The organism is Pseudodesulfovibrio profundus (assembly GCF_900217235.1).
Classification (GTDB): Bacteria; Desulfobacterota; Desulfovibrionia; order Desulfovibrionales; family Desulfovibrionaceae; genus Pseudodesulfovibrio; species Pseudodesulfovibrio profundus.
In genome coordinates this window covers 3,138,103-3,195,773 of the sequence record NZ_LT907975.1, presented here as the reverse complement: position 1 = coordinate 3,195,773, position 57,671 = coordinate 3,138,103, and the positions used below count along the sequence as shown (strand labels likewise).

Annotated in this window: 46 protein-coding genes, 4 tRNA genes and 2 pseudogenes (2 of these 52 only partly in view); 26 read left to right on the top strand and 26 right to left on the bottom strand. The window is 50.9% G+C overall.

The window, feature by feature from the left end:
• From DPRO_RS15015 to DPRO_RS15005, 3 genes are all read right to left on the bottom strand, one after another.
• A protein-coding gene (locus DPRO_RS15015; protein WP_097010824.1) for an IS3 family transposase occupies positions 1-894 on the bottom strand; the annotation gives its coding sequence in 2 pieces (ribosomal slippage) (positions 1-540 and positions 540-894; 1,233 coding nt in all) (it extends 338 nt beyond the left edge of the window).
• A 118-nt stretch (positions 895-1,012) separates the two neighbouring features.
• Positions 1,013-2,443: an adenosylhomocysteinase gene (gene ahcY / locus DPRO_RS15010; protein ID WP_097012788.1), complete on the bottom strand. Its 1,431-nt coding sequence runs from the start codon at positions 2,441-2,443 to the stop codon at positions 1,013-1,015.
• Positions 2,444-2,473: 30 nt separating this feature from the next.
• The gene (locus DPRO_RS15005) at positions 2,474-3,385 is read right to left on the bottom strand and encodes an ArsR/SmtB family transcription factor (protein WP_097012787.1); all 912 of its coding nucleotides are present in this window, start codon (positions 3,383-3,385) and stop codon (positions 2,474-2,476) included.
• A 187-nt stretch (positions 3,386-3,572) separates the two neighbouring features.
• Here DPRO_RS15005 and DPRO_RS20095 point away from each other — a divergent pair, with 187 nt between their 5' ends.
• The 10 genes from DPRO_RS20095 to DPRO_RS14960 all read left to right on the top strand — a co-directional run bounded on the left by DPRO_RS20095 (position 3,573) and on the right by DPRO_RS14960 (position 9,898).
• Positions 3,573-3,743: a hypothetical protein gene (locus DPRO_RS20095; protein WP_157917505.1), complete on the top strand. Its 171-nt coding sequence runs from the start codon at positions 3,573-3,575 to the stop codon at positions 3,741-3,743.
• A 127-nt stretch (positions 3,744-3,870) separates the two neighbouring features.
• Positions 3,871-4,761 (top strand): universal stress protein, encoded by an 891-nt coding sequence (locus DPRO_RS15000; RefSeq protein WP_097012786.1) that lies wholly within the window; start codon positions 3,871-3,873, stop codon positions 4,759-4,761.
• A gap of 64 nt (positions 4,762-4,825) precedes the next feature.
• A complete protein-coding gene (locus DPRO_RS14995; protein ID WP_097012785.1) occupies positions 4,826-5,242 on the top strand; it encodes a PEGA domain-containing protein in 417 nt (138 codons plus the stop codon).
• An 8-nt stretch (positions 5,243-5,250) separates the two neighbouring features.
• Positions 5,251-5,736, top strand: a complete 486-nt coding sequence (locus DPRO_RS14990; RefSeq protein ID WP_097012784.1) for a DUF721 domain-containing protein — start codon at positions 5,251-5,253, stop codon at positions 5,734-5,736.
• A 32-nt stretch (positions 5,737-5,768) separates the two neighbouring features.
• The gene (locus tag DPRO_RS14985; protein WP_097012783.1) at positions 5,769-6,116 is read left to right on the top strand and encodes a hypothetical protein; all 348 of its coding nucleotides are present in this window, start codon (positions 5,769-5,771) and stop codon (positions 6,114-6,116) included.
• Positions 6,117-6,176: 60 nt separating this feature from the next.
• Positions 6,177-6,251 (top strand) — tRNA-Gln (locus tag DPRO_RS14980).
• Between the two features lie 12 nt (positions 6,252-6,263).
• Positions 6,264-6,341, top strand: a tRNA-Glu gene (locus DPRO_RS14975).
• Positions 6,342-6,472: 131 nt separating this feature from the next.
• Positions 6,473-6,550, top strand: a tRNA-Glu gene (locus tag DPRO_RS14970).
• 225 nt (positions 6,551-6,775) lie between these two features.
• On the top strand, positions 6,776-7,597 hold the full coding sequence (locus DPRO_RS14965) for an alpha/beta fold hydrolase (protein ID WP_157917504.1): 822 nt from the start codon (positions 6,776-6,778) through the stop codon (positions 7,595-7,597).
• 231 nt (positions 7,598-7,828) lie between these two features.
• Positions 7,829-9,898, top strand: a complete 2,070-nt coding sequence (locus DPRO_RS14960; protein WP_097012781.1) for an autotransporter domain-containing protein — start codon at positions 7,829-7,831, stop codon at positions 9,896-9,898.
• Between the two features lie 139 nt (positions 9,899-10,037).
• Here the strand turns inward: DPRO_RS14960 and DPRO_RS14955 are convergent, their stop codons facing one another.
• Complete coding sequence (locus DPRO_RS14955; RefSeq protein WP_097012780.1) at positions 10,038-10,340, bottom strand: putative quinol monooxygenase; 303 nt, start codon at positions 10,338-10,340, stop codon at positions 10,038-10,040.
• Positions 10,341-10,428: 88 nt separating this feature from the next.
• Entirely contained in the window at positions 10,429-10,722 is a 294-nt protein-coding gene (locus DPRO_RS14950) for a hypothetical protein (RefSeq protein ID WP_097012779.1), read from the bottom strand.
• Between the two features lie 240 nt (positions 10,723-10,962).
• On the opposite strand from DPRO_RS14950, the gene DPRO_RS14945 reads away from it, so the two are divergent.
• Positions 10,963-11,056 (top strand) — tRNA-Sec (locus tag DPRO_RS14945).
• A 137-nt stretch (positions 11,057-11,193) separates the two neighbouring features.
• Here DPRO_RS14945 and DPRO_RS14940 read toward each other — a convergent pair.
• Positions 11,194-12,405, bottom strand: coding sequence for an IS256 family transposase (locus tag DPRO_RS14940; protein WP_097013740.1), 1,212 nt, complete (start codon positions 12,403-12,405; stop codon positions 11,194-11,196).
• A gap of 214 nt (positions 12,406-12,619) precedes the next feature.
• Here DPRO_RS14940 and DPRO_RS14935 point away from each other — a divergent pair, with 214 nt between their 5' ends.
• A complete protein-coding gene (locus tag DPRO_RS14935) occupies positions 12,620-13,270 on the top strand; it encodes an IS1595 family transposase (RefSeq protein ID WP_097012874.1) in 651 nt (216 codons plus the stop codon).
• A gap of 29 nt (positions 13,271-13,299) precedes the next feature.
• Here DPRO_RS14935 and DPRO_RS14930 read toward each other — a convergent pair whose 3' ends face one another.
• Positions 13,300-14,745 (bottom strand): hypothetical protein, encoded by a 1,446-nt coding sequence (locus DPRO_RS14930; protein ID WP_157917503.1) that lies wholly within the window; start codon positions 14,743-14,745, stop codon positions 13,300-13,302.
• Positions 14,746-14,874: 129 nt separating this feature from the next.
• On the opposite strand from DPRO_RS14930, the gene DPRO_RS14925 reads away from it, so the two are divergent.
• The gene (locus DPRO_RS14925) at positions 14,875-15,060 is read left to right on the top strand and encodes a helix-turn-helix transcriptional regulator (protein WP_097012777.1); all 186 of its coding nucleotides are present in this window, start codon (positions 14,875-14,877) and stop codon (positions 15,058-15,060) included.
• A gap of 425 nt (positions 15,061-15,485) precedes the next feature.
• Entirely contained in the window at positions 15,486-17,270 is a 1,785-nt protein-coding gene (locus DPRO_RS14920) for an AAA family ATPase (RefSeq protein WP_157917502.1), read from the top strand.
• Between the two features lie 121 nt (positions 17,271-17,391).
• Here the strand turns inward: DPRO_RS14920 and DPRO_RS20410 are convergent, their stop codons facing one another.
• The 10 genes and pseudogenes from DPRO_RS20410 to DPRO_RS14880 form a co-directional block, all read right to left on the bottom strand.
• Positions 17,392-17,811 (bottom strand): Fic family protein, encoded by a 420-nt coding sequence (locus tag DPRO_RS20410; RefSeq protein WP_232005616.1) that lies wholly within the window; start codon positions 17,809-17,811, stop codon positions 17,392-17,394.
• A gap of 54 nt (positions 17,812-17,865) precedes the next feature.
• Positions 17,866-17,961: pseudogene (locus tag DPRO_RS20755) on the bottom strand (Fic family protein); the annotation flags it as partial.
• 301 nt (positions 17,962-18,262) lie between these two features.
• Positions 18,263-18,523, bottom strand: coding sequence for a DUF4172 domain-containing protein (locus DPRO_RS20405; RefSeq protein ID WP_197706473.1), 261 nt, complete (start codon positions 18,521-18,523; stop codon positions 18,263-18,265).
• A 141-nt stretch (positions 18,524-18,664) separates the two neighbouring features.
• The gene (locus tag DPRO_RS14910; protein ID WP_097012775.1) at positions 18,665-19,309 is read right to left on the bottom strand and encodes a YagK/YfjJ domain-containing protein; all 645 of its coding nucleotides are present in this window, start codon (positions 19,307-19,309) and stop codon (positions 18,665-18,667) included.
• Positions 19,310-19,621: 312 nt separating this feature from the next.
• Positions 19,622-20,921 (bottom strand): annotated as a pseudogene (locus tag DPRO_RS14905) (IS5 family transposase).
• Positions 20,922-21,157: 236 nt separating this feature from the next.
• Positions 21,158-23,896 carry a DEAD/DEAH box helicase gene (locus tag DPRO_RS14900; protein ID WP_197706470.1) on the bottom strand — a complete coding sequence of 913 codons (2,739 nt, stop codon included), beginning with the start codon at positions 23,894-23,896 and terminating at the stop codon, positions 21,158-21,160.
• A gap of 2 nt (positions 23,897-23,898) precedes the next feature.
• Positions 23,899-24,399, bottom strand: coding sequence for a 5'-nucleotidase (locus tag DPRO_RS14895; RefSeq protein WP_097013774.1), 501 nt, complete (start codon positions 24,397-24,399; stop codon positions 23,899-23,901).
• Between the two features lie 3 nt (positions 24,400-24,402).
• The gene (locus tag DPRO_RS14890) at positions 24,403-27,639 is read right to left on the bottom strand and encodes a site-specific DNA-methyltransferase (protein ID WP_097012773.1); all 3,237 of its coding nucleotides are present in this window, start codon (positions 27,637-27,639) and stop codon (positions 24,403-24,405) included.
• Between the two features lie 5 nt (positions 27,640-27,644).
• The gene (locus DPRO_RS14885) at positions 27,645-28,628 is read right to left on the bottom strand and encodes an alkaline phosphatase (RefSeq protein WP_097012772.1); all 984 of its coding nucleotides are present in this window, start codon (positions 28,626-28,628) and stop codon (positions 27,645-27,647) included.
• Positions 28,628-31,318, bottom strand: a complete 2,691-nt coding sequence (locus DPRO_RS14880; RefSeq protein WP_097012771.1) for a DUF499 domain-containing protein — start codon at positions 31,316-31,318, stop codon at positions 28,628-28,630. Before DPRO_RS14880 ends, DPRO_RS14885 begins: the two co-directional genes overlap by 1 nt.
• A 713-nt stretch (positions 31,319-32,031) precedes the next feature.
• Between DPRO_RS14880 and DPRO_RS14875 the strand changes: the two genes are divergently transcribed.
• Both DPRO_RS14875 and DPRO_RS14870 read left to right on the top strand, forming a co-directional pair.
• Entirely contained in the window at positions 32,032-32,712 is a 681-nt protein-coding gene (locus tag DPRO_RS14875; RefSeq protein ID WP_097012770.1) for an ERF family protein, read from the top strand.
• A complete protein-coding gene (locus DPRO_RS14870) occupies positions 32,702-33,919 on the top strand; it encodes a hypothetical protein (RefSeq protein WP_097012769.1) in 1,218 nt (405 codons plus the stop codon). The genes DPRO_RS14875 and DPRO_RS14870 overlap by 11 nt, the downstream gene beginning before the upstream one ends.
• A 108-nt stretch (positions 33,920-34,027) precedes the next feature.
• Here DPRO_RS14870 and DPRO_RS14865 read toward each other — a convergent pair whose 3' ends face one another.
• Positions 34,028-39,145 (bottom strand): RecQ family ATP-dependent DNA helicase, encoded by a 5,118-nt coding sequence (locus DPRO_RS14865; RefSeq protein WP_097012768.1) that lies wholly within the window; start codon positions 39,143-39,145, stop codon positions 34,028-34,030.
• Between the two features lie 326 nt (positions 39,146-39,471).
• On the opposite strand from DPRO_RS14865, the gene DPRO_RS14860 reads away from it, so the two are divergent.
• The 5 genes from DPRO_RS14860 (at position 39,472) to DPRO_RS14840 (ending at position 44,331) form a co-directional block, all read left to right on the top strand.
• Positions 39,472-40,461, top strand: coding sequence for an AAA family ATPase (locus DPRO_RS14860; RefSeq protein WP_097012767.1), 990 nt, complete (start codon positions 39,472-39,474; stop codon positions 40,459-40,461).
• Positions 40,458-41,423 (top strand): DUF3150 domain-containing protein, encoded by a 966-nt coding sequence (locus DPRO_RS14855; protein ID WP_097012766.1) that lies wholly within the window; start codon positions 40,458-40,460, stop codon positions 41,421-41,423. Before DPRO_RS14860 ends, DPRO_RS14855 begins: the two co-directional genes overlap by 4 nt.
• Positions 41,424-41,428: 5 nt before the next feature.
• Positions 41,429-43,000: a cobaltochelatase CobT-related protein gene (locus tag DPRO_RS14850; RefSeq protein WP_097012765.1), complete on the top strand. Its 1,572-nt coding sequence runs from the start codon at positions 41,429-41,431 to the stop codon at positions 42,998-43,000.
• Between the two features lie 14 nt (positions 43,001-43,014).
• On the top strand, positions 43,015-43,350 hold the full coding sequence (locus tag DPRO_RS14845; RefSeq protein ID WP_097012764.1) for a hypothetical protein: 336 nt from the start codon (positions 43,015-43,017) through the stop codon (positions 43,348-43,350).
• 227 nt (positions 43,351-43,577) lie between these two features.
• Positions 43,578-44,331, top strand: a protein-coding gene (locus DPRO_RS14840) for an IS5 family transposase (protein WP_097010290.1) whose coding sequence is annotated in 2 segments (ribosomal slippage) — positions 43,578-43,915 and positions 43,914-44,331 — 756 coding nt in all. Because the reading frame shifts where the segments join, the coding sequence is not laid out codon by codon here.
• 89 nt (positions 44,332-44,420) lie between these two features.
• Here the strand turns inward: DPRO_RS14840 and DPRO_RS14835 are convergent.
• Together DPRO_RS14835 and DPRO_RS14830 are read right to left on the bottom strand one after the other, a co-directional pair.
• Positions 44,421-44,702: a hypothetical protein gene (locus DPRO_RS14835; RefSeq protein WP_097012763.1), complete on the bottom strand. Its 282-nt coding sequence runs from the start codon at positions 44,700-44,702 to the stop codon at positions 44,421-44,423.
• Between the two features lie 9 nt (positions 44,703-44,711).
• Positions 44,712-45,092, bottom strand: coding sequence for a hypothetical protein (locus tag DPRO_RS14830; protein ID WP_097012762.1), 381 nt, complete (start codon positions 45,090-45,092; stop codon positions 44,712-44,714).
• Positions 45,093-45,476: 384 nt separating this feature from the next.
• Between DPRO_RS14830 and DPRO_RS20345 the strand changes: the two genes are divergently transcribed.
• Together DPRO_RS20345 and DPRO_RS20635 are read left to right on the top strand one after the other, a co-directional pair.
• On the top strand, positions 45,477-45,629 hold the full coding sequence (locus DPRO_RS20345) for a hypothetical protein (protein ID WP_173806801.1): 153 nt from the start codon (positions 45,477-45,479) through the stop codon (positions 45,627-45,629).
• An 18-nt stretch (positions 45,630-45,647) separates the two neighbouring features.
• Positions 45,648-45,782: a hypothetical protein gene (locus tag DPRO_RS20635; RefSeq protein WP_269459699.1), complete on the top strand. Its 135-nt coding sequence runs from the start codon at positions 45,648-45,650 to the stop codon at positions 45,780-45,782.
• A 19-nt stretch (positions 45,783-45,801) separates the two neighbouring features.
• On the opposite strand, the gene DPRO_RS14825 is transcribed toward DPRO_RS20635, so the two are convergent.
• Positions 45,802-46,833 (bottom strand): hypothetical protein, encoded by a 1,032-nt coding sequence (locus DPRO_RS14825; protein ID WP_157917501.1) that lies wholly within the window; start codon positions 46,831-46,833, stop codon positions 45,802-45,804.
• A gap of 8 nt (positions 46,834-46,841) precedes the next feature.
• Positions 46,842-48,023 (bottom strand): tyrosine-type recombinase/integrase, encoded by a 1,182-nt coding sequence (locus DPRO_RS14820; RefSeq protein WP_097012760.1) that lies wholly within the window; start codon positions 48,021-48,023, stop codon positions 46,842-46,844.
• Positions 48,024-48,401: 378 nt separating this feature from the next.
• On the opposite strand from DPRO_RS14820, the gene DPRO_RS14815 reads away from it, so the two are divergent.
• Positions 48,402-49,064: a class I SAM-dependent methyltransferase gene (locus DPRO_RS14815; protein ID WP_097012759.1), complete on the top strand. Its 663-nt coding sequence runs from the start codon at positions 48,402-48,404 to the stop codon at positions 49,062-49,064.
• 319 nt (positions 49,065-49,383) lie between these two features.
• Here DPRO_RS14815 and DPRO_RS14810 read toward each other — a convergent pair whose 3' ends face one another.
• Together DPRO_RS14810 and DPRO_RS20535 are read right to left on the bottom strand one after the other, a co-directional pair.
• Positions 49,384-49,824, bottom strand: coding sequence for a substrate-binding periplasmic protein (locus DPRO_RS14810; RefSeq protein ID WP_232005615.1), 441 nt, complete (start codon positions 49,822-49,824; stop codon positions 49,384-49,386).
• Positions 49,808-50,044 (bottom strand): hypothetical protein, encoded by a 237-nt coding sequence (locus tag DPRO_RS20535; RefSeq protein ID WP_232005614.1) that lies wholly within the window; start codon positions 50,042-50,044, stop codon positions 49,808-49,810. Before DPRO_RS20535 ends, DPRO_RS14810 begins: the two co-directional genes overlap by 17 nt.
• A 316-nt stretch (positions 50,045-50,360) precedes the next feature.
• Between DPRO_RS20535 and DPRO_RS14805 the strand changes: the two genes are divergently transcribed.
• Together DPRO_RS14805 and DPRO_RS14800 are read left to right on the top strand one after the other, a co-directional pair.
• Positions 50,361-52,658, top strand: a complete 2,298-nt coding sequence (locus DPRO_RS14805; protein ID WP_097012758.1) for a PAS domain S-box protein — start codon at positions 50,361-50,363, stop codon at positions 52,656-52,658.
• Entirely contained in the window at positions 52,633-53,769 is a 1,137-nt protein-coding gene (locus DPRO_RS14800; RefSeq protein ID WP_097012757.1) for a sensor histidine kinase, read from the top strand. Before DPRO_RS14805 ends, DPRO_RS14800 begins: the two co-directional genes overlap by 26 nt.
• Before the next feature lie 123 nt (positions 53,770-53,892).
• On the opposite strand, the gene DPRO_RS14795 is transcribed toward DPRO_RS14800, so the two are convergent.
• The gene (locus tag DPRO_RS14795) at positions 53,893-55,803 is read right to left on the bottom strand and encodes a response regulator (protein ID WP_097012756.1); all 1,911 of its coding nucleotides are present in this window, start codon (positions 55,801-55,803) and stop codon (positions 53,893-53,895) included.
• Positions 55,804-55,965: 162 nt separating this feature from the next.
• Positions 55,966-57,671, bottom strand: the 3' portion of a protein-coding gene (locus DPRO_RS14790) for a methyl-accepting chemotaxis protein (RefSeq protein ID WP_097012755.1). The gene runs 706 nt beyond the window's last position; 1,706 of the gene's 2,412 nt are visible here — the last part of the coding sequence; its start codon lies off the right edge, out of view; the stop codon is at positions 55,966-55,968.

Sequence of the window (57,671 nt, the reverse complement as noted above, 5' to 3'; positions counted from 1 at the left end):
CCGCGTCCAGCGCTTTGGTTGTGCTTTCCGCACTGAGATCCCGGCTCACGTTGTATCCCATTATCTTCCGGCTGAATGCATCTGTCACCAGCGACAGATAGCATGTTTGCTCACGTGTATTCACGTAGGTAATGTCGCTTACGAACACCTGCTCAGGACATCTCGGTTGAACATCTTTCAACAAGTTGGGATGCTTTTTTAGCCAATGCTTCGAGTTGGTTGTCTTTGTATAGTTTTTCCGTCGCTTGATGAGCATATGCTCTCGCCGCAGCAGGGAAAACAACCCATCACGTCCGAGCCTGATTCCCTTTGCGGAAAATGCGTCCTTCAACAGGTGGTACAGCTTTCGAGTCCCAAGGCGGGGCATCCTGGTCCGCACGTTCAGGACCATGGCCTTTGCCTCCTGATACATGGCTTCCCGTGCATCATGGCGCTTTTCAGCCTGATACACGGACTGCCGACTGACCCCGAGCTGCCTGCAACAAGCAGACAAGCTTATTTGTCTTTCTCTCTGAAGACTTCGTGCAGCTCGGGGGTAAGCTTTTTTCTTATAGAAGTCCCAAACTCGCGGTCGGAAATCTCAATCATTTTATTGAGAAGCGCGGTCTTGATCTTTTCTTCCTCAAGCTCTTTCTCCAGCCGTTTGATCTTCTGGACCGGTGTTTCTCTGGCTTTTGGGTCTTTTCGGGAATGTACCATGGACTTGCTCCAATCAAGGGTGCCGTGCTTCCTGAGCCACTTCAGCACAGTGCTTCGCCCTTGAATACCATAAAGAGCCTGAGCCTGCTTGTACGTCATCTCGCCCTTTTCCACCTGTGCCACAACCGACAATTTAAAGGCCATCGTGTAATCGCGTTGGGTGCGTCTAACTCGCTGTTTGGATTTGTCTTCCATAAATAGGTCCTCTGGGTGTCAACCTATTTCAGGACGGGACAGAACACAAAAAAAGGGGAGCCAAACGGCTCCCCTTTTTATTGTAGATACTGTCGGGACGGCATGCGTCCGGCAGAGCTTAGTAGCGGTAGTGATCCGGCTTGTACGGACCTTCGACATCCACACCAATGTAGTCTGCCTGCTCTTTGCTGAGCTTTTCCAGCTTGACGCCAAGGCGGTCGAGGTGCAGTCGTGCGACTTCTTCGTCCAGCTTCTTGGGCAGGATCATAACCTTGGGCTCGTAGTCGTTCTTGGCCAGATCGATCTGGGCCAGAGCCTGGTTGGTGAAGGAGTTGGACATGACGAAGGAGGGGTGACCGGTTGCGCAACCGAGGTTCACCAGACGACCTTCGGCCAGAACAATCAGGGACTTGCCGGAAGGCAGGGTCCACTTGTCCACCTGCGGCTTGACTTCAAGACGCGTGCACTCGGGGTTGTTCTCAAGGTGGCCCATTTCGATTTCAGAATCAAAGTGACCGATGTTGCAGAGAATGGCTTCGTCTTTCATGGCATCCATGTGTGCGCCGGTGACAACGTGGTAGTTACCGGTGCAGGTGACGAAGATATCACCGCGAGGAGCAGCTTCATCCATGGTGGTGACTTCAAAGCCTTCCATCGCAGCCTGAAGGGCGCAAATGGGATCAACTTCGGTGACGATCACGCGAGCGCCGAAGCCGCGCATGGACTGGGCGCAGCCCTTACCAACATCACCGTAACCAACGATGACAACAACCTTACCGGCAACCATGACATCAGTGGCACGCTTGATGCCGTCTGCCAGGGATTCGCGGCAACCGTAGAGGTTGTCGAACTTGGACTTGGTAACGGAGTCGTTGACGTTGATGGCGGGGAACAGCAGTTCACCGGCGCGCTGCATCTCGTAGAGGCGATGCACACCAGTGGTGGTTTCCTCGGATACACCGCGAATCTTCTTGGAGATTTCGGTCCACTTGGTAGGAGCGACCTTCACGGATTCAGCCAGGCGATCCATTACAATCTGGAACTCGTGCACATCGTACTTCTTGTCGGCGATGGAAGGATCAGCTTCCACTTTAACACCCTGGTGGATGAGCATGGTTGCGTCGCCACCGTCATCAACGATGAGGTCGGGACCGGAGCCGTCAGGCCAGGTCAGAGCCTGTTCGGTGCACCACCAGTATTCTTCCAGGGTCTCGCCTTTCCAGGCAAAAACCTTGGCCATACCGGACTCTGCAATAGCAGCAGCGGCGTGATCCTGAGTGGAGAAGATGTTACAAGACGCCCAACGGATGTCCGCACCCAGCTCGTAAAGGCATTTGATGAGCATGGCAGTCTGGATGGTCATGTGCAGGGAGCCCATGACTTTCAGACCCTTGAGGGGCTTTTCGGGGCCGTACTTTTCAATGATGGACATGAGGCCCGGCATTTCACGCTCGGACAGCTGCATTTCATTCAAGCCCCAGGTGGCCAGGGACATGTCTGCGACTTTGTTTTCGCACTTCGGGTCGACAGGCATAACGTTTTTGGACATTGTATTCCTCCGATATTACAGGGTTAATATCTATAACTTTTCGGCCTCGTACATAACAACGACGAGACCCTTGTTGACTTTGAATTCCTTGGTCGCCAATACCGCAAATCCGGTCTGGCCCAACCAGTTGTGCATTTTTTCCTGCGGGATACCAAGACGACGATCACCATACTCACTTCGCATGATTTCATTGTCGTGCTGGTCAAATTCCGCGACGAGCAATCGTCCGCCGGTCCGCAGCACACGGCCCGCCTCGCGAATGGCATCGATAGGGCGAGCCAGGTGGTGCAATACCAGCGACATCACCGTACAATCTGCCTCCAGATCACGCAGCGGCAGGTGGGTTGTCTCACCGATGCGCAACGACATGTTCGCATCTTCGGAGAACCGTTCCTCGGCAAGTTCAAGCATCTTGGGCGAATTATCCACACCGATGACCATATTGGATGAACGAGCGAGAATCTCCAGCATATCCCCCGGTCCGCAACCGATGTCGGCAGCGCACTCGCACTGCGGCAACCGCTTGCGAATCTCTTCGCCAAGGTCCAGATCACCCAGAACCTCTGCGGTCATGCGATCCCATTCAGGCGCTATATCATCAAAGAACTGACGAGTGGCTGCTGTCCGCTCCCGAATAACCTTGTCGGCCCGGTTGCGGTCCCGCTTCAACTCTTCTTCATCTTCAAGAAGCTTGGTGATGCCATCAAGAAAATCCCGACCGGGACCGTCGTCACTGACACGGTAGAAGGCCCACAAGCCTTCCCTCCGAAAATTCACCAGACCGGAATCGGCCAGAATTTTCAGGTGCCGGGAGATGCGCGACTGCCCCATTTCCATAACCTGCACGATCTCACCAACATTCAGCTCATATTCCAGCAGAACGTTGACCAATCGCGCTCGGGTCTCGTCGGCAAGTGCCTTACAATATTTAATTATTTCCATTGTTTTTAACCTATATCAGGATATCTTGATATAAGGAACATTCGAGTGATATCCGAAAGATGGGCTCTACGTCAACCCGTGGCATGCGATTCATTCAATTTATAACCTCCTGCCGCCATTCGCGCATTGACAGGAGAGCGCGCCATTATGCTAATCAGAACCTATAATGAGATGACAACCATCTGGCTTGCATACTGTATATGCCCTTGATATCGAAGATATTCTCAAGCCACGGAGTGAAGAGCAGATCGATCACAACCAGAAAGACGCCCGTCACCTGTCCACCTCCGCGCCCCAAACGAGCCAGCCTGAAAAACGGTTCGAGCCGCTTTTACCAGCAACAGTCGCTCGCCTCTGAAAGATTGTTCCGACAAATTATCCAATAATACTTGCCCGAAGCACTGATTATTGCGATAGTGCAAGTGAAAAATCACCATACTGAATGGCGGCATCAAGACGAATCGGATCGTCGACAAGGAGAGTATATGTTCAAGAAAATTCTACTGGCAGTTACCCCTCTGGTGAAGATGCAGACCGCCCCCAAAGCGGCTTTTGATTTTGCACGCAAAAACAATGCTGAACTGATTCTTTTCCACTCGCTTCCCGTCGGCAAGGATGCCTGGTGTGATTTCGGGGACATCATTTCCGAAGATCAACTCAGGGAAAACACCGCCAAAAAAATTCAGGCCTACTACGCGGATGAATTGGCAACGATCCCCAAGTATTCCATCCATGTGACCACCGGCCTCGCCCATGAACAGATGCTCCGAATCATCCACAGTGAGGGGGTTGATCTCATCATAATGGGCCACCACACTTCCGCAATGGTCCGGCCCGATCGCATGTGGGGTTCGGTGGACACAACCATCAGGCGGGTTTGTGCCAACGTGTTCTGCCCCGTACTTGTCGTCACCAATGAAATGCCCAATGGCGCCAATTTAAAGAAAATCGTCCTTGCAACCGACTTCTCCACCCCATCGGATTCAGCCATGTGCTACGCCGCGCAGGTCGCCAGAACGTTCGGCGCGCATCTGGAGGTTTTTCATGTACTGGATGTGGGGCAAACCCACCCTGATCCCAAATATTACATGCAGGACATGGAGAACTTCGTGACAAAGGCCATCGACAAGATGGACACGCGATACAAGAAAGCACTCAGCGACATAAGCCACAGCTACAGTTGCTGGGAAGGCATTCCCTACACTGAAATTCTCAAAAAAGCCCGTTGGAGCGACGCAGACCTGATCATCATGGCCCAGTATTCTTCCAGCGAAGAAGTAGCCAAACCCATGATCGGCTCCACATCCATCCAGGTTGCCCTCTCACCAGGCTGTCCCGCGCTTATCGTCAACTACCGGGCGCGAAACTGCATGTAGGAACACGTAACTTACTTTCAGCCCCTGCAAAAACAGGGGCTGACCTTTAACCGATGGAACCACCATGTCACATCGAGCGTTTCTTGTTTTACTCCTGATTTCGACCCTGACCATACTGACGGCTTGCGGTCCGCCCAAACAAACGATACCGATATCGACCAACCCCATGGGGGCGACGGTTTATGGGGATGGCAAACAGATGTGCACCACCCCGTGCAGTGTTTCATTTACAAGAGACACTGACCACCTGTTGACCATCCACAAAGAAGGATTTGAACAGGTGGACATGATCATAAGTCGGCGATTCAAGCCGGATGAAGCCATTCGCGACGGGATAATTTCCGGCATCCTCAAGGGGAGTGACCCGGAAGCCGTCGGGTCCGAAGTGGCACGGGAAGTTGACGAACAGGAGCGCTCCGGCGAAGCATACGAACTGACACCATCCATCGTTCGAATCACGCTGAAACCGGAATCCCAATAGGAGCCAAGGTGGCAAGATATTATCGACACTACAGCCGCAAGGGACGAAAAGGCCGTACCATAAGCCTGACAGATGCCCTGCCCTCATATTTTGATAAAAAGGATACGAGCGGGGGGATGCTGCTTGTCCAGTTGTGGAATGCCTGGGATGACCTGATGGGAGAGATGGCCCATGTTGCCCGTCCGCTGGGACACAGGGGGCGCAAACTCATTCTCGCCGCGGAAGACCCGATGGTCATGCAGGAGGCGCAGTTTTTGGCTCCGATGATACTCGAAAAAATAAATGGCTATTTGGAGCAAGATTTCTTTGACAAAGTAGTATTCGAACTGCTAAACGGCAGATCTCCTTTGGACGGGTATACCCGGCCGGAAGCTGAAAAGCCTCCGAGGAAACTTAAAAAGCCTAACGAATTAGGCGCGTTAAATGAGAAGCTGGACCCGAACTCCCCACTAGGGAAGTGCTACAGGGCCTACCAGCGGATGTTTGAGGAGTAATTTCCTCAAAGCTGAATTTTAAGGAGTACACCATGAGTGAAGTAAAAGAAATTTCCTTTGACGAGCTTGGACTGACCAAGCCGCTGGAAAAAATGACAGCTAAAGAACTGCGCGCCCTGTGCGTGGACAAGCTCCCCATGATTACCGGTGCTTCCGGTAAAGACAAGAACGAGCTCGTTTCCGCAATCAAGGAAGTCTTCGGCATTGAAGATGAAGAGCAGGTTTCTCCCTACAAGCAGCAGATCTTCGAGATCAAAAGACAGATCAAGGCTCTGCGTGTTGAGAAGAAATCCATCGAAAGCCGTGTTGAGCGTTGCCGCATCCGCCGCAAAATCAACAAACTGAAGAAGCGTACACGTCAGCTCGCCAAAGCTGTCTAAAAAAATAGCAAAAAGAAGTTGACATTAGGGCCAAGCTCTCTTAAATCATCTTCTCGCTGCTGGGCTGTCGTTCAATTGGCAGGACGACGGGTTCTGGCTCCGTTAATCAAGGTTCGAGTCCTTGCAGCCCAGCCAAATAAATATTGCGTCCCCATCGTCTAGCCTGGTCCAGGACGTCGGCCTTTCACGCCGGTAACAGGGGTTCAAATCCCCTTGGGGACGCCACTTAAAATGCCAGAAAGCAACTGCAAGGCTAACAGTTGCAGATTAGTCGAAAGACTAGCTCTTTTACATACGACGCACTTGAGAGGAGGAACGACCACCCCTCCATCAAAATCTCGAAGAGTCATCCATGCGTCCCCATCGTCTAGCCTGGTCCAGGACGTCGGCCTTTCACGCCGGTAACAGGGGTTCAAATCCCCTTGGGGACGCCATGAGAAATCAAAGGCTTACGTTTTCATAAACGTAAGCCTTTTTTCGTTTTACCGACGTATCTCCACTCTCCTATACAATCCCCACTCAACAAGCAGCGAGAGCTTGTACCAGCAGGACTTCCACGCCACATCACTGCAACGCCATTGCATCCAAACAGGAATCGCCCCAGCCATTCTCCTCATAGCAGCTTGACGGAACTGACCGGGAGTGTTGAATATCACACCATGAAGAACAACTTGGTTGCATTGATTATATGGGGGATACTCCTGTTTGCCGTGACAGCACTCTCTGGTTGCCGCGGCTACAATGCCATCACTGCCATGGATGCACATGCCAAGTGGACCCGGCTGAACGCATCTGCCCCGCTTCCTGCGGTTGGATGGGCGCGAGGTCAGTCCGATATCATTCACATTTACATTGAAGGAGATGGAGTAGCTTACTCAACTCCAACCTCCCCTTCACCTGATCCGACTCCCATAACACCCACTGCGCTGCTTTTAGCACAACAGGATACGACTCCCGCTGTGGCCTATCTGGGCCGCCCATGCCAGTATGTTGAAGGTTCAGCCTGCACAAATGAATACTGGACCACAGGACGCTTCTCCCTGCCGGTGCTCAACACGATGAATTCTTTGACCGATGCGGCCAAGAAAGCAGCGAATGCACGCAACGTTGTGCTCATCGGATTTTCGGGAGGTGGTGCTGTAGCAGCACTACTGGCATCACAGCGAACGGATGTCGTCGGTCTGATCACGGTGTGCGGCAACCTCGATCATGAAAAGTGGACAAGAATGCATAATCTGACCCCACTGCATGATTCGCTCAACCCGGCAGATTACACCCAAAAGCTATCCTCGATACCTCAGGTCCATTTTCTGGGTGGAAATGACACAATCATCCCTCAACAGGTAGTCGACTCGTATGTGGAACGCCTTTCCCCAAAGACAATAGTACAGGTGCGCACACTCCCGGAATTGACTCACAGTGGAAAGGGGTGGGTTGCGGCATGGCCCACTCTATTAAAAGCAGCCACCTCGACCTTCTAAGCACTTCTCTTTTCGCCCTCCAGCTCCTCATAAAGCTATACTTTTCTTGAAAACTATCGAAAAACCGACAAGTTAGACTACTTTTTACCAATAATGCTTGTCACGATTTTCTCAATGGAATATAGACCACTCGTTTAGCTAATAGTCAGAGGTATAGACTTTCATAATGCCTGCATTGAGAGAGTTTCCTCGCCAAACACGATCCCCTTCAACGAGAGGTTTATCATACCCATGTCGTCTGGTTTACAACTTTCCGCACCCAACTCCCTGTACTCATTAATTTCATTCCTGATCATTCTCCAGCTTGCCTTCATAGTCACACCGGGGAAAGCCCTTGCCTCCTCCTTGAGCATAGAAGAAATACGAGATTTTTCTATCACGGGTATCTCTCAAAATGGAAACATTGTAGTTGGATCTAAGAATATCGACGGGAAATATAGAGCAGCACAATGGTCTAACGGAAAAGTAACGATCCTCACGAGTGAACCGAACAGCGTTGCCGCGGGTGTATCAGCCAATGGCGCTGTGGCTATCGGTGTAATCGATTATAATACGACTTACTCTCGTGCAGTACGATGGGTCAACGGCAAGATGTCATATCTTGAAGGACCGGAAGGCTTTACTATGTCTAGCGCCAATTCCGTGTCATCAAATGGATCCGTGGTCGTTGGAACCTATCGTAACCAAGCAGGGTTCACTCAGGCATTTCGTTGGACACAGAGTCAAGGCATGGTCGGGCTCGGAGCTTTGGATTCTAGTTATCCGCTTTCTCGCGGCGTAGCAGTATCCGCAGATGGTTCAACTGTCGTTGGTGGCGGCAATTCCAATAATGGTTTACAGGCTTTTCGCTGGAAAAATGATACAATGATAGGGCTGGGTTTTTTACACCAGGACTTGACAGGTAAGGGGGAATCATTTGCCAAGGACGTTTCTGCAAATGGTTCTGTAGTGATCGGCTTTAGTAAAAATGAACGTGGCCAATCAGAAGCTTTTCGTTGGGTCAACGGGACCATGTCTCCACTCGGTTTTCTTGAGGACGGGATTAAATCGACGGCACAAGGTGTCTCTGATGATGGTGGTTTAGTCGTTGGATATAGTAGTGACTCCAACCATAATTCCAAAGCATTCCGTTGGACAGAAAGTCAGGGCATGGTTTCCATTGAACAATTGTTAAAAGATGGAGGTGTTGATTTAACGGGCATTAATATTAGATATGCATTGGGTACTAATGCAGATGGCTCAATCATTCATTGCTCCCAAGGCACTGGCGATGGTTTACTAATCAACATCCCTTACGCGGGGATCATCACCCCTGAGGCTTTGTATCAGTCGCTTGATGTCATGGGGCAGGTCAGCCCCATGGTCAGCAACATGGGGCAATTGTCCATGAATCGGCTTGCCAATGCAGCCAGTGGACATGCTTCACGCTCGCGGGTCAACCCTCTGGCAGAAAATTCCCGAGGCATGTCCAGTGGTGACACAATGCCCGGACGTCTCGACCTCTGGATGGTTGGTTCTTTTGGGACCAACATCGAGCTGGATAGCGACGACATCAATCTGCATGGCGGTCTTGGGCTAAGCTGGGAAACCGACAATTGGCGATTCGGCGGTGGGTTGTTTGCCGATTCCCGCGACCTTGAAACTGGCTATAATGGAAGTCAGGATATTTCCGCACTCGGTCCCGGCGCTTTCGTGACCTATAGCCCCGAAGGGACCCGTTTCGAATTTCGCGTATCCTCACTCTGGCAATCTGTTGATTTGGACCTTACGCGCGGCTACATGAATGGCGCAGGCTACGCCACCTCCTCGGGGTCCACCGAGGCCGAAGTATTCAGTCTTTCCGGGCAAGTGCAGTGGACCGGCAATATATCCGAGACTCTCTCCCTTACCCCCTTTATCGAGTACACCTGGCAAACCACGCGTGTCGACGCTTACACTGAGTCCGGTGGCCCGTTCCCAGCCAAATTTGATAGCCGTGAGGAATACTCCAACCTGATTCGCACGGGTCTGCGTGCGGATGTCGCCTTGATCGACAAGCTCGACACATGGGTATGGGGTGCCTGGAACCATCGCCTTGAAGACTCCTCCACCGGCATGAGCGGCAGCGCCACGGGAATCGGCGCCTTTGCCTACCCCGGCGCGCCCATCGATCAGGACTGGGCTGATGTCGGCGTCGGTGCGGCCTGGAGCATCACGGACCGTTTGTCCGCCTCGACCAGCCTGGGATTTGCGGTCGGGTGTGATGATAATTCTGTTTCTGATACAACCCTTTCCGCTGGTCTCAGCTACCAACTCTGGTAGTCAGCACTATATCAATGCAAAGGCCGGGTTTTCCTTCTGAAAACCCGGCCTTTTTTATGCACTTACCCTACCTTGCAGGTGGAGCAAACAACTTCAAGCTCACTAGGTATCGCCCTCGGGTGTGACACCATGCAACCTTTTATGAGCTCGAAACATCGATCTCTTCCCAGGTATTCACCTCGGCTGGTCCGGCAACCAGATCTTTGGTCGCCTCGGCCATGGCCGCCATATGCGGCGTCTTGCCATGGGCTGCCAGATGAGCCGGGCTCTGCCATATTTCATAAAAGAGGAAGACATTGCCATAGTCTGATCGGTGCAGATCATACCTGATACATCCCTCTTCCTTCCGAACCTCTTCCACCAACTTCACCAGTATGGCTTCCAACTCCTGCTCGGCACCATCCTTGGCGATAACTGTCGCTGTCACATATGTTTTTCCCATGGTCATTCCTTTGATTATAGTGTGCACACACCATAATAACTAATCGGAAGTGACACAAGAGATCACGCCAAAGCCACTATGATCCGGATCAGTTGCAAAGTAACGGCGCTCCAGGCTCAAGTGTCGATAAAAAGGACGCCGCTTCATTAATTCTGTCTTTGGGCAACTTGGCCCCCTTGCCCACCATTTTGTTGATGGTTGAGTTCCATGCCGATTCAGACTTCACTCCAAGATTCAGGCAAATCCGCTTTGGGGAATGACATTTAGTGCACGTCTGCTGAATGGTGGGCCCGATATCAGAAGCAAATCCACCCACCACAGTACCCATTACAATCAGACCCGCGATTACAACCGAGAAACGAAGTGCTGCCATTTTCCGCATGATAATTCCTCATTGTTAGATATGTGATTGAGCACCCACAGTTTCCAATCCGTATAACAAAAAGAAATGGCACGTGCCATTAAATGTGGATATTCACGCAGACTTTATTGGGGTTAAACCGAAAGGAATAGAATCGAGCTTGTTTACCCTTATGAAAACTGGTACTTCTCCAATCGAACTCGGGAAAAAACTCCCGAGGCCATGTGTGAAAGCTGACCACAGCCAACACACATCACCAATGGAAGCGTTTCGTCACCGGTGTGGCGCTTGGTCTTCAAAACCAATGTACGGCAGTGATGTCGTAGGCAGGTTCGACCCCTGTACGCTTCCGCCATTGTTAACAAAAATGCCGATCAGCAATGATCGGCATTTTTCGTTTCCTGAGTTTCCCCAGCACTATCCCCAGTTGTGTCCCGTCAAGTGGTGTAATTCCGTCTTAGCTCCCAGGGTTACTACCTTCCTTTCGATCCCCTACGCGGCCTCTTCCAGGCCCAGCTCCCCCCGCGGGGGGAGCTGGGGCCGGGCGGCGTTGAGTTTGGCCATTGAGGCTTCGCTGATATAGCGCCGGGCCTCCATCCACTCCTCGTTCTCTTCGATCAGTACGGCGCCAACCAGGCGCTCCAGCGACCTCTCGTCAGGGAAGATGCTGACCACTCGGGTGCGGGCCTTGATTGTCCGCATGAGGCGCTCCAGCATATTCGTGGAGTACAGTTTGCGCCAATGCTCTGGTGGAAACGCCATGTAGGTCAGCACCTCGTCCTCAGCCTCCTCCACGAGCTTTGCCACGTCTGGAAATTTAGGCTCAAGCGCATCGACCACATTGCGCAGTTCCCTACGGGCCTCTTCCAGGGTGGGCTGGGCGAAAATGGTCTTGAGCAACGCGGACACCATTGGCTGATAGCGCTTGGAAACATGAGCCAGCATGGAGCGCATGAAGTGAACGCGGCAACGCTGCCAGCTTGTTCCGGAAAAAACTTCGGTGATGGCCCGCTTCAAACCTTCATGGGCATCACTGACTATCAGTCGGACGCCCTGCAACCCACGGCTGGTCAGATCCTGCAGGAAATCCCGCCACAGGAGATAGCGTTCTCCCATCGTGGGCTCCACTCCAAGCACCTCACGGTGGCCGTCCATGCGTACGCCAACGGCCACCAGCACCGCCATGCTTGTCACGCGGCCTTCCCGGCGGACCTTCTCGTAGCGTGCATCCACAAACACATACGGGAACTCGCCCTCCAGGGGGCGGGACTTGAACGCCAAAACCTCAGCCTCGATGTCCTGGACCATGCGCGAAACGAAATTCTTGTCCATCCGCTCGATGCCCATCTGCTGGCACAATCGTTCCACACGGCGCGTGGACACGCCTTGGACGTAGGCTTCCTTGATAACGCCGATCAGGGCCTTCTCGGAGCGCCTGCGGGGTTCCAGGAACGTCGGAAAATACGACCCCTCGCGGAGCTTCGGGATGTGCAGATCAATGTCGCCGACTCGGGTCGTCCACTGACGCTCCCGGTAGCCATTGCGGTGCGTGTTCCGCTCCGCCTTTCGTTCGCCGTAGCCGGCTCCAGCTATTGCGCTCACCTCAGCCTCCATCACTTCGTGCACGATCGCCGTGACCATCTCACGCAGCCAGTCGCCGTGGGACTCGACGAAAATCTTGTCGAACCCGTCCCGACCTGTCATTCTCTTCTCAGGCATGCCGTTCGTTCCTCCTTCGGGCTTGTTTTAGCTACAAAACCCTATGGAACGAACGGCGGCCTCTTTCAAGACCTTGAGGCTTTACCCCCAATTACACCACGTCGTGGGACACTACCCTATCCCCAGCAGGCGGGATGCAAATTGATGCAAATGAATTCGGGGCTGTACCAGATAACTCCTTTGGGTTATCGGTATGGCAATGCGAAAAAGTCGTTTGAGCAAGGACAAGCAGCTTCGTTTAATCGAACATTTTGTGGCTGGCACGACAGCTCGTTGCGCTGCCGATCTGGTTGGTGTGAACGTCAAAACAGCCGCCTATTACTTTCACCGGCTCCGGGAAATCATAGCGGTAGAAGAGTCCTGTGAAGGGATGGATTTTGGCGAATTTGAGGTCGATGAGAGCTACTTCGGTGGCAAGCGAAAGGGCAAAAGAGGACGTGGGGCGGCTGGTAAGGTTCCTGTTTTTGGAATCCTTAAAAGGGGCGGGAAGGTCTATACACAGGTGATTCCTGATGCGAAAGGTAAAACCTTGCTTCCCATTATTCAGGAAAGAATCCAGCCAGACAGTGTGGTTTACTCGGACTGCTGGTATGGCTACAATGTCCTTGATGTGTCAGCGTTCAAACACTTCCGAATCAACCACTCGAAGCTGTTTGCAGATAGCCACAACCACATCAATGGAATCGAGAATTTTTGGAACCAGGCCAAACGCCATATGAGGAAATTCAACGGCATTCCAACCAAGCATTTTTCTCTGTTTTTAAAGGAATGCGAGTGGCGTTTTAATAACAGCAATCCGCGAAGCCAGTTTAAACAACTGAAACAGTGGGTTAGAAGACATATGGGCTAGTTATCTGGTACAGCCCCATGAATTCTTTCCTACATTGGCTCTTCTGACTTTTTTTGTGGAGCGTATTTGGGGAGTATCTTCCCTTGCCTTACACACTCTTTCGTAGACTCAAAGCAATCCTTAAGGGCAACTAGAGCGTTATCATAAGCATCCATATAGAGCTCAGCTTTCTCAAATTTATCATAGTCCTTATTAGCCTGTTCGCAGCTCAAGTAAACTCTCTTGCCCAAAGGAGTACACCGAAACCAAGGTTCTCTGAGCATGCTTGCAAACCATGTTGAAGGAAGGCCCTCAAAGCTCCCTATCTTCCATGCCTGATCCCATAACCACAGTCCTACTAGACGGTCATCGTCCATTTCGTGATATTTATATCCGCAGAGAGCTTTCTTGCGGCTTTCATAAACATCTTCAAGAGGCTTAAAGCGATTGCGAGCATTCCCCTTGAAAGCAACAGAAGACGGGGGAGCCACGATCTTCCGTCTTGGAAGTTGTGCATTATCTATCAGATATGCATATATGACCTTAATCTCTGTAAATGAAAAAAGTTCGTGAAGTGGAATACCATAATGTTCATAAAGGCTCTGACAATCTTGCCAACCATTGTGACTACATGCAGGAAGAACTTTCTTTCCTTCAGTGACAGTTGCCCCTTTAACATCCAACTGAGCCAACCTCATTAGGTGTCTTGTAAAATCACACTCACGACCATCACACCCCCCCCAAGAGAAGACAGCTCTCTCCCCCAGTCGGGCAGCATCTTTCCCCCACACGCAATCAACGCAGTGCTCAGGCTTCTTACCGACAAGCTTTTCAAAATGCGTATTCAAAAATATAAATACGCCGCGCGCCATGTCCCTAAGACATTCGTTCTCCAATTGATCCAGGAAAAATTGTCTTTTTGAATATTCAGCTTGTAGAAATTCAAGGCTGACCAGACCGTCCCAAGCGTTTTGTCCTGCTCTGGCCCGCTTGGCCAGACGCATGAGGGCAACCTCTAATTGCGTACACTTCTCATCAATTTTATCCGCCGTCCTCACTCCTTTTATCGCCGCTACCTCCTCAAGAAAACGGTCGCGCTCAGACAAAATGAGGAAATGGCAAAAGGCATTTTCATACGATCCAGCTTGCTCATGATAGATAGCGGCGGACTCATTGGAAAAATAGCGTTGGGGAATACCACGTTCATCCAATGAATCCGGATCTGCAGTGAGGATGGAGTCGGGCTGAAGCAGAAAAGTAAACGGCGAAAGCAACACGCCATCAGTCAAGCCCTCTCCAGTCAGCTCCCTAGCAAACGTTTTCAACTTCGGAAAATCCCTAAACAGCCTCTCGATCAATTTATAGAGGCTTTTGGCTGCTGCCTTGTCATTCTTAGAAGCGGCTTGAGAAGGGAAACCTTCGATCCTTCCTATTGTCAAATCAGTCCTCCAAAAAACAATCCATGCAAATACAGGCAATTGGGAAGAAACGCCCATAATTGCCTATCACATCTTCGATTTATCACCCCAGCTGTGATTTTCTACTCCTGACGTCACAACTCGAGTTCAACAGATGCAGTTCATAATGCCCTAATGGCCAACGGGCGTAAACGTTAGGAAAACAAAATGAATAGGCCCCAATATCTAACAGAAAAGGAAGTCGCCAAGATCACCTCGCTGTCAACCAGTAAGCTGCAAAGCGACAGGCACGCCAATACCGGCTTTAATTATTTCAAAATCGGATCTGCCGTGCGCTACGACCTCGTTGAAATACTGAAGTATATGGAAGAACACCGGATCGTCACCCGGTAGACCAGGAGGATACTATGACTACTAACTCTAACAAAGTTAATCCGAACGTTTCCCGGATTCAAACGCACTCGCGTGACTTAAAATATACCGTGACTGAAAACAGCGCGGCCCTTGAACTCATGGCAGAGAGCAGAGCAAGGGTTCTGCCCCCCTTTCATGCTCCTACTCATAAAGGAATAGAGGGCGTATATGGCAGCCCATATCACCCACTCCCTGACACAGACCTCGCCTTCCTGATCCATAATAATGGGGCAGTCTCTTGGAAGCGGAATCAATGGGGAGCCAAGCCTGAAGCTCCCCGCAAGGGCTGGTTAGACCTGTACGCGGAGAGATACAACCTCTGCATAGGAGAGGCAGCCAGAGATCTCGCAGTACGCTACGGGATCAACCCCGACAGGCCGCTTGAACAAAACACTAGCCAGTCTATGTACCCAATTACTGGAGACATCTGGGCGTTACCGAATGGAGGCTCTTCTATCAATGGCTCCACGGCGAAACACATGGAGACTATCCCTGTCCCCTATCCCAGGCAAGATAAGCAGTATCTTATAGCCGTGTTCCAAACCGACTCCGGCGATGTAGACCATTTGCCTTATTTTAAGGCCAACGATCTGGACCCATGTGATCCCAACGCTTACTCATGGGGATTCTTCCCGAACGACATCCCTATCACCGAGTTGGATGTGTTGGAGCGCTACCGGTCGGCCATAGTCATCGTTACAGATGACGCATGGCTCGCACACCGGATCAACCAGACCCTCGCGTCACTGAATGAGCCGAACCACGCCGGTGTCGTTGCAACAGCCTTTTGGGCGGGAGCTAGTCGAATGAAAGACTATGCGCTCTTGCCGCTGAGAGGCCGCCGAATCGTGTATCTTCCTACGCTGCAACGGGATACGATTGCAGTTGGCGTTGAGCTTCGTGGACGCCTGCAGGAAATCGGCATCGAAGACTTCAGGGTTCTCATTAAGCCATTTGCCAACAGCGGCGATGTCATTGAGGCTGCCAGAACAGAATGTGGGGCTTATGCTTGCGAAAAGGCCATGACATTCTCTCGTCGCAACGTAATTTGCCTGCTTGATGACGTCCAAAACGCGTGGTCCTTCTCCCAGTACAAGAAGTACTGCAAGGACGAAAAGTTCATCGAAGCGGAGATGCAGCCTACAGAAGAGGCGAAGCCCACTCTCTTTATTCCCGCAACGTCTATCAGCGATGCTGCTAAGAATGGCGGAGTTGACGTCGCTTTTTCTATTGAAAGCGTCTTCGCTCCCAGCAATATCACTGTCGTTGTTGGTGACTCGAATGCAGGTAAGTCCATGTTCACCAGGACTCTCGCGATCAGCATTTCAACCGGCACAAGTGCTTTCGGGATGGAAGCGTCCAGGGCCAGAAAAGTTTATTCAATCAACGCGGAACAGGATTACCAAAAATCCAACACCTATACGATACGCGCCATGGCAGCTCTGGGGGTCACTGAAATCCCAGACCGCTTCTTCGACTTCCCTGAGTTGAGCATGCCAGCCCCTGAAGGCTTCGGCCCTCTGGATGTATTGGATACAGGTTGGCAGGATCTGATTCTCGACAAGATGGATTCTAACAGCGTGCTCATCATCGATAACCTGCTGGCGGCATCCCAAAAGGGACTGTCCAGTGAGGCCGTAGGAAGAGGACTTAAGAATTTTGCGAAGCGCCTTCAGGCGAAGCAAAACACCCTTATCGTTGTCCACCACACCACGAAAAAAGGCGACCCCATGGGGTCAAACGCATTCAAAAGCTTGGCACAGAACGTCATCCTGATCCATGAGTCCGAACAGCGTAAAGGGTTCGAGGGCGGCGTCAATGCGCTGGTCACATTCCGCGAATTCAAGGGCTGCCCGCCGTACACGGGAAAGCAATTTCATGCTCATCTGGAGTATGCGACAGAGGCAGAGGGAACGCCTTGGGTATTCGACGAAGTCGGTGCAGACTCGTCCGAGGCAGAGTCGGCACCTAGGACGAAGCCTGATGTCGCAGGCCTACATGAAATAGAGCAAGCCGCTCTCCTCCACGCCTACGAACACGGGCGGGTTACGAAGTCTGACCTGGTCAATCAGGGCTTCAATGAAGGCACAGTCAAGGACCACTTAGCCGCCTTGGTGAAGGCTAACAGACTTGAAAAGAGGGGGAAAGGACCGGGGACGCATTATGTACTCCCAGAGGCCACCTCATAGCCGCCTCACACGCCCGACCAATCCCCCCGATCAAATCGCATTTATCGGGGGGATTTTCATTTTTCCCAACAAATCCAATGATCACAAAAAACGAAAACAATCGGCTACCGGCTGCCTATACTTAATACACTTCGCATGAGGACCAGTCTATCTCGTACCGCACACTCCGCCCGCCGCCACTCTGAATGAGCAATCCGGCATCAACCAACGCCTTCAAATGGCGCGTAGCCGTCGCGGAAGAGGTCTTGGTCATGGAGATGTACTTTTTGTTTGAAAGGCCGCCCTCGAAGCCGTCAGGACCAGCATCGAGTAATTTGTTGAGCACCTTACGCTGCTGGTCATTGATGTTGGCTTTGGCGTGCTGTTTCCAGAACTCCGCCTTCATGATCGTCAACCGGGCCAACTCACGGGAATTTCGCATGCCTTGTTCCACTGTTTCGAGGAACCAGGCCAACCACCCAGTGATGTCATTTTTGCCCTTCTGCGCCTCCTCAAGGACCCCATAATAGGCCTTCCTGGAAGCCAAAATCTGAGAAGACAAACTATAGGCTCTCCGAGACGTTTGCTCGTCTTGCGTCATGGCCATATCGGTAATAGCCCGCGCGAGCCTCCCGTTGCCATCATCAAAAGGATGAAGCGTCACAAACCAGAAGTGCGCAACCCCAGCCCGAATAATACCGTCTCCATCCACCGGCGAGTTGAACCAATTCGGAAGGCTTTCATCTCCTTGGGAAGCGAATCCGCAGGCGGGGCTTCATAGTGTAACTTCACCTTCCTTGGCCTGCCGGAAATGACTTGCATGGTTCCGTCTGCGTATGTCCGCCAATTGCCAACAGAGTAATACGCTGAATACCGGTATACCCTGTCGGGAAAAGCGCCGCATGCCATCCAAAGAGTCGCTCTGCGGTAAGAGGCGAGCTATGGTTCGTTGTGGCATCAACAAGCACCTCAACCATCCCGTCCTCATATTGATTACGGGGATGATAGTCTGCTTACTCCAGCCCGAGTTTCCGGACCACAGAAGACCGCACGGACTGCGGCTGCAATTTCACGCCTTCAATTTCCGAAGTCCCCAGCACTTCCACCTCCAGAAAAACAGCCTCAGCCTCAAGAGCGATCTTGCCGTCCAAGGTAGCCATTTGGGCGAGCAGTTCTCCCAGCAACCTCCGGCATCTCCCGAGTTGAGTGAGGAGAACTTCCGCGTCATACCGGAATGTAGGCCACACTTGGCTTTGCCATATTACTTGAGTCATGATGTGCTTTCTCTTCCTATTCAAATCAAAATTTGATGAGAATATGGTAGGTTTTCTCATCACACACAAATTGGCATGGCGGCAACAATGGGTGCTCCTCCTAAAGACAATGCCACCGCCATGCCAGGCGGGTGTTTGCTATCAGATCTTTGACGCGCCGAATCTCCGAACCCGATATGGCGTATCCTCCTTCTGATTCACTTTTGCGAGATAACTTGCCCACTCATTACACCAATTCAGTTTGGCCCAGAAATCCTGTTCCAGAGCTGAACGATCTTCCCCAATCGCTCTACGAATAGGCCGTTGCAGGATGATGCCATTTCCGGTGTAATTACCAAACGAATCAAAATCACATCGATCAATAAGCCCTGCCGCATGACAGTTCAGCACATGGCCCCAAACCCTTGTGACCTCAGCGATAAACTCGATATAGTTGCTGGACCTGCTGGCATCGAGAAGCGCTATAGCATGGTAGTGAGGATTATCACTGCCAGCCTTCTCCCTGACCCAGACGAAATGGAAGGCTGTCTTTCTCGTCCTGGCATTCTCCTTCATCATCTTGAACAGATGGGACACCTCGTCGTTACCGCCTTGGGCCTGGTATCCACGGGGAAACCGAATATCGAAACGGACAAACATGACCCGGCTGTAACGCTCCGTCATTAATTTGATTCTTTCATGAATCTTCTGAAGAATGATATCGAAACAAAAAAATTGCTCTTGTCTTCCGTTGTTGATCGCCAGGTCTTGAAACTGAGGGGCATTGGTCGTTGATTGGTAGTTCATTAAATTACTCCTTAAGTATTTATTTTTTCACTATATAATAGCCCTCTGTGAATTATTCTTTACTCAAGAATTAACCTTCTAATGAACAACCCTTCCTCTTTATCTCTCTTTTCATTTCATCCATAAATACAATAATATAGGATACTACCAATAGCAGAATCCCAAATCGCACAGCAGGCTTAAACTGCGCAAGACCGCTCCCCGGAAAGTACGCATTCCGCCAAATCTGATTTCATCGAAAGTTATTTCTGACAAATCACAGGCTGTGTCGTCAGCATAAATTAGTCGCCCCTGAAAAACCCGTTTCCGCCCTTACCCAGCGCTGGTCAGCAGTCTTTGTCTTGAGTGTCCGGCGAAGAGCAGGAGTGCCAGGAGCGCAAAAAGTCCTCCCAACTTCCGCATCCATTTCCTGAAATTGAAGGCCGCAGCAGCCATGAACAGATTGATGGCGTCGCCAACCGCACCTTTGAGATAACTCCGAGCCATGCGGTGATCGTGCTTGAGGTGGCCGATGAGGGGCTCAGTGGCCGCTCGGCGACGGAAGCGCTGTCGGGCCTTGAAACGCTGATAGCGGGTGTCCTTCTTCTTGGGACGGCCTGGAATCAGTATTTGCGTGTCGCCGACTTGCTTCAGTCCCCTGTAGCCCCGGTCGCAGATCGCCACCTCCGGGCAAGATTTTGTGATCATCCAACATTGTTCGAGGACATCCGGCAAGGTGTGGCCGTCGTAAACGTTTTCATCGAAGCCTCATCGCGCCGACGATGATGCCCGTGGTCTTGGTGACGGCCACAGACGCCTTGCGACCAAACTCGTATTGCTTGTGCGCCTTGCCTTTGGATATGCAGAGGATGTCTGGCTCGTGCAAGCTGTAGACCTTGTTTTTGTCGCTCCGTTTCTGGCTCCTGACCCGTTCGAACAGATCGAGCCGTTCTCCATGGCAGGTCAGGGCTTCTCTCGGCAGCTTGCGACGAAGCTCCCGAATCAGTGCTCCGGCCATGGTGCGCAGCTTCTTTGCCTTTTTCGCCATCTTCATCCGTTTCATCCGCAGCTTGGGAAGCGTACGCCTGAAACTGCGACGAAACTTGACTCCCTCCCGGCCTGCTATTTTCCAGCAGTCCTTGATGATTTTCTCCATCAACTTCAGATCGGTGGGAAATGTGATGTTCTTCTCTTGGACCGTAGTGTCCACCGTAATCTCCCGCTCCATGGCGTCGTCGCCATGCAATTCCACGGAGGTCTCGAAGATCAACCTCGCTCCGTCCTCGCCGATGCGCTTGCGGAAGTACACCAGGTCCGTCGGGTCGCAAGGCAAACTCCATTGAAACTCCGTCATCCCGCAGAACGCCTGATAATACGGATTTTGCGTCCACACCTCCACGACCCTCTCGTCGCTCAGATTCTCCAACTGCTTGAGGAGCATCAGACCGACCATCAAACGGGTCGGCTTGGCCGGGCGACCCTGTTCGCTGTAAAGCGCGGAGAACTCTGCCTCGAAACGCTCCCAGGGAATTCTTCTCGCCAATTGAAGAAGTGAGTGCTTTGGATCGAGCTGGTCCAAAAGGTCTGGATAAAGGAAGGTTCCTTGCGGCTGTTTTTTGAGTTTTGCCTTCATAATTCTCCCACCAAATACTGCGTCGTTTCGACCGGGTTTCCGCGGAATTACTGCATTTCCTAGTCGAAAATACTACATTGTGAGCAAAGTATTGTTAAGTAAAATCAATGAAGTGTGAGTTTCTCAGGGGCGACTAAATTAGAGTGCATACTTCATATTGCCCAGCGTCCCGAGCACACTCCGACTGTAGGTCTTGTAATAGGAAAATTCACCAAGCAACAGCTTGGCCTGGAAGATTAGTGCACCACCTCAACCCAGCCAATAAGTTTTGAGCTATATGCTTGGTCATCCTTGGCTTTGCCGCGATGATTAATTTCCCGTTCGAGAAGAGTCTCTGCTAATGGCAACAGGTCAATATTGCCCTTGGCCTTCTTGCTTTGTTTCTGGAAAAGATCATCGACAAGGCGTTCAAGCGAAACAAGACGTTCCCCGGCATCAGTCATTCCGATTTTTATGACTGAACGAATGGCATGACCTTTTTCGTTGTGCGTCTCAATTTCCCAAATGGTAAGAATTCCTTGGGGTAAATCGTTTCCGGTAATCGTACATGCGATCTGCTCTGCCGGTAGCGTTCTGTATTCTCGAAGCCATTTCTCTATACGAGGATGATCCAGACCGAGGATCTCAACATTGTCATGTTCCAATGCCTGTTCCCGGTCAGTGGTGAACACAATCTTATTGGCCGAGGTGTCAGTAAAAACGTATGTTGCCGTATCTTTTTCAAAGCTACCCTTATCGAGTTCGGCACAGGCTGATGTAAAAAGGATCAACTGCTGCATGCTCTTATCAACATCGGATAACGGCTGATATTCATCGAGACTGAACTGATCCAGCTCCTGAAACAATTCCGACACCGCGTCACGAGCATCGGAGGCATTGGTCATGGCTGCATTAAGCTCAAGCTGGGTCCGTTTTAAGGAGGGATCGCTTAAGGCTTCCGCGTAGAGTTTCTGGTAATTGATGGTCTCCTGCAGCTGCCCTAAAATCTGTGAACGCAGGTCTTCAGCAACATTTCCTTTTTCATCAACCTTACCCAGCGCAAGTGCAATGTCTTTCAGCTTATCATCGAGAAGTAAGAAAATTTTCCCCTCGATTGTATCGCCAAGAACAAGGTTGTAGACCTGTGCTGTATCTTTCTGGCCGTAGCGATGAATTCGACCGATGCGCTGCTCCATGTCCATCGGGTTCCAGGGCAAATCGAAATTAAAAAGAATTCTGGCATGTTGGAGGTTGATACCTTCACGACCAGCCGCCGTACAAATCATGACCCTTGGCCCTTCCGGCTGCTTGAATCGCTTTTCAGCGGCTGTCTTACTGCCATGATCACCACCTTTGAGCACCACGACTCCCTGACCGGGGTAGGCTTGGTCAATTTCCTTCCCCAGCATTTCTACGGTGCCCAGATAGGTAGCAAAGATAACGACCCGTTCCTTGGGATTCTGATTCCACAAAATGCCGAGCGCAGAAATTAGTTTTTCGACTTTGGTTTCCTGAACATCTGGAAATTGTTCCAATAACTGCACGATGCGCTGCCGTTCCTCTGGAAGAGCATATGCAACCGCATTCATAGTGGCATCTTCAGCGGCCTGTGTGGTCAGTTCATCGGAAAAAGTATCAGAGGCAAACGCGAGCTCTTCCTCATTGATTTTTTTCAGCTGTTTTCGTTTTAGCTCGTTAAGAATACGCTCTGCTTCCAGCATGCTCATCTGATCATTCCCCAGCTGGAATTCCCGGCAGATGTAGTTTTTGGCCGCATTAAATGCTTCATCACGCAGATCGATATCCAGATTTTCATCATGGATCAAACCTTCATGAACGGTGAGCGCAATCAAACGACGGCGAAGAGTTCGGTGAACAGCGGCAAAACTTGATGCAGCAATCTTTTGGAAGATAGTCATCACAAAGCCCAGCGCCCGGCCTTTGCTTCCTTGTTTTTTGGCCAGCGCGAATCCATCACGAAGATATTCATTCAGCTGTTGATAGAATTGCCTTTCAACATCTGACATCGAGAACGCTTCGGTATGCACCCAGCGCCGGGCAAAGAGCGTGGAACCATCCGAACGGCATGCGTCTGCTTTCGTTCGTCGAAAAATATAGGGATTGAGCCGGTGCCGCTCCTCAACCATCTCCTTTTCGTTTCTAAACAGCGAAGGATCAAGAAGCTGAATCAATTTCCAGAATCGATAATGGTCACCCTGATGCGGAGTTGCTGAAAGAAGCATCAAATCGCGGGCATGGTCTCTGAGAGACTCCGCCAGCTTATAATTCTGCGTTTTCTTAGCTTTGCCGCCCTGCTTGTAAGCCGTGCAGTGATGAGCTTCATCAAAGACCACCAGATCCCATTTCGGGGCTTCTAGTAATTTTTTCACACGCGCTGGGCGTTTGAGTGTATCGATACTGGCAATAAGCAGATTATGCTTTTTAAAGGCGTTCGTTTTACGGTCGCTGACATCACCTTCGCTTCCGAAGACTTCAAAATTTAGGTTAAACACCTCATTCAGTTCCCGATGCCAGTTATTCACCAGCCCGGCAGGCACAACCATCAAGGCTCGATTCAGTTCACCGCGACTGGCCAGTTCCCTTAGAACCAACGCTGTTTCGATGGTCTTGCCCAGTCCAACTTCATCGGCAATCAGGAATCGTCTAGGACCAGCAATTGCAATTTTATGTGTCAGGACGACCTGATGCGGCAGCAGATCTATCCGGGCTGCCGTCATCGATGTCGCGTGATCCAAAAGCGGAAGCTCATGTGCTTTATAGCAGAGCCATGCCTTTTTCAGACGTTCATCGCCAGCCCCGAGGTTTAGAACCACAGTCTCGTTCCGGCTCAATGCCGGTAACAGCTCCGCTAACGGAATCCGCTTTTCACCGATGGAAAAGAAGACCGTAGCAAACCCTTCCGAGACCGAAAGAACGGCTCCCTGACCAAACTCACGGTGCTGTATCCGTGTACCAGGAAGAATCTTGTAACTCACGATCAACTTATCCTGTCCAAAAACAATCCTATCCATCGTCCGTCAGATTCAATCCTGCGAACACTGAGCTGAGCCCCGTTCCATATACCGCTCCCCAGCTCAATCTCTTTGCCACGGTCTTTGCCGTCGCAGAGCCAGGTGTAGCGGTTATTTTCCAGATGTTCCCTCCAACGGTCCTGTTTGCTCATCCAGAAGACAAGAGCGTACTGACCTTCCGCCCAGTTCTGGAAATCGTAGATCCGTTTGTACACCTCTTGAGTAACCCATTCTTCTGCATTCTGGGCCTCAAGAGTATCCAATGCGGCATCCAAACCAGCGACCAAAAGTAGGTCGTTGTTAATGAAGGGCATGTCATCATCCGGCCAGCTTTTCTCGTAATATGAAAAAAACTCGCGGAGCGATATAGCCCGGCTATCTTTCACCAGTTTTGCCAGCACGTGGTTATCCCAAATGACCGAGATCCCTTTGCGCTGCCAGACATCATCAAGCAAAATTGGATTCACCGCTTATACCTCCTCCGCAAGATCGAACAATGAAAGCTGCTTTTGCATGACTGACTGGTTCGCAGCAGACCAACTGTTAAAGAGCTGGTTAGCGGTATAGCTTGCACTTCTAAATTCACTGGTCGGTCCGTGCATTCCCAGCCAGTTGAATAATTCGCCCAGCGCCGGATGAGGTTTAAAACCGTTGTCGCTCATTTCCTTTTTTACATTGATACCACTACCGGAGTACGACGCCCCTACAAGGAAAAGAACCTGATCAAAATCGCGACGTAGGTTTTTGAGTGACTTTTTCTCCTTTGCAAATTCGAGCGCATCGACCCAAACAAAAGCCTTCGGCCGGTTGATCTCCTTACACCAGCCGCGATTGGTAAAATCACTCGGCCCCACACCGGAACCGCGCAGGAATTTCTGCATCTGGTCCCGTTCGATCCGTTCCTTATCGGCAAAGATACGCAGGAACTGACGGGTCAGCGGTTCCGCTTTGTCCGGAGCTTTCACGGCATCACTTCCGGACTGGTCCTGAATTATCTCGTTGATACCAGCCAAAGCTTCTTTAACTGTAAACTCGCGACCTTCTTCCACGTAGACTTTGCCGTAGTGACGGGAGAAGTATTCCAGCGCCTTACCGCGTTTGATGACCTCGATATCCGCCTCCGGTAGACCGGCCTGTTGGTGATGTTCCAGAAGGGCCTGCAGTTGGCGAACATCCCGCAAAATCAGGCGACGCAATTTCGGCCAACTAATTCTCGAGGGCTCTTCGGTCCGCTTCCGGCAAACGTGAATGATGTCGTATTCAATAGTCTTTGACCCAAATTCACCCTTACCCTTGGTCTCATCAGAGCGAATCGGATAGGTTGCTTCGAGGAAGAACCCAGAATTAAAAAGGCTTTCCAGAACATCTACCCACGGTTCATCCTCACTGTGGTGGAAGGTAAAGGAAAGAATACCGCCCGGTTTTAGGATACGATGCGCTTCACGCCAGCAATCCGTCAGAACACGCTTGTAAAAGTCATCGGCATCTTCCGGATTGCGGGCTTTGTTAGCAACAGCCTCAAGGGTTTTCGGAGTGTATTCTCCGGTGAAATATTCCGGGTATTTATCTTTTAACACCAATCGCAGCCAGACATAAAAAAAGTCGGCAAGTTCAGAGTAATGCAAAAGTCCTCCAAATGGAGGGTCGGTTATGACAAGGTCATAGGAGCATGGTTTGAGACTGGACAATTCTGTTGACGAGCCACAGGTAATTTGACCACTAAATAATAGCTTATCATCCAGGGAAATCCGATGCCCTTTCCCAGTTATTAATCTAGCTACGTCGTTATTTATTCCTGACAGGTATTCCTTCGGAACAACTTCCCAAGGGCGGTCTTTCCAATCGTTCCCATTTAACACATTTTTGCAACATGATTCCCAATTGCCACTTCCAATCTTACAAAAAACCGAGTTTTCTACTATGTTCGACTTTGGGTGATAATTGTTATTGGAAAAATGAGGAGCCAAGCAATCCCGATGCACCTGAAAGAAAACGAACATGTTTTGATATCTGAGATATTGCTGGAATGCACCTAATGCAAATTCCTTTGCCCCATCAGAGAACCCTATGGCGCTATCAATTGTTTTTAACAGAAGAGCGTGAACCAGCAGTTGACGAGGATTAAACATTGTATGCCAATGTGTAAAACCATGATTGGGTACTCCGCCTTGCAGATGATGAGTCATAAAACCATACGGCAACTCAGATTCAGGCCAATAGCCTTTTAAGTCATTTACCTTTCTTTTCTCCCATTCAAAAAAAGCTGAATTAAGCCTTTTGGTATCAAGTTTGTTTGGGGCTTTGAAGAAGCGTCCGTTGTATGCTGCCGAACCTTTTGACCTCTTAGGAGAATAGCATTGTAAACTGTATTCGGCGGTTGGGCCGGATTTGCCGGAAGATTTTATGGAACTAAGTACATTTTGCTGCAAACCACAGGTCTTTCCCTGACACGCAAAATGGGATTTTTTAGGGATCGTCCCATTTTGGGTAGACATCACCTCGCCAGTGCTTGGCAAGGAGATTTCGTCCGGTAGTTTTCCACGCACCTCAATCAGCTTGAGGGTGCTCTGGCGCAATTCATTCCAGCGCCTGGTGTCTTCAACCGAACTTGTTACGGTCCCCCCCAGATTGCCTTGATCGTCAGTACCAAGAGCACCCTCCATCCAGTCTGGATGAATCAACAGAGAGAGGGATACTTTTTTGTTTTTGCCCTTCCCACTAATCGCGGCGCTGTATTGGTTTTTCCCGCAATGAGGGCAATCAAATGAACCGTTTAATTTGAGGGTGGTAAAAGGTTTTTCACCCTCTGCGATGATCAAAGGTTCATCGGGTGCCATGCGCACCTCACCCGCTTCAATATCAAAGAATTCATTGCAGACTTCACATTTCTGCTTAGGCCATGACTTTACAGACAGCTCCTTAACCGCAATTACCGGGGAGCTGAAAAGCGGTGTGCGATGATTACAGCCAGCAGCGCTGCACGGTCCATGTTTAGCCCAAAAGGTGTAGATGATCTCCGGGCCTTCATAACGGTATTTCTTACGCTCTTCAGGAGCCACAGCCAGCGGATCAAAATCGTCCGGCATGGGCTTTCCAGTTTCCACACTGTACCAGATGCCTTTTTCACCGCCGGGACCTTCACATGCATAAAAGGGCATGATCTGCGGCTTCACTTCAGATTCGATATAGGTAAAGAGGCGTTTCACCTCTTCAATATCCACATCGGCCAGCTCATTCTTTACCACCAGCCATGCCACCGGGTTTAGGTCATTACCATACATCTGCATGCCAAGGCGGGCACCTTCAACCAATGTGGTTCCGCCCCCCATGAAGATGTCTGCAACCTTCAGTTTCTTAAAAGAAGCATTCTTCTGGTGATTGCAGTAGTAGTTTTCCCAAACTAACTTTGCCGCTTCGGCCTGATCTTCTGGTGCTTTCGTAGCGGCTGCAATCAATGTTGAACGAAACACAGAGGAACGACGACGAGCCCACCATTTTGACATTTGATAGATAGGCTTTCCGGCGTTACCTTCGATTTGTGCGATCTGATTTATGGGGAGAATCGGGAAATCGACCTCCAGACAAGTCTTCGGTCTGTTGGGATCATTAAAGTCTACTGTTTCAAGATGGCGTTCTTCCCCGGCATCCACTGCCGCCTCCACCATTCTTTTTATTTCTTCTGCTTTTGTAAGTCTTGCACCAGCCATATTTGTTAACCTTGCCTTTTTTCAATTTCTATAAACGGAACTGCCATCTCCAATAAAGAGAGTCCGCCATGTGTCAGCGTGGGATAGCCGCCCTGACTTCTCCATTTGCGACGGCCAAGGGCGAGTGTGTGGCCTTCCAGTTCGATCGTTAAGGGAGGCACCCAGTTGTGATTGGTTTCAGGTGAGTTCGTTGTCGAGCGGCTGCTCTTGAATAATTTTTTCATGTAGCCGATCTGATCTTTGTCCACCAGATCTCTGTACAGCCCGGCATTCGCATATCCATGATCACCGGTAATCACCAGTTTGCGGCCGGTGGCAAGGCGATCGACAAAGCTCCAGAAGTCATCTCCCGTAAGGGCCTCGACGGCCGCCTTGGTCAATTTCTGTGCGCCGCTGCCATTATCTGCAAGGTCATGCATGTTACTGTCCGGCCAGTGATGCCAAAAAATCACACCGGTTTCCGGCTTTACCAAACTGCCGCAATCGGCAAAGGGCATATCAACAGACTCTGTATAAGCGCCGGGGAAAGATTCACTTTTACCGCCGTTATCTGTCAAAGATGAGCGTTGTCCAAATCCAAGCGCCTTGGCAAACGGTGTGGTGTCGCCCGGAAACTCAGCAAGGGTGGCATAGCTTTTATTAACGGCGTAGCTGCGTAAATCGGCCTGCTCAAGAATCCAGCATGCTTCGCGAAGAGAAAGCGCATCCAATATGAGTATGGCTTTGCCTTTGGATTCCTGTTCCCAGAAACTCTGAAGATGCTGTGAGGTCCGCAAAGGAGAGCTATTCACTTCGTGCCAGAGATCCCACGCAGCCCCGCTGAGTAGAGTGTCCAATGCTCCTGCCTTTTTGTCCCTTTCGGTTGTCAGGGCATCCGCCTTGGCGGGATTAAGAGGATCAGAAAAAATCTTCCAGACCTCAGCAAGAATCTGTTCCCATCCGGCCTGCGGGCTCGAATTCATAACCGTGTTGAGAAATGACTTTTCCATTAGCCCTCCTTCTCAAGGTTAAGACCGTAGGAAACTCCGTCCGGCAATTTCTTAATTAGCTCCTGCAATTGTGCGCCGGTAAGATTCTCAATGGATATTTTTACATTCGATACCTTCGCACCAGGTGTAATCCCCCAAGACTCAAGCTTTCCAAGAAGCGACAGGGATGAGGTTGTATCAGAGCTGAACGGTGTTTTGGGTTTTGTGCCTGTGCCTCCACCAAACAGGCCGCCCGGAGTTATTCCGCCGGATTCTCCTTTACTGACTCCTGAGCCGCCTGTTGTCGAACCGGTGTAATCACCTGAGGTTGTTGGGGCGGTATCATCTTCCGTTTGACCGCCTCCGGAGCTAACCGTGCTGTCTGGCTCGTGAATCAATGTTTCTTCGAGGGTTCGGCCAGTTCCAATTTTGCCTTTCATGCGATTCCATGCGGCATCTTCAGATTCGCCGGGACGACTGCTCAGCAGCTCCCGTCCAGCAATATTGATCTCGATTTTTCCACGGGCACAAAGCCGAACGATGTGCTCTTTGGCTTCGTTTTCACCCAGCCATGGGATACAGGGGTTTCCGCCTCCCATTGGCTCTTTCAACTGATCCAATACGGTGGCAAAAGAATCATTGCGCTTTGCAGCCTCCAGCACGAGGTCTTCAAAATCTTCCGCGAGAAACAAGTCAGTCTTAATTTTTTCATGGATAGCGGGAACAATGCGATCACCTTCAGCCTTGTGGCTGTTGATCTCAAATTCGCATTGGTCAGGATTGCCGAAATTCCATGTGTCAAGAACCGCATAGCGATTAAAACGCACTTTTAACTGGTCACGAAGCTCTTTCTGATACTTCACATGAAGCGCTGAATAGTTGGCGTCCGCGTTTTTCCATTGCTTGGCCAGATAGACTGCTCGGGCAAGCACAAGAAGTCCTTTATCGTAGAAGACAGGTTCCAACGTTTCTTTGGCAAGAATAAATCGGATGGTGTTCCGGTGCTTGGAGATCTTCTCTTTAAGCCAGATCCCAAGCTCTTTAACCTTCACAGTACCTTTGGGTATAACAACGTGGGGAATACGATTGTCCCAGCTTTCAGGACGATCTTTTTCATCCACATCGGACCACGGATTACTCTGCCAGTTTTTTTTCAGCACAATCACGCGGCCAAGCGAACTGTTAGCTTCGCTGCCGCCAAGAACGTATCGAATTTCCTGCGCTAAATGCTCAACATCCTGCCCTTCATTAAACAGCTTGTCATTTTTAGCATGGGCCATCAGCTTCGCCTGAGGATTTTCTTCATTCAGGAAAACCAAACGATCGCCTTTTTGGTGAATGTTGAAACTATTCTCTTTGATCGCTTCCAGCTCAACAGAAAACAGGTTGTCATCAATCGGCTCGCTTCTGGTAATGTCCAACTGAATTTCAGCAGGTCGAGCTCCGGCCATGTTTTCCAATGACAAAGAGCGTATCCACAATGAGCTGAGTATTGTTCCGAGATTCGGCACCTTCTGTGTGGTGCCCTCAACAGCTTCTTTTACCGCTTCGAAGTTTCTCAGCGCTTTTGAGCGGAGGTCACGATGGATCTGGTTGGCTACGGAATCGAGAAGAGAGGCGACGCCGCTCTTTTCTTCTATAATAGAAAAGTCTGCAGCCGTGAGGATTGGGCTGCGTTCACCGGCATCCTTAAAAACATCGACAAGAATTCTCAGCAGGTCCCGTGTTTCTTGGGTCTGGGTTGCAATGAGTACTTGATCGTCAAGAAGCTGCATTAACAGAGGCGAGAAAGGCCAGCTATGGACAAATTCATCTTTGTGCCGTTCCTGCTCGGATCCGGGGATGTGATATAGACGGTAAAACTCGTCTATATGAGATGTGATCAGGTCTTCAATATCGACCTCAGGAATCTGAATTCGATTCTCAAAAATGCGATAAAGTAAAAGCTTCTGGCGGTCTCTTTTTGCCTCTGGCCCTTTAAAATCAATGCGAACTGGGTTGATACGATATACCTGTTGAGCGGCATCTGAATCGCCTTCACGGACGGAAAGTACTAGTGTTAAAAGCTCAGGATTCCCTTCCGCAATTTCGGACAGGATCTGAATAAAGTTGAAAGCCCAGTTCCTGCGGGGGTGTTGTTTTGTATTTGTTAATCCTTCATACCAAGTTTGAAACTCGTCAAGAATCAGGACCGTTGGCTTTTTCTGAAACATTTCCAGAAACAACGATGTTCCCGGGACTTCAGATTTGCTCTCCCCCTGACCTTCCCATTTACCTCTTATGTATTTCCCTTCAGGGTGTTTATCGAACAGTAGATCCCAAAGGAAGGTGTAATTGTGCTGGTGCAGGCTTTCAGTGATTACCTCCACATCACGATTGAGAGCAAGATTAGTGAGATCATCGCGGTGAAGCTGCCCGGCCCATGAATTTAACCAATTATCTGTGGCGGAAGGGTCCTTATACATGTGCGCCAATGCCGCCATCAAATGCGATTTCCCCTGTCCTCTGGAGCCAATGATAACAACAGGGCGAGCCTTCCTCGGCTGCAGTGCCTCAACCAGTTTAAGCAAGTCGACAGAGGGATATGTAATGTTCAGAAACTCTTCAGCACTTTTGTCCAAAGCACCGGTGCCTTGACGGTTGGTAAAATCAACCATCGTACCTTTCAGTTTCTTCCCACGGAATTCTTCGCGAAGCTTCAAGTCGAGCATGCTTATTTCTCCTTATCGTGACGCAGCCATTGTCAACCGACCAGACTATTTCTCTTTGTTTGCATTAAGCCACAATCATTCCCAACATTTTTTCAGCTTCCGAGAGCATTGGAAAACACCATTTGGCTTAGCGGAAATGAGTTGCAGTCAGATACCCCCGGCAAAGCCAGGGGCTTGATTTGTGAGCCAATCAAAGTGGCTTTAAGAACCGCCTAAAGGCGGAAAACCCTATTCTCAGACAGCAACCTCTATGCCTGTACAATTACCCCACCAACCATTTCGACATGCGACAACCAAGGGAAGGCAGCAGCAATACAGGTGCTGAGGGGCTTACGCCCAAAACGATTCCCGCATAAGTCGAACTCTTATGGTCCCCCGGCAGAGCCGGGGGATTTCTCATTGGATTAATATTCGCAGTTTTCGGCTAATCCAAGTTTAATGATTCAATGTGCTATATACTCAAATAAAGGGTTATAGCGGCTGGATTGTTTAAATTTTTCGTTCTTTGTAATGTCTCCGTCACTATTGCGTCAATTCTTTCTTCCTGAAGGGCGGCATCCAATAATCAACGCCACAGTTTGCATTTCAAATCGAGTGAAATATATATTACTTGATTGAAGTATAAGGTTTTTTCATTTCGATCAACCAATTGACATTTTGCCCCTGTGCCGCACATCGCGGCGCAGGGGCTTTCTCATTTCAAGGAGGGAAATATGGAACCCCAGATGAGTTCCCAGGAAATCACTGAATTAGCTGAGGCGATGATCCAGGTGCAGCAGACACTATCTCCTGCTCTCAAGGACGCAGAGAACACGTTTACAAACAGCCGTTATGCCACGCTTCATTCCATCATGAACGCATGCAGAGACGCTCTGCTTGCGCACGGTATTTGGCTCACCCAGTATCCGGTATCGGTCGAAGCAAACCAACTCGGTCTTGTCACCAAGGTCGTCCATGCCGAGACAGGTCAATGGCAGGCGTCCTTGCTGACCATGCCGCTGCCAAAGAACGATCCTCAGGGATATGGATCGGCTATGACCTACGCTCGTCGGTACGGATTGTCTGCCCTGATCGGGATTGTGACCGAAAGTGACGATGACGGCGAAATGGCTTCACGTCAGGACAGTCAGCACAACTCCGGTTTTCACTCCCGTAACCACGGGATGAACTCAGGCGTCACGAGGCCTCAAACGACACCTCAGGGCAATGCCCTTGAGACCGCTAATTTGCCCCGTCTTGATGGTGTGCTGTACCGGCAAGGCACAGCCAACGACGGCAAGCAATGCGTGCTGGCAACCGGTGATACCCATTCCAAGAAGGAGTTCCTCCGTAAGGCCGGATTCCGGTGGGACGGCGCCCGCAAGGTGTGGTGGAGGTACGCCGATGCAGCATGATAACACAAAATCACATGGCTTGTTACGACTTCTTACCCAAGGATTTCTGGTTCACGCTGAAAAGAAGACTGCCAGCGAGCTTGGAGACCGTAGCAAGTACATTGGCATGTCGGACATCGGCAAAGGAATGGAGTGCATGCGTTCGGCCGTGGCGAGCAAGCTTGGTTTATCCGGCATTCCCGCCGCAACCGCCGTGGGTGGGCTAGCACCTGATGATGTCGCCCGTACTCTCGAACGACAGATCACCCTACAGCGCGGGCACTGGCAGGAACACGGAATTGAAAAGGCACTTCTAGCCACTGGCGTAAAGCTGTTGCCGCAGCTTGAGATCTGCATCGTGCACAGCGGCGTGCCCATCAAGGCGCATCTGGATTTTACCCTTGTCTGGGGCGGCCTGCGGCCTGCCGTGCGAATTCTTGAACTCAAGAGCAATGCGCGTATTCCGGAGTCGCTGTACGCATCGTATGAAGCGCAGCTCTATGGCCAGGTCGGACTGCTCAAGTCCTGCTGGAGTGAGCCGTGCTTTTCCGTCCCTGAAACGGAGTTGAAATCCGTCACGTTCCCTCAGGCAATACAGTCCGTTTTCAACGTGGCTTTGCCCGAATCCTCTAACAATGTGGATATCGAAGCCTGGGTGCTTTCCATCTCCCTGTCCGAGGTCAGGCCGTTCGGTCCATACTTGCCGGATCAGGCCATGCTTGAAGCATGTCTGCAAACGGCTGTGGCAATCTGGCGGACGGCGGGAGACATGCGAGCAGGCAACCTGGAGTTAAACGCCCTCGACTATTGCCAGGGTTTTCATCCTCTGTGCGACTGGTGTGATGTCAATGCGGACTGCCCGAAGTTTCAGGCCGTGAACATTCCCACGGATTCCGCTTGCGGACTGGAACTGGAAGAGCTCGCCATGCTCAAGAAACAGAAGACGGCCCTTGAGGAGCGCATCGCCGAGTCAGAGAAACGCATCAGGCAGACATATCATCTGGTTGGTGGGCAGGATTGGATCTCGACAGGAGATCATCGTTTCCGTGTTGTAACAGTGGCTGGTCGAAGAACGCTTGACCGCTCCCTGGTAGCGGACAAGCTGATTTCATTGATCGGCGACGAACTCAAGACCCAGTCGGCTTTGGAACAATGCGAAAAGGAGGGAAAGCCGCATGAGCGGTTGTACATCAGCAAAATTAACAAACCGTTGAAATCGGCGGCATGAAGACAAGGTGTGCTCCTCAGGAGTGCACCTTGTTTTTTTGGGCATAAGTGGTCCATGGGCACTTGTGACCTTGCTGGTCAGATCTACACAGTATCAAAAAACAATCCACTACTGCCGCTCAGGATTGGGAACAAATTCAACCCTAAACAAACCAACAAACCAAGAATCGAGCGAAGTCGAAGTGTCACTCTCATCCCGATTCCAGTGTTGTGACGCCATGTACGTCACTTTCTGGGCCTCAAGACCTTTGCTGAGATATTCTTGCAAAACCTTTTCTCCGGACAATGAAAGCCGTGCAAGGGGGCCGAAATGCGTTGGCCCGGCAAATGTAATGACGTGTCTGTCGCCTTGCATGACAAGGGAGAGGCCCTCGCTATATCCCGGCTCCATTTGAGCCAAGGCAGCTTGAATTCGATCCGCTGAGGAGAGATAGCCCGGAAAAGAAATTATTACATCGCCTAGACTCATATCCCAATACTGTGTCTGATACGCCTCATGTTCTTTTGGCGATAAAGCAAAACGCCGCCTCGTTGATGGATGAAGCCTCTCAACATCAGCCAAAAACGGATTAGGATTATCCTGGCTCGACAGGCAATAGAGTTTGTCTTTGGCCCGAGTCATGCCCACGTAATAGAGTCTCCGCTCCTCCTCTCCCAATGCGGCCCGGACAGGCTGGGCAGGCATTATGACCGAAGAAAACTCCAACCCTTTCACTGTGTGAATAGTCGAGGCGACAACCGCTCCCGGCTCCGGGCGACAATTATTTTTTTGCTCCCGCGCAGACTCGTACAGATGCATTATGAAAGTAGCGATTGACCGTGGGGCCATACTTTCTTCCAAGTACTGATCCAACAAAAGCCGAATGGAAGTCAGCCAGATATTGTTTGCTGCGAATCCACTTCCCAACAGCAGATCGTTGACCAATTCTCGCAACTTCTCCCCTCGCACCATTTCTTCCGAACAATACTCCAGACAAGATTTGATCACGAGAAATTCTCTTGTCCGCGTCAAGTCCCAGGGGCGCGGTCGAAGTGCGCGAAGCTTCACGCTGCTGTACTGAGAAAGAAGAAGCAAACTGTCGAGTTCCCGGTTTGAACGGCAAAGGATACAGATATCTTCAAGCGGCAAACCCTTGTCAGATTCCATCACCTCAGCGCAAAGCGACAAAGCGCCTTTGAGACGAGCCGCCCTGTCTTCAGTGTATACAATTTTAACAACGGACTCTCTGCTACCCAACAGTCCCTGGCGTGCAGCACGCATACGGACATCGACCTTCATTCTATCCCTATTTTTCTGAATGAGCTGTTCGCCAACCTCTACAATGGGAGACAGACTGCGGTAGTTCAAAGTGAGATGATACTCTTTGGCATTATAGTCTTCTTTGAACCTACGGATGAACTCGATATTTGAACCATCAAAGGCATAGATATTCTGATCGTCGTCTCCAACGGCCATAAGGGAAGGCTTCTCGTCCGAGTCTTGCTCTATTCGACCGGCGAGAAGCGAGAGAAAATCGTATTGAAGGGAATTGATATCCTGGTACTCATCAACAAGTATATGCGACAAACCTGACAACAACCTGTCTCGCATAGTCTTGATGCCGTAATCCTCTTCAGACTCCTCCCGGAGCATATTCACCGCATCGCCGATAAAATCATCAAAGGCTGTTGCCGCAACCTGCTTTTTCCCCACCAAGGAGCCACCCGTAAGGTTCATTGCCAAAGCGTGATAAGTATACACTCGGACAAAACGTGCGTCCCGCCCGACCAACTCCCGCAATCTTGCTCGAATCTGTGCAGCGGCACTTCGGTTGAAAGCCAGTGCCAGTATCTTCCTGCCCGGTATACGTTCAACACGAAGCAGGTAGGCAATCCGATGGACAATACAGCGAGTTTTCCCAGAACCTGGCCCAGCCAGGACCAGCATATTCCCTTTGCTGGGGGCCGAGACAATCTTCTCCTGATCCTTGTTGCGCAAATCTGTTACGATTGCATCGTAGCTTTCCTGCGTCAGGGGGCGTTTGATCTCCTTCTCCCGCCCTTTGAAGTATCGTGCCAGGAACTGATTAATAGTCAGCGTAAAGTAGTCTCTGACCATTGCCATTGCACGTTTTATCCCTTGAGAAGCAAACTGGGCATATAGGCCCATGATGTGGACTTGCAGCCGTTTCTGGTCGAAAAATTGAGCCAGGAACGAGAACTCCGCCAACGTAAATTGCGGGCTGTCCGCATTAATTTCCAAAGTCATAGCAGGGCGGAAAACAGAGAGGCCACTTTGCAGGTTTATGATCTCCAGATGGTTCAGGGCCAACAATGCGTCATTCGCCAAACGCTCCAAATTCGTAAGCCCTGTAAAACGAGCATCACGCGACAGAGATTTCGTCAAATCCTCTGTCCTGAACGATATCAAAATGTTTTTCCCCCGACGCCCTGACGGGATTTTTCCTAAGAGTGCACCAAGTATAACACCACCAACGGCCCGACGATTTTCGGATTTTCCCCGAACTGTTTGCCACTCCTCCCTGAATCGTATTTCGAGATGCCCACTTCCCCTGGGGGAAAAATCAATCAACCGCTCACGTCTCCATAAAGAGAGCAGTCTGCGTATCCTATCCGGCTGCGCTCCGTCACACCCTCTATCCTTCAGCTCCTGAGCGGTGCTTCTCATATGCATGACAGCTCGACTGCCCACTTCAGCATCAGGGAACTGCTCTTCCATGAAGCCAAGCAGTTCCTTTTCGAGAAGTAGCTCTTGCTCCCAGCATTTTTTTGAACTCTTCTGAACACCATGCCGAACAAACGCCGTCATGTTCAGGTCGTGGTTGATAAGGCGTGCGCCCCGCATTTCGTGCAACGTCGCCAAGAGCTCTTGTGGAGTTTGGCCTGTAACTGAAGTCAGTTGATCGGTGTTGAGCAATTCCCGCGCATCTGATGCCAAAAGTTCCGCGAGCAGGGACTCCCAAATTTCACGTTTTCTACCTTGGAGGTTAAGCTGAGCAATGCGTTTCTTGGCTTCCTGCAAATCAGGAGCCAGAACCTGCCCCTGTATGACGTTTGCCTGGTTATCTCCACGTTTAAGTTTTCCAGTTCGCTCCAAACGGGAAATGATCATTTTCACTTTCGTGTCATACCCACGGCTTTCAACAGAAAGATCCCCGGCAGCACCAACATCATCTGACTTGAGTATCTCTCCAGACGTCACGACTATGGTCTCTTCCGGATGATTACGGGCCATCCGCTTGAGTCCCTGATATACACCGTTGATTTCATCTCGGGTTATTTCGGCATCTGCGGCAATGGAAAACTGCTCATCAAGATCATCACGAGAGAAAAGCAGAACACAATGGGCTTGTTCCCTATCCCGTCCCGCTCGTCCAGCCTCCTGAAGATAGTTCTCAAGAGATCCGGGAGTATCCACATGAATGACTAACCGCACATCAGGTTTATCCACCCCCATGCCGAATGCATTTGTTGCGGCAATGACCGTCAGTTCACCATCAAGAAATCGTTCCTGCACCTGCCTTTTTTCATCAGGAGTCCGCCCGCCATGGAAGTAATCCGCCTGCCATCCTTCCCGGGAAAGAAATTCACTGAGCGCTTTGGTTCTGTTTTGTGTGGCAGCGAATACGATTGCACTCCCGCAATCTGCCGGAGGCATGCCGTTTTCATCCAACGGGAAGTAATCGAGAAGGAGTTGATGTATGGTGGCCTGCTTCTGATCTGGTGAAACCGCTATCACTTCAAAGCTCAAATTTGTCCGCTCATGTCCCCCTTCGACGATTTCAAGCTCACAGCCCAGTTCTTCCCGGAAGTGATCAGCGATATCCGTAATGACATCCAGCTTTGCAGTCGCTGTAAAACAAGCCACTTGCGGCAAGTCGTCGATTGAGTCCTTGAACCGATTCCTAAGATAGGGGCCAATATTGAGATAATCCGGCCTGAAATCATGCCCCCACTTTGAAAGGCAATGCGCTTCATCCACGACAACCAGACCAAGCTCCCGCTGTGCGAGCGTGCGTTTTACTACCGTATTTCTCAGCTGCTCGGGCGCGATGAAAAGGATATCTATGTCGCCCAACCTTATTGATTCCAGGGTGGCAGATCTTTCAAGCGGCGTAAGCAGACCATTGATCATCCCCGCATTGGCTATGCCTTTGGAGACCAATCCATCCACCTGATCCTTCATGAGTGACTGAAGAGGTGAAAGGATAAGCGTCATCACTTTCCGCTGTCGGGCACGCATGAGGGCTGGGAGTTGATAGCAAAGGGATTTTCCTCCCCCTGTAGGGAGAATGGCCAACAGTGGCTTGCCAGCCTGCATAACTTTGACAATGGACTCCTGAAGCGGAGGGCTCTCATCTTTGACAGGAAGGAATGTTTCGAAGCCGAAAAAAGCCTTAAGCGCAGTATGAGGATCGTGATTGGAAGTGCAATACTCGCAACTATTATTGTTGCAGGATGTCGAGCGAAGTCGATTCAAATCCGACGTAATACCCGGCATGGCGTACCTGACCCAAGGAGGCAGAACAGATGTACCGTTCTCAGCACGAATCCAGGCAGCAATATAAGCAAGCTTCCACGTTTGATCTTGAGTGGCTGTTGCCTCGTGAAATATTTCAATTGCATGGTTGGAACAGGCTTTCGTCCCCAACTCATCCATCCATATTGCTTCAGCTTCTCGCTGGCTTGGAAGGGGCTTTCGGGCAATGGCCTCAAAAAAAGCTCCAAAGCCATGTTCTGGATGCGTGGCCCTCAAACAATAGCCATAAAACTGAAGCGTACTTTCGGGAAGCTGCGCAAAAACATCTGCTTCCATTTCAAGTAAGCCAAGAGCCAACTTTGAATCGGCCACAGGATTGTTGATGGTGTCCTTTACGAGCTTATAACCCTTCACCAGGCGATGATATGGATTTTGTGGAAATGCGAGAGGTGAAAGGATCAACGTATCAATTGCGGGCAACGTAAAAATCCGCGCGTTATCCGCCATTCCTTTCAGATAGGGTAAGTCGTGTTGAATTATGTTGTGGCCGACAATGAATTCTTCCTCTTGTGCAAGACGATCAAGGCCATCAAGAGCTTCACAGGGAGAAAGTTTCCCCCCATTTCTTGAAACATGTTGCTCTGATCGCTTTACATACGCACCAACAGCCAGAAGGTGGTTGCCTTCAGGATGTATTTCAAGATCGACAGCAATCGAAGAATTCAGGATATCGTCAAAAGACAACATATCGACATTAACTATAGCCTGTTAAAATTTACTAACGTCTCAACCACATACTCTATTCCCAGGCCTAAGGAAAGAGAGTCTGCCAGCGACAAGCACTTCTGTTGCCCCATATTTCGATCTTTTGTGCATGACCACCCACAGCATCTTGAATCAAAGCCAAAAGATCGCATCACTGCCGCCGCCGTTGGCACTCTGCTTTTCAAGAAATTTCAGACATATATTATCCACATAAGAACGAGTTCTTTTTAGCTTCCCAACACAAACAAATTGTGCCCCTGTCCCACATCATGTGGAGCAGGGGCTTTTCATTTCCAAAGGAGGAATTCATGAACAAAACCCTGAAAGAATTACAAACCCTTCAACCTGCAGACCACGACGCAGGCAAAGTTTTCAGCGGTAAGAAGTCCAAGCGAACAGTGCGTGGCTTTGCAACCTCGTCCTCGTTTACCCCTGACCTGAATCCAGAATACCTGTTCCATGACTCCAGCCGCGATGTCGTAGTGTGGTTCATGGATTCATCTGACCCGCTGTACGTGTTTGGCCCTGCTGGCTCGGGAAAAACCAGCCTCATCAAGCAACTCGCTGCCAAGCTGAATTATCCCGTGTTCGACATTACCGGCCATGGGCGACTGGAGTTCCCGGATATGGTCGGTCATCTGACCGTGGAAGACTCGAATATGAGCTTTCAGTACGGGCCATTGGCCATGGCTATGAAATTCGGAGGGCTCTTCCTGCTCAACGAAATTGACCTGCTCGACCCGGCGACTGCTGCTGGCCTCAATGGAATTCTCGATGGCGATCCGTTGTGTATTCCCGAAAACGGTGGGGAAGTAATCAAGCCTCACCCTCTGTTCCGATTTGCAGCCACAGCAAACACCAATGGAGGGACTGATGAAACCGGTCTGTACCAGGGCACGCTCAGGCAAAACTTGGCGTTCATGGACCGGTTTTGGCTCTGCGAAATCGGCTACCCCAGCCCTAAAGCCGAGCGTGAATTGCTGCATCGCAAGGCCCCTGGCCTACCCAAAGAAGTGCGCACGAAAATGGTCGAATTTGCCAACGAAGTGCGGAAGCTTTTCATGGGCGAGGCCGACGGCAACTTCCGCGACACCATTGAGGTGACGTTCTCGACTCGTACCCTTATCCGCTGGGCGGACCTGACCGTCCGATTCCAACCGCTTGCCCGCCAGGGCATCCAACCCGTGACCTACGCGCTCGATCGAGCGCTTGGCTATCGCGCCACACCGGAGACCCGGACGGTGCTGCATGAGCTGGCACAACGCATCTTCCCGCAACAAAAGGAGAATCACTCATGATGCATACGAATATTACCGTACTCGATAATTTAATGGCCCTGAACCTGGACGTTAACATCTGGACTGCCCGCAAGAAACTGACACCCGCCGACTTCGGCGGCGCGGAACTACCGCCCGAGGAACTCGCATCCCTCGGCAGCAAGAAGATTTGCGACCCTAAGGAGTTGCGCATATTCGGCACCCTCAAGGCGCGAGCTGTGAACCTCCTGGATAGGACCGGTGTCCGCTTTCTCGGCGGCTGGGGCATCCCTGAAGACAAGGCTGATGACATCGTGGCCGAATTGACTGACATTCGCGCCGATTTCCTGAATGCGAAAGCACAGTTTCTCAGCCGATATGATGAGGCTGTCCGAGATTGGATCGTTCAGCACCCTGGATGGGAGAATTTGATCGGCAGCTCGCCGGTCAGTGCGGATTATGTCCGCAGTCGGCTGGATTTCCGTTGGCAGTTCTTCAAGCTCATGCCGCCACCTGACAATACGGTGGGCCATGGCTTGCAGCACGAAGTGAGTGAACTCGGCGACAAGCTGTTCGGCGAAGTCGCCAAGGCTGCCACGGACACTTGGCAACGCTGCTTCGAAGGCAAGGACAAGGTCACGCACAAGGCGCTTTCGCCCCTGCGTTCCATCCACGCCAAGCTCTCCGGCCTGAGCTTCGTGGAGCCCAGAGTAGTGCCGGTCGTCGATCTGCTGGATACCGCCTTCAACCGCATGCCGAAACGGGGTCACATCCAGGGGAGTGCGTTGGTCATGCTCCAGGGCGTGGTTTCGCTGCTTCGTGATCCGGCAACGCTCGTTGCCCATGGCCAAAAGATACTGGAGGGGCAGGATGCAGCCGACATTCTGTCAGGGCTGGTTGCTGATACGATTCCGGTTGTACGGGAGGAGATGCCTGCGACCGAAGCGGCGTTTGTTCCTGAACCGGTGCAGCAACACGCAATCGACAGCCACGGACTCTGGTGATCGCCATGAACAATCAACTCATCATGCGATCCCTGCCTATGGTGGCTTCAGTTCTCGGGCGGAAGTACGGCGTAAAGGTCGTGATCGGAGGAACGGGCGCGTACACGGATGGCGACACTATCCATCTGCCTGCGCTGCCGCTGGAATGCAACGAAACGCTCATTGGTCTGGCCAGAGGTTTTGTGGACCATGAGGCTGCTCATATCCGAGAAACCCGGTTCGATTGGTTACGGCTGGCGAACCTGACGCCTCTTGAAATGCATATCTGGAATAGTTTCGAGGACTGGCGTGTAGAGCATCGGTTGGCTCGTCTGTTCCCTGGATGTCGTTCCAATTTCAATTGGTTAATCCAACATCTGTTCGGCAATGCCAATGAGCAGACAGCCGATCCGGCCATGGCCATTCTGAATTGGCTGTTGCTGTCGGTTCGGACGTGGGACGTGCAGTCGCTGATTGAACAGCGTGACGAAGTCGGGAGATTTGTTGAAATCCATTATCCCGGCCTGATCGAACGGTTAAATCTGGTTTTGCAGAAGGTGCATGCCTACTGCGATTCTACGCAGGACTGCATCTTGTACGCAAGAGAGGTCGTTTCTCTGCTGAAGGACACATCGGCTTCTCAGCCCCCGCAAAATAGGGGCTTGAGATCCGAGGAAACGGCTGAAAAGAGTGGTCCAGATACACTGCCCATGGACGCCCTGAATCGGCTGTTGACTGCGGACGAATCCAACCTGCCCAACGATTGGGGTGAGGCGCTGGCAACCAGTCTGCGCAAGGAAACGCCAAAAGATGTGAACGAAGCGTTGTGTGTTGCGCAACTCGGCAAAAAGGCAACAAAGCAGATAAGCCAAGAAGATGCTGCCATAACCCGCAAAGCTTCGAACGCTTTGCGGGTACAGCTTCAGGCATTACTGCAATCATCGGTGCTGTCACGAAGCAAGATCGGACGGCATGGCCGATTGGATGCACGACAACTGCACCGCCTATCGGCGGCAGACGCTCGCGTATTCAGGAGTGATGGTCACAAGGTTGGAATCAACACAGCCGTCCACATTCTGCTTGATTGCTCAGGCTCCATGCGACGACGTATCAAGCTGACTACTCAGGTTTGCCATGCCGTCGCTACGGCCCTGGATACCATCAACGGGATCAATGTCGGAGTGACCGCGTTTCCCGCAGGAACACCGACTGACGGCGGCAATGGGAATGATCGTGGTCCCACGATCTGGCCGATCCTGAAGCATGGCGAAAGACTGCATGAAAACTTCGCCGTAAGAGCAACAGGCTGCACACCTCTCGGCGAAGCCTTTTGGTGGGTACTGCAGCAGATGCATACGCTTTCCGAATCCAGAAAGATCATTCTGATCCTGACAGACGGCGATCCCGACTCTTTCACTATGGCTCTTAATGCTCTTGAAGAGGGGAAGAGATTCGGCATCGAAGTCTACGGCCTGGGCATCCTGTCCGAAGCCATCACCAAACTGCTTCCAAACCATAGCTGCATCATCAACGAGGTGTCCGAATTGGCTCCCGCTATGTTCACCATGCTGCGTGGTGCGCTTATTAACCATAAATAATCACGAGGTAAAATATGAGTGATGAAACTCCCAAATGTCCCAAATGCGAGAGCTCGGCTCATGTCGTCCTGGTCAACACAAGCCAGAAAGTCGGCACGGTTGTCGGAGGCGTAACGGGTGGAGCTTGTGGATACTACGGCGCATCGTCAGGCGCAGCTACCGGGGCGGCCATCGGCTCATTAGTCCCAGTCGTAGGCACCGGTCTCGGTGTTCTCGCAGGCGGTTTGGCCGGGGCGCTTGCCGGTTTCTTCGCAGGATCAGCTGTGGGCAATCAGGTCGGCGAACACATTGACAGGCATGTGATATGCGAATGGCGTTGCAACCAGTGCGGCACTGAGTTCGAAGCATGAAACAAGGAGGAACCATGAGAGCCTTCTAGACTTTCATCAACGGCGTAGCTGTCGGCATCCTGGCCGAGACGGGCGTCATCGCCATGGACAAAGACGAAGAAGAACTGGTCGCCCGTTCGCCTTAAAGAAGGGAACCGCTGATGGAAGTTAGCGGTTCTTTTTTTGACCATTAGGGCGTGTCGACAATCATTCTGAGATTTGCTATACTTCTTGGCAGGAGGTTGGCAGTGCAAAAAAGACACGCTCTACGCGACGATCAGTGGGATAAAATCAAAGAATATCTTCCAGGAAAACAAAGTGACTGCGGTGTAACTGCAAAAGATAACAGGCTATTCATTGATGCAGTCATGTGGATTGGCAAGACAGGGGCGCCTTGGCGAGATTTGCCAGAAAGCTATGGCAAGTGGTCTTCGGTCCATAAGAGATTTATCCGCTGGGCCAAGAAAGGTGTATGGCAAATGATCTTCAACACGCTTGCGGTAGACGCTGATACTGAATGGCTCATGATTGACAGCACAATAGTGCGAGCTCATCAGCATTCGGCTGGCGGAAAGGGGGCACCTCCAGCAGTCGGTGGGGAAATCTAGAGGAGGGTTTTCAACGAAAGTCCATGCTGCCACAGATGCTCTCGGATGTCCAACTAAATTCATATTAACACCTGGAAATACAGCGGATTGCAGTATGGCGATTCCGCTTATTGAAGGACAGGCTGCCGAGCATGTCCTTGCTGATAAGGGCTATGATTCAGATGAAATTGTAATGGCAATTGAAGCCATGAATGCCAATCCGGTTGTCCCTCCTCGCTCTCACAGAAAGACAAGGCGAACATATGACAAACATCTCTATAAGGAGCGAAGTGCTATAGAGTGTATGTTTGGAAATTTAAAACAGTTTCGAAGGATTGCAACACGATACGACAAGCTGGCGACGTCCTATCTTGCTTTCGTGTACGTAGGAGCAATGTGGCTGTGGCTGAAGTGATTGTCGACACACCCTAGCAATTAGAAAATAGAAGCATGCAGGTAAAGAAGCCCCGCTCGAAATCAATTAGAGCGGGGCTTCTTGCTCAGCTATTTGGATATACCAAGAATACTGAGACAAAATGTGCGGTGTTGACCTTTTGATACGGGTTTATATGTTTCGTATACTTCTCTACTCATTTCAGCGACATGTGTAAGTCGGCTTTTGCCCTCAATCGCCTTGAAGTTCTCCACCCGCGCTTTAAAAGACTCTTCTGTCATGCCACGTGTTTTGGAAGCTGTGATTGGGGATATCAATATCTCTTCACCATACTTGGCTACATAACAAGCAAGGACGTCATCTTCTTCAGTGTATTCATAACGGTTCGACATGATCTCCCCTCAGTTGTCTATTCCATTATTACCAAACCTGTCGCGCAACTCAAACAGGTAGTCAATCCACATCGTAAAATTAGGTTGAGCCGGAGTGTCGTACCACTGACTGCATACCCAGTATTTGTCTTTAAGAAGTTCAGGGTAGAAACGGCGATGACCGTTTTTGTCGAGCCCATTCTTACTGCTCATAGTAATGGCTGGGAAATTGAGATCAAATTTTTCCTTGCAGTATTTCTTGTCTTGGAGCCTTTGGGTTTCCTTTTCATCTATCACCGCCAATACCTTCGGCAATACGTCAAACAGGTATCCTTTTGTATCATCTTCATCCCGATACAGGTTGATCTTGTGGCCTCGGATTTCCACATGTTGCACGCCTTCATTCGTCATCGTTTACTCCTTCTATTTCGGGTTGATTTTGAAACCACGATAGCACGAAAAAAGGCCTAGTCAATCATTTTTTTGACAATATTATCAAAGCGTTATCCTTATAAAAGCACGGAAACATCAAAGCTGTGTCATTGCCAAAAGCATGACATTATTAAAGCTCATTTTTAGCCATATAAAATTGGTGTTTTGTAGACTGATTACGAGGGGATTAGCTTTTGTTTTTTTCGTCCCAGCTTGTGCCCTTAGCAGGGTCGCATGTGCTATCAGCAACAATTATGGCCGTCCACTGTCACTCCCCACAAGTATCAAGCTCTGGCATTGTCCACCCATCAACGCCACGGCACATGGAGTGTCAGGCACAAACACAATGATGGAGACATCACAATGTCCAAGAAATCCGGAAAGAAAATCAACCCCGCAGACAACGCTGCCAACATCCAGAACGCCAACAAAGGCACCAGGGGAACGAATAGGCAATACGACCAGAATCAAGGGAATCGCGGCAAGCAGGTGAACCCCAACCAGAACGGCAAGTAATCAAAAAGGAGATAAAAAATGCCCGATACATCAGACATGAGCCAGGAAGAACTCGACCTATGGTCCGACATCAACAACCCCAATAATGATGCCGACATGAACGACTGGGCCGACGCCCATAATCCGAACAACGATGATTACATGGACTCGTAATCGCTAACGAAGCGAGGGGCTATCCACAGTCCCTCGCTTCGCTCCATTCTGCGAAGCCCTTTTGATGATGCTCCTGCCACTTGGGGTATTCCTGAAAAACGGCGACGAGTTCTTGCTCGTCCTTGAAAAATTTCGGAACGGCATGCTTCAGCAGATCATTGAACAGATTCTGAAGAAAACGGGCGACACCGTAATTCACTAATAAATCAGAGTTGCCATCGAACAACTCGTCCCGAATCATAAACATTGTCTCCCAGCTGGGCGGCTCTTCTCCTCTCATCCATCTCAATATCTTTCGGCGCTGATTCTCTGGGTCCGGGAAATCGTTCTTCAGGCTTGGCAATACTTCCGCAAATTTCACCGCGCTGGACTTGCCCAGATACTTCATCATCCCGAGAAACATGTGCCGCATCGGGCCAACCAAACGTTCATCCTCATAGCTCGGCATGGCCTTATCCACCCATAGGCCTACCTTGGCGTATTCCTCTTCGGATTTCATGAAAGCAACTTCGAGCGCAGCCAAACAGTATAGGGACGTCCTGAGAAAGACCTTACCAGAGAGCACCGGGACTCTCCGCTGTCCCTGCTTGTTCACCGAACCGGCACCATGGTGCAGATAGGCATCAAAGAACTGTTTCGGTAAGATTTCAGAAGGCAGTCCCGCCCTCCTGAACCGGTTGAACCAGCGGGAATCACCTTTTTGCTTAGCGTTTTCAGCCTGATATATGGCGCTCTCAATCCGAACTATCACTTCAAAAGCATACTGCATGCTTTGAGGAGTGCCCGCACTTAACTCCGCTCCGGCAAAGGCGGTTTTCCACGGCTGCCGGGACTCCGGGGACAAAACCTTTAGGGCAACACCTTCCTCCAAGCCCGTTCGGGCGCAAATATCGCGGATCATTTTTTCAATCGTCTTTTTCTGTGGATTGCTTTCCCCCTTGAGGACGTTCCGGAGAGTCTTTTCGGGGACGGACGGGAACATGCCGTTCACAAACGTCGCATACTCCCTTTCACCGAGCATTTTCACCAATATCCCTGGCGTAATCAGCATATTGAAAATCACTTCTCCCTCTTCGGCAAATGGACTACTTTTCCTTTCGCCTCATCTTCCTTCACCGCATCCGCAATGAGATCGTCCATCACATTGGAGGCCTTGCGCAGGGCATCGTCCCGCAGGTGGGCATAACGCTGGGTCATCTGGGGGCTCTTATGCGTCAGGAGCTTCTGAAGCATATACATGTCCACTTTGCCGGAACTGGCGAGCATGGATGCATAGGCGTGGCGTAAGCCATGAAGCGGGCGGAAGCTCTCAGGGAGGCCCGCTCTTTTCTTGATGCGGTTGATCGGGCCGCGCACGTCGGTCCGTTGTTTCCCGTTCTTGCCGGGAAACACATACGGGCTGTCTGTCCGTTCCTGGGACAGCAGAATCTCCTTGGCGGTGTCATTCATCGGGATTTGCTGGGACACGCCGCCCTTGGGATCGTCGAGCAGGATGAACTTGCGCTTAAAGTCTACATGCTCCCACTTGAGGCGGAAGAGTTCTCCCCTGCGCATACCGGTGAACAAAGCAAGCTTCATCATCCGGCCCACATCAATGTTCAAATCCTCATTAATGGCCTTGATGAGCGCCTTTAACTGATCGTTGGTGAGATCTTCGGTCTTGACGTTGTCAACGCGAGGAATCTCGATATTCAGCTTGGCCGGGTCGGGCACGGGACATAGCCCTTTCTTCACTCCGAAGTTGATGAGCCGTTTCAGGAGCGACAGGACGAGCTTCACGGTTTGCGGCGACTTCTGCTTGAGGAGGCGAATCCGCAGGCGGTCCACGTCAAAGGTTATGATCTCGGACGGCGCTTTGTCGCCGAACTCCGGTTTAAGGTATTTCTCGTACCGGCACTTGTCGGGGAGCCGCCCTTTAAAATTCGTTTTTTGGCTTTCGTACTCGTCCCAAAGCCGGGAGATCGTGTACCGCCCCTCACGCTCTTTCTTTTCGGCGGCATCCTTGTCCCTGCGCCCCTGGTTGGACAGCTCTTTTCCTTGCAGACGCATGGTGCGGAGGTTGTTCGCCTTGGCAGGGGTCATGTTGTCACGAACCTGCTTTCCGGCCTTCTCTTCGACCTGTTTTCCGTCTTTTCGGTAGAAAATATAGTAGATTTTCTCAGGCTTGCCTTTGACCATATCCTGGCCTTCGACATAGTAAACACCCGGATAATCGGTTTTAAATCGTTTCTGTCTTGGCATTGCCGTCTCCGTTTTGCCCCAGCATTTCCCCAGCACTATCCCCAGCAGACGGCATGAAAATAGGTGCAAAACGGAGCAACGTCAAGCAAGTCGATTTTTCATTTTATTCAGAAAATTAAGCTTGATGCAAATAAATGCAAAAAGATGCAAAAAATTGGTTTTGGTCTTCAAAACCAATGTGCGGGTTAACCCTCGCAGGCAGGTTCGACTCCTGTACGCTTCCGCCACGATCACGTTAGGGGCCTGTCATGCAGGCCCCTTTTTATATGGGTAGAACATCGAGCTACAACTGGTGTGAGGTTCTGTATTATTGGTCTTTTCGCGTGCAGAGCATGTGTGATCATTGAAAATTTAACCTGTGTGCGGTACCCGACTCTAATGATTCAAGACAGAAAGCAAAAAACGTATCAAGTAATGGAGAAGGAAGCGGGGCTCGCAGGCAAAAACGTCCTTGAAATCGGTTGTGGCAATGGACGCCTGACCGCCATGTATGCTGCGAGCGCGGCTACTGTCATCGGTATCGAGCCGGGGGTCAGTTCCATAAGACAGGCAGCAACCAATGTTCCCAATGTTTCGTTCCTTTGCGGAACCGGTCTTGAGTTGCCATTCAACGACAACGTATTCGACATCGCACTCTTTTCACTCTCACTGCATCACCACCCAGACTATCAGCGAGCCTTGGATGAGGCTGTGCGCGTTGTTCAGAAGGACGGATTGGTGCTGGTCCTCGAACCGACTGTCCAGAGCCAGATTCAACGTCTGTGCAAGGTCTTTGAAGATGAAGATAGCCGGCTTTGCGGCGTGCGTGACGTTCTCCCGCAATGCGGACTGGAAATTGTCTCGGAAAGCCTGTTCGACACCTACTGGGAGTTTGACGATTTCGATGATGTGAAAAGGTATGCTTTTTCCTACTACAATCACCCACCAGACACATCAAAAGAACAGGAACTCGCGCTATTCCTTGGCTCCAGGAAGCATCAAGCACCTCTTCTGCTATCGGACACCCTGTGTCTGACCACTCTACGTGCACAAGCATCTTAACGTATCAACCGAACGGAACCTATTACGCTCTGTATTCGATCATTTCACCGGATTATGAGTACTGATTGGGATATGATATTCTGAGAAATGAAAGAGACATACCCCCGGAGAAGACATCTTCATCATAGCTGAAGGCAGCAGGGTGACATGCACCTGCAAGCTACCTCGTCCCCAGAGACAAGGCTGAATGATTCGTGGGTACGTCCATTGTTGGGATCATTAGCACCTGAGATATGATGGCAACCTCTTGTTGTCACCAATATAGCGCTAATACTCACGTTTCGCAGTTGCTCTTTGACTGCGAATGTGCAGTCGTTTTCTAGTGACTGAAATTTCGCTCCATGATCTGATCGAAAACGCCATTTTCCTTGAGAGTATCCAGGGCCTGCTGCCACTTCAGGATGGTTTCATCCGGGATATCCTTAGAAAATGCCAGCCATGCGCCCGATTCGGCAAACTTGCACTCGGTTTTTTCAAAAAGGGTGTGATCCAACCCAGCCTTGCGGACCATGTAATAATAGGTGCGCTCTCCAAGCAAAACCAGATCAACTCGCCCTTCGGCCAGTTTTTTGTAGCTGGAATCATATGAAGGACTGATATCCAGATTATCGAATCCAGCTTCCTGCAAGGCCTGATGGGTATATCCATCCTTTCTTACAGCTATCCGCTTGACTATTCTTGCATCACGCAGGGATCGGACGTCCAACTCCGTCCCTTTCTTTTTGAAAAAGTAATCGCCCTCTTCAAAAATCGGCCCCAACCCATTTGAAGAGATTCTCCCGTTTGGGGATACGAACGATGGCGAACAAGGCTTGCCGTTCGTGGGTTTGAGTCTGCTCATATGCTCTGAGCCACGGGGCAGCATATATTTTGTTGGTATCGCCGATCTCGGCCTGAATTGCCCGCACCACATCAGGGGCAACCCCCCTCAGTTCACCATCAACTTCATACGCCAACGGAGGGTATATGATTACCTGCATATTTATTTCTTCTGCAAAACACTGAACAGGAAGAAGACAAGTCATTAATATATAGATAAAAAATCGCATTCATCGCTCCCTTGATACCATGTTTTCAGTTTAATACAGCGGTGGCATAGCATGATTTTCAAACTATAACTAGACCTGTATACCATCAACCATAAATGACACTCGAGCATGGTATCCCATGATAGCTCGTCACGATTTGCTTGCCAAGATATGGCTTTTCTCTTGACACCAATGAGACGGTAGGGTCACCTTTCATTTACAATTGGCATGAATTTCTGACGATTACACTTGGGAAGGGAAGTCAGGCATGTTCAGCTTCATCATGAGGATCAGGCAAAGTCTGATCCTGAAAATAATTATCGCCACGGGCGCCATCATGCTCGTCAGCACACTGCTGCTCATTTATCTGAGCATCGGTTTCGTCAACAATCACACCATGTCCGAGCGGGTTCGAACCGCGGACATGATGGGAAACACCATACGAATCGGACTGCATGATGCCATGCTCCGCAATGACCGCTCGGATATCGGGACACTTATCCAGCGTGTCGCCGATTTTCATCCGGTCGAGACCATCCGTGTTTACAACAAGGAAGGCGAAGTCAAATTTTCCAACAACCTGGAAGAGGTGGGAACGCTTGTAGGCGAGGAACACCACACGTGTATTGTCTGCCATCAGGTTGATCCACCCAAGCAGCAACTCACGCTGGAAGAGCGCACGTGGGAATATGAAACCGAAGATGGAAATCACTTTTTCAGCGTTCAGGTACCCATCAGCAATTCCAAGGAATGCTCAGGCGGTCCCTGTCACTATCATCCTTCAGATGTAACCGTATTGGGAACTATGGATCTGGTGTTCGCATTTGACGTGGCAAATGCCGCAATTGCGGATTACAATATCCAGCTCATCACCCTTGGCACCATATTCTTTTTGATCACTTCGGGCGGCATCTTTCTCGGACTACGCCAGATAATCACCCGCCCTCTCTCTCTATTGACCCAATGCTCAGAAGCAATCGCCCACGGCGAAACCAGCACGGCCTCCAGCACCATCGCCAAACGACCGGACGAACTCGGCAAGCTGGCTCGATCTCACGAAGCCATGGTCAATGCGCTGCAAACACAACAGGAAATCATCAATGAGAAGCGGGAAGAATTCGAGCTGCTTTTCGACAATGTTCCTTGTGTGGTCACGGTTCAGGACGTTGACTACAAACTGCTGGAATACAACAAGGAAAGCAGAGAGCGGTTCAACCCCTTCCCTGATGCATACTGCTATGAAGCCTATAAGGGCATAAATGAAAAATGTGAGGAATGTCCGGTCGAGAAGACCTTTGCTACCGGCCTTGCCCATTGCAGCGAAGAAAGCCGTCGAAACCCGGATGGAACGTATTCACACTGGATTGTTCACACCGCTCCCATTCGGGACAAGAACGGCAAGGTCACCAAAGCCATGGAGATGTGCCTCGACATCACCGAACGAAAAAAGCTGGAAGAAAAGCTCAAGGAATCCGAGAAGAAGTATCACACTATCTTCAACAACGCTCCCAACTCTATTTTCGTGCTGACCAACTCGGACTTCACCATCCTTGATTGCAACAACACCGCCACATCGGTTTATGGATGGAGCGCTGAAGAGTTGATCGGCAAGTCGTTTCTCTCTGTGATCCATCCTGATGAAACCAAGCAGGTCACATCGCAGATGCGTGCCTTCACGGCCATCAATCAGGTCAAATCCGTCAAGCGCAACGGCGACCCGTTTTATGTGGATATGATGCTTGCGGCGTCCGGCCATCTGGATATGGAATACCTGCTCGTATCGACCACCGACGTCACAGAACGACTGGAAGCGGAGCAACAGCTATTCCATGCCGGGAAAATGGCGACCCTGGGAGAAATGGCAACCGGCGTGGCCCATGAGTTGAACCAGCCCCTGACAGTCATCAAATCCGCCAGCAACTATTTTATGCGCAAGGTCAACGCCAACGAGCCGATCCCGGAGCAGACGTTGTATACCCTTTCCAAGGAAGTGGACAGCTATGTGGACAGGGCCACCAAAATCATCAACCACATGCGGGAGTTTGGCAGACAGGTCGATCAGGACTCGGAACTGGTCGATATCAATGATTGTCTGGACCGCTCCTTCACCCTGCTGGGCAAACAATTTGCTGCTCGCGGTATCGAGGTCCAGTGGGAAAAAGCGGATTCACTTCCCCCGGTACTGGCCACAACCGACCAACTGGAGCAGGTTTTCATCAACCTGCTGGTCAACGCACGAGATGAACTGGAAGAGAAGACAGAATCCGGCGTTTCTGATAAAGCAGTCATTACTGTACGGACATACCAAAAGAATGACGATGTATTCATAGAGGTTGAAGACAACGGTGATGGCATTCCCGAAGAGTTGACCCACAAGATTTTCGAGCCGTTTTTCACGACAAAGAAAGTCGGCAAGGGAACCGGTCTCGGGCTTTCCATCAGTTACGGCCTGATCAAGGATTTCGGCGGAGATATTCATGCCGAGAACGGAGAACAGGGCGCACGGTTCACCATAAAACTCCCGGTGGCGGAAACAGAGCATGTTGGAAAAAGTACTACTGGTTGATGATGAGGACGGCATCCGCACCGTTCTGTCTGTTGCCATAGCCGATGCTGGTTATGAGGTATTGACTGCTGGCAACGGGCTGGAAGCCCTGGATATTCTCAAATCCACGGAAGTCCCGCTCATTGTCTCCGACATCAAGATGCCCGGCATGGACGGGCTCGAACTGCTCAAGCAGGTCAAACGCGACTGGCCCGACAGTGAAGTCATCATGATCACGGGTCACGGCGACATGCAGTCCGCCATTGAAGCGCTGCGCATGGGGGCCGGGGATTTCATCACCAAACCGCTGCATGAAAACGCCCTGGAAATCGCCCTTGATCGCGCCAAACAGAAAATCCAGATTCGCGACCAGTTACGGGAATACACCGAAAACCTTGAGCACCTCGTCCTCGAAAAGAGCAAAGAGCTTGTGGAAGCCGAACGCATGGCTGCCGTCGGCCAGACGGTTGCGTCCATGTCCCATGCCATCAAGAATGTAGCAGGTGGTCTTGAGGGGGGCATGTTCGTCCTCGAAAAAGGATTGGAGCTGGAAAATCAGGAGTATCTGCGTCAGGGATGGGAAATGGTTCGCCGCGATGTGGAACGCATCAAGAATCTTGCCATGGATCTCCTCGACTACGCCAAGCCGGTATCCATAGCACCGGAAGACTGCGATCCCAATGCCCCTGCAAGGCAGGTCCGCGATCTGCTGATATCCAAAGCGGAACGCAAGGGAGTGAAAATACAGCTGGAACTGGATGAATCCATACCGGTCATGCGCATTGACCCCAAGGCGATCCACGAATGTCTGACCAATCTGGTTTCCAACGCCATTGATGCCTGCCAGGATCTGTTGGAAGGTGAGAAGCGCGTTGTCATCAAGACCAGCGACAACGGCGGAATGTCTGTTCGTTATGAAGTAAAGGACACTGGTCACGGCATCGCACCGGAAATCCTGACCAAAGTCTTCAATTCGTTCTTCACCACCAAGGGGAGCCGCGGCACCGGCATAGGGCTGATGGCGACCAAGAAGCTCGTCAAGGAGATGGGTGGATCAATCATGGCCAATTCCGGCGTGGGAGAAGGAGCGACTTTCACCATAACCATCCCCACTGCCCACGTGGTCACCTAGCAGATCGAAGCACAGCCGTTGTTTGAGAGAAGTGCGCTGTTCAAGCAACCAGCCCCTTCTCCAATCACCTGAGTGCTGCCCCCTTCTCGATCAGGAGACACTCCCCTAACCGGCGCCGACCGCCTACAGACGATCGCTGATTTCCCGTGGAATGCAGATGGTAAAGACCGAGCCCTTGCCCTGTTCGGATTCGACCACGATGGTACCTCCATGCTGATCGACGATCTCGTTCGCCACGAACAGACCAATCCCGGTTCCGGTACTTCCCTTTGACGAGAAGAAGAGCGTAAACAACTTTTCCTTGGTCTCCGGGTCCATGCCCACCCCGTTGTCGGCAATCCGAAAGGCCACCTGTTTGGCGTCCCCAAATACCTTGAAAGTCACGCGGCCTTTACCGGGCGTACAGGCATCGATAGCGTTCTCTATGATGTTGCCCAGAGCCGAGGCCAGTATTCCCTTATCCACATCAAAGCGGCCGAGCACTGCTCCCATGTCCAGATCAAAGGTAATATCCTTACTCTTTGCCTTGGCTGCAAACGAGGCATACAGATCGAGGGAGAACTGCCCTGCATCCACCGATGCCCAGTTCAGCTCCCGATTCTTGGCGTAATACAGGATATCCATCACTGTCTGCTTGACCCGTCCCGTCAGGAACTGGAGATCATTGTACCCGTCTTCCATCCGCTCGAAATTGCGCTTCTCCAGACCGGACCCAAGTCGATAGACCGCCCCGTCGATACCGGTCAGCAGCCCCTTGATACCGTGGGCCGTGGTTCCCAGCAGCAATCCCAGTGAAGTCAGGCGGTCCTGCAACTTCCTGATCTGGGTGATATCCGTGATCATTTCGATGGCCTGTGTGATATTGCCATGCTCATCACGAATCGGGGCGCTCCAGATCAACACATTGACCTTTTCCCCCTTCTGATTGGTGACAACGGTCTCCATCTGATGGGCCAGCCCATCCTTGAATGTCTTCTCCAGAGGACAATCGCGGCAGATATTGCGCCGGTGCATGAGCAGTTCATAGCAGTGACATCCGCCAAAATCGCCAAACTGCTCCTTATAGCGGGCATTGGTCGACGTAATGCAGAAATCCGTATCCTGCACGGAAATGAAACAGGGAGATTCGTCGAACAACTGTTCGTATTTGTGCTGAGTGGAGCGCAACTCTTCGCGCAACTGTTCAGCTTCGTTAAGGTCGACCATGAATTCCAGCACCATCTCGACACCGTCCTCGGTGGACATGATCGGGATGGTATTGACGATGACAGAGTGAATATTGTCATTAACGCAACGAACTCTGTAATTTCCCCGGCCCGGCTCGCCCGACTTCAGGGTCTGGGCCACAGGACAGTCACGCGGGCCGTGCTCCAATTCTTCGTACATGGACCAACTGTCCTTACCCCGTAAATCGCCCAATCGTTTTCGATAATGCTCGTTGACCGAAACCACGTCCATATCCGTATTATGGATGGAAACAAACATGGGCATCTGATTGAATACATTGAGTGTATCCATATTATCCGTGAAATCGCTCAAGCTGGATGTCAGTCCTTCAAACAACTGACACGCAGCCATTCGCCGCTCCGCCTCGATCAATTGGGTCGATTTTATCTCTACCAATTCTTCCAGGTTCCGGGTGTGCGCTTCCAGTTCGCGGGCCATGTTGATCCGCTCCTGCGCTCGCTGCAGGGCAAAGTACAGCACATCCTCGTTGATGGGTTTGCTGATGAAATCAAATGCCTTGTTTTGCAGGGATTGGATGGCAAGATCGACATCACCGTGTCCGGTAATCATGATGACTTCGGTTGTCGGCGACATCGCCTTGACCTCGCGCAGCAGGTCAATGCCGTTTTTTCCCGGCATCTTGATGTCGGTAATGACGATGGGATGACGTTTATCTTCAAAAATACGCAGGGCGGAATCTACATCCGGAGCAGTATCTACCGCATGTCCGGAATCAATGAGCATGATACTCAAAGCCGTTCGAATGCCGGTTTCATCGTCCACGAGGAGTATGGGGAGCTGAGTCATCGGGGCGTGGGCCTCCATGCATATGTGAATATATTTTCATAAGATACTACACCATGCACATTTTTTTCACAACCAGAGTCCTGCGGTGGGAAAAAGGAATGCCCGAGCATCCCCACTGCCCGGGCATTCAGTCCCGATCAAGCCGGGATATGAGATATTGTATCAACGCTGCATCTTGCCTATGGCACTGCGAAGATTGCCTGCCAGTGTATTGAGCGCTTCAATGGCAATGGACGATTCCTGCATGGATTGCGCGGTCTCTTCGGCAATCCGGTTCACAGTCTCGGTGGCCGCATTGATTTCCTCGCTGGTGGTGGACTGCTCCTTGGCTGCCGCGGCAATGGACTGAACCTGTTCGGCCGCTTCATCGGCTTTGGCGACAATGGCCTGCAACGATTCGCCGGATCGCTCGATCATGGTTCGACATTCTCCCAATGATTTCAGAGCGCGATCATTTGAATCGATGTTATTCGCTGCACTCTGCTGAATAGATTGAATGTAGCTCCCCACTTCCTGGGTGGCGTCCATGGTCTTCTCAGCCAGCTTGCGAACTTCGTCGGCGACCACGGCAAAACCGCGCCCAGCTTCACCAGCCCGGGCCGCTTCAATGGCGGCGTTCAGCGCAAGAAGATTGGTCTGGTCGGCAATATCCGTGATAACGCCCATGATCGCGCCGATGCCATTGGCGTGCTCACCTAGCTCATCCATTTGCGCTCGCAACCCTTCGGACTGCTGGTGAACCTCACGCATCATTTCAACGGACTTACCGACAATGGCGGCACCTTCCCGTGCGAACCCACTGGCTTCCTGGGACAAGCCCGCCGTCACATTGGCATTTTTAGCCACTTCCACTACTGATGCATTCATCTGCTCCATGGCAGTGGAGGCTTCCTGAGCCCTGTCGCGCTGCTGTAACGCCCCCTCATTAGCCTTTCTAATGGATTCAGACAAATCCTTTGATGAATCAGAAACAGAATGTGCAATGCCATTGGCCTCACGGGCCGCTTCCTCGATGAGCCGGTTCTTGGCTTCGACCGTTTGCTGCTGCCTGCGCTCTTCAGTCAGGTCAACCCAGATGGTAATGGCTCCGATCAAAACACCATCAAGATCATAAATGGGCGTGGCAACGGCCTGTAGTATTGCCTTGGAGTTGTCGACATCACGAACAAGCTCGATCTCCCACTCCACCTGCTCGCACTTCTTCATGGCGACTTGCGTCAACGTCTTGCGCTTGCTATTATGATAGACGACTTCATTCAACGTTGTGCCATAGTACTTCTCTGGCTCTTTCCGCTTGCCGAGCACATCGGCCGCCGCCTGATTGAGATGGGTGACCTTGTTGTCCAAGTCCACCACCGCGCACGGGATGGTAACCCCCTTGAGCACGCCCTGGCTAAAACCAAGCTGGTTCTTCATTTCTCCAACCATATGCACCACGGCGTCCATGGTCCGGCCAATAGCATCCTTGGCTTTGTAGTCAAAATCACACTGGAAATTGCCCTTGCTGACGTCATCAGCCGCGGCTGCGAGTGTATTCATGGGGGCCACCAGTTGCCTGCTGACCACACCAATGATTACCAGCGCGATAACCAGCGGAAGCACCGCCGACTCTGCCGCACTGATCAAAATCCGCTTATCAACTCCCTGGAGTATGTCCGACTGGGTGATGGAGGTAACGATAAACGCTCCCCACGGCTCAAATGGCACCACCCTTGAATGGATGGTCTCGCCATCAATATCCACCGACACAACACCACCTTGAGCGGCTATTTCCCTATCTGCGAGAACCTTTGTGATGAGAGCAGCATCGGTCTGCTCATTCGCGCCCTCAACAGGTTGCCACCCATCAGCGAGGAAAACATACGAAT

Coding starts and splice junctions, on each gene's coding strand:
- ahcY (WP_097012788.1), bottom strand. CDS start 2,443: ATGTCCAAAAACGTTATGCCTGTCGACCCGAAGTGCGAAAACAAAGTC.
- DPRO_RS15005 (WP_097012787.1), bottom strand. CDS start 3,385: ATGGAAATAATTAAATATTGTAAGGCACTTGCCGACGAGACCCGAGCG.
- DPRO_RS15000 (WP_097012786.1), top strand. CDS start 3,871: ATGTTCAAGAAAATTCTACTGGCAGTTACCCCTCTGGTGAAGATGCAG.
- DPRO_RS14995 (WP_097012785.1), top strand. CDS start 4,826: ATGTCACATCGAGCGTTTCTTGTTTTACTCCTGATTTCGACCCTGACC.
- DPRO_RS14985 (WP_097012783.1), top strand. CDS start 5,769: ATGAGTGAAGTAAAAGAAATTTCCTTTGACGAGCTTGGACTGACCAAG.
- DPRO_RS14965 (WP_157917504.1), top strand. CDS start 6,776: ATGAAGAACAACTTGGTTGCATTGATTATATGGGGGATACTCCTGTTT.
- DPRO_RS14960 (WP_097012781.1), top strand. CDS start 7,829: ATGTCGTCTGGTTTACAACTTTCCGCACCCAACTCCCTGTACTCATTA.
- DPRO_RS14955 (WP_097012780.1), bottom strand. CDS start 10,340: ATGGGAAAAACATATGTGACAGCGACAGTTATCGCCAAGGATGGTGCC.
- DPRO_RS14950 (WP_097012779.1), bottom strand. CDS start 10,722: ATGCGGAAAATGGCAGCACTTCGTTTCTCGGTTGTAATCGCGGGTCTG.
- DPRO_RS14940 (WP_097013740.1), bottom strand. CDS start 12,405: ATGACAGGTCGGGACGGGTTCGACAAGATTTTCGTCGAGTCCCACGGC.
- DPRO_RS14935 (WP_097012874.1), top strand. CDS start 12,620: ATGCGAAAAAGTCGTTTGAGCAAGGACAAGCAGCTTCGTTTAATCGAA.
- DPRO_RS14930 (WP_157917503.1), bottom strand. CDS start 14,745: ATGGGCGTTTCTTCCCAATTGCCTGTATTTGCATGGATTGTTTTTTGG.
- DPRO_RS14925 (WP_097012777.1), top strand. CDS start 14,875: ATGAATAGGCCCCAATATCTAACAGAAAAGGAAGTCGCCAAGATCACC.
- DPRO_RS14920 (WP_157917502.1), top strand. CDS start 15,486: ATGTACCCAATTACTGGAGACATCTGGGCGTTACCGAATGGAGGCTCT.
- DPRO_RS20405 (WP_197706473.1), bottom strand. CDS start 18,523: ATGACTCAAGTAATATGGCAAAGCCAAGTGTGGCCTACATTCCGGTAT.
- DPRO_RS14910 (WP_097012775.1), bottom strand. CDS start 19,309: ATGAACTACCAATCAACGACCAATGCCCCTCAGTTTCAAGACCTGGCG.
- DPRO_RS14890 (WP_097012773.1), bottom strand. CDS start 27,639: ATGGCTGGTGCAAGACTTACAAAAGCAGAAGAAATAAAAAGAATGGTG.
- DPRO_RS14885 (WP_097012772.1), bottom strand. CDS start 28,628: ATGGAAAAGTCATTTCTCAACACGGTTATGAATTCGAGCCCGCAGGCC.
- DPRO_RS14880 (WP_097012771.1), bottom strand. CDS start 31,318: ATGCTCGACTTGAAGCTTCGCGAAGAATTCCGTGGGAAGAAACTGAAA.
- DPRO_RS14875 (WP_097012770.1), top strand. CDS start 32,032: ATGGAACCCCAGATGAGTTCCCAGGAAATCACTGAATTAGCTGAGGCG.
- DPRO_RS14870 (WP_097012769.1), top strand. CDS start 32,702: ATGCAGCATGATAACACAAAATCACATGGCTTGTTACGACTTCTTACC.
- DPRO_RS14865 (WP_097012768.1), bottom strand. CDS start 39,145: ATGTTGTCTTTTGACGATATCCTGAATTCTTCGATTGCTGTCGATCTT.
- DPRO_RS14860 (WP_097012767.1), top strand. CDS start 39,472: ATGAACAAAACCCTGAAAGAATTACAAACCCTTCAACCTGCAGACCAC.
- DPRO_RS14855 (WP_097012766.1), top strand. CDS start 40,458: ATGATGCATACGAATATTACCGTACTCGATAATTTAATGGCCCTGAAC.
- DPRO_RS14850 (WP_097012765.1), top strand. CDS start 41,429: ATGAACAATCAACTCATCATGCGATCCCTGCCTATGGTGGCTTCAGTT.
- DPRO_RS14845 (WP_097012764.1), top strand. CDS start 43,015: ATGAGTGATGAAACTCCCAAATGTCCCAAATGCGAGAGCTCGGCTCAT.
- DPRO_RS14835 (WP_097012763.1), bottom strand. CDS start 44,702: ATGTCGAACCGTTATGAATACACTGAAGAAGATGACGTCCTTGCTTGT.
- DPRO_RS14830 (WP_097012762.1), bottom strand. CDS start 45,092: ATGACGAATGAAGGCGTGCAACATGTGGAAATCCGAGGCCACAAGATC.
- DPRO_RS20345 (WP_173806801.1), top strand. CDS start 45,477: ATGTCCAAGAAATCCGGAAAGAAAATCAACCCCGCAGACAACGCTGCC.
- DPRO_RS20635 (WP_269459699.1), top strand. CDS start 45,648: ATGCCCGATACATCAGACATGAGCCAGGAAGAACTCGACCTATGGTCC.
- DPRO_RS14825 (WP_157917501.1), bottom strand. CDS start 46,833: ATGCTGATTACGCCAGGGATATTGGTGAAAATGCTCGGTGAAAGGGAG.
- DPRO_RS14820 (WP_097012760.1), bottom strand. CDS start 48,023: ATGCCAAGACAGAAACGATTTAAAACCGATTATCCGGGTGTTTACTAT.
- DPRO_RS14815 (WP_097012759.1), top strand. CDS start 48,402: ATGATTCAAGACAGAAAGCAAAAAACGTATCAAGTAATGGAGAAGGAA.
- DPRO_RS20535 (WP_232005614.1), bottom strand. CDS start 50,044: ATGCAGGTAATCATATACCCTCCGTTGGCGTATGAAGTTGATGGTGAA.
- DPRO_RS14805 (WP_097012758.1), top strand. CDS start 50,361: ATGTTCAGCTTCATCATGAGGATCAGGCAAAGTCTGATCCTGAAAATA.
- DPRO_RS14800 (WP_097012757.1), top strand. CDS start 52,633: ATGTTGGAAAAAGTACTACTGGTTGATGATGAGGACGGCATCCGCACC.
- DPRO_RS14795 (WP_097012756.1), bottom strand. CDS start 55,803: ATGACTCAGCTCCCCATACTCCTCGTGGACGATGAAACCGGCATTCGA.